General features: G+C 67.2%; 53 protein-coding genes and 2 tRNA genes (2 of these 55 running past the window's edge). 30 read left to right on the plus strand and 25 right to left on the minus strand.

Annotated features, from left to right (window positions below; all coding sequences use genetic code 11):
• A protein-coding gene (locus ACFCQI_RS02040) for an FAD-binding oxidoreductase (RefSeq protein ID WP_395119718.1) crosses the window boundary here: on the minus strand, window positions 1-1272 show its 5' portion. It extends 120 nt beyond the left edge of the window; the window shows 1272 of its 1392 coding nt (coding positions 1-1272); its start codon is at window positions 1270-1272; its stop codon lies off the left edge, out of view.
• Window positions 1273-1391: 119 nt separating this feature from the next.
• On the opposite strand from ACFCQI_RS02040, the gene serA reads away from it, so the two are divergent.
• Window positions 1392-2624 carry a phosphoglycerate dehydrogenase gene (serA, locus tag ACFCQI_RS02045; protein WP_395119719.1) on the plus strand — a complete coding sequence of 411 codons (1233 nt, stop codon included), beginning with the start codon at window positions 1392-1394 and terminating at the stop codon, window positions 2622-2624.
• Between the two features lie 128 nt (window positions 2625-2752).
• On the opposite strand, the gene ACFCQI_RS02050 is transcribed toward serA, so the two are convergent.
• The 12 genes from ACFCQI_RS02050 to map form a co-directional block, all read right to left on the minus strand.
• Window positions 2753-2829, minus strand: a tRNA-Pro gene (locus ACFCQI_RS02050).
• A gap of 53 nt (window positions 2830-2882) precedes the next feature.
• Entirely contained in the window at window positions 2883-3239 is a 357-nt protein-coding gene (locus tag ACFCQI_RS02055) for a MerR family transcriptional regulator (RefSeq protein WP_077513841.1), read from the minus strand.
• Window positions 3220-3519: an integration host factor subunit alpha gene (gene ihfA / locus ACFCQI_RS02060; RefSeq protein WP_395119720.1), complete on the minus strand. Its 300-nt coding sequence runs from the start codon at window positions 3517-3519 to the stop codon at window positions 3220-3222. The genes ACFCQI_RS02055 and ihfA overlap by 20 nt, the downstream gene beginning before the upstream one ends.
• Window position 3520: 1 nt before the next feature.
• Window positions 3521-5953, minus strand: coding sequence for a phenylalanine--tRNA ligase subunit beta (gene pheT / locus ACFCQI_RS02065; protein ID WP_395119721.1), 2433 nt, complete (start codon window positions 5951-5953; stop codon window positions 3521-3523).
• A gap of 106 nt (window positions 5954-6059) precedes the next feature.
• Window positions 6060-7055 (minus strand): phenylalanine--tRNA ligase subunit alpha, encoded by a 996-nt coding sequence (gene pheS, locus ACFCQI_RS02070; RefSeq protein ID WP_395119722.1) that lies wholly within the window; start codon window positions 7053-7055, stop codon window positions 6060-6062.
• Between the two features lie 97 nt (window positions 7056-7152).
• The gene (rplT, locus tag ACFCQI_RS02075; protein ID WP_136257363.1) at window positions 7153-7512 is read right to left on the minus strand and encodes a 50S ribosomal protein L20; all 360 of its coding nucleotides are present in this window, start codon (window positions 7510-7512) and stop codon (window positions 7153-7155) included.
• 11 nt (window positions 7513-7523) lie between these two features.
• A complete protein-coding gene (rpmI, locus tag ACFCQI_RS02080) occupies window positions 7524-7721 on the minus strand; it encodes a 50S ribosomal protein L35 (protein WP_395119723.1) in 198 nt (65 codons plus the stop codon).
• Between the two features lie 297 nt (window positions 7722-8018).
• Window positions 8019-8543, minus strand: a complete 525-nt coding sequence (gene infC / locus ACFCQI_RS02085; protein WP_395121221.1) for a translation initiation factor IF-3 — start codon at window positions 8541-8543, stop codon at window positions 8019-8021.
• Between the two features lie 44 nt (window positions 8544-8587).
• Window positions 8588-10489 (minus strand): threonine--tRNA ligase, encoded by a 1902-nt coding sequence (thrS, locus tag ACFCQI_RS02090; protein WP_395119724.1) that lies wholly within the window; start codon window positions 10487-10489, stop codon window positions 8588-8590.
• Between the two features lie 195 nt (window positions 10490-10684).
• A complete protein-coding gene (locus ACFCQI_RS02095; RefSeq protein ID WP_395119725.1) occupies window positions 10685-11134 on the minus strand; it encodes a CopD family protein in 450 nt (149 codons plus the stop codon).
• A 61-nt stretch (window positions 11135-11195) separates the two neighbouring features.
• A complete protein-coding gene (gene glnD, locus ACFCQI_RS02100) occupies window positions 11196-13829 on the minus strand; it encodes a [protein-PII] uridylyltransferase (protein ID WP_395119726.1) in 2634 nt (877 codons plus the stop codon).
• Window positions 13830-13955: 126 nt separating this feature from the next.
• Window positions 13956-14720, minus strand: coding sequence for a type I methionyl aminopeptidase (gene map / locus ACFCQI_RS02105; protein WP_395119727.1), 765 nt, complete (start codon window positions 14718-14720; stop codon window positions 13956-13958).
• A 315-nt stretch (window positions 14721-15035) separates the two neighbouring features.
• Here map and rpsB point away from each other — a divergent pair, with 315 nt between their 5' ends.
• Both rpsB and tsf read left to right on the plus strand, forming a co-directional pair.
• Window positions 15036-15896 (plus strand): 30S ribosomal protein S2, encoded by an 861-nt coding sequence (gene rpsB, locus ACFCQI_RS02110; RefSeq protein ID WP_395119728.1) that lies wholly within the window; start codon window positions 15036-15038, stop codon window positions 15894-15896.
• Window positions 15897-15995: 99 nt separating this feature from the next.
• Window positions 15996-16877 carry a translation elongation factor Ts gene (tsf, locus tag ACFCQI_RS02115; RefSeq protein WP_395119729.1) on the plus strand — a complete coding sequence of 294 codons (882 nt, stop codon included), beginning with the start codon at window positions 15996-15998 and terminating at the stop codon, window positions 16875-16877.
• 165 nt (window positions 16878-17042) lie between these two features.
• Here the strand turns inward: tsf and ACFCQI_RS02120 are convergent, their stop codons facing one another.
• A complete protein-coding gene (locus ACFCQI_RS02120) occupies window positions 17043-17636 on the minus strand; it encodes a hypothetical protein (protein WP_395119730.1) in 594 nt (197 codons plus the stop codon).
• 116 nt (window positions 17637-17752) lie between these two features.
• On the opposite strand from ACFCQI_RS02120, the gene pyrH reads away from it, so the two are divergent.
• The 15 genes from pyrH to ACFCQI_RS02195 all read left to right on the plus strand — a co-directional run bounded on the left by pyrH (window position 17753) and on the right by ACFCQI_RS02195 (window position 35209).
• Window positions 17753-18469, plus strand: a complete 717-nt coding sequence (gene pyrH / locus ACFCQI_RS02125) for a UMP kinase (RefSeq protein ID WP_395119731.1) — start codon at window positions 17753-17755, stop codon at window positions 18467-18469.
• Window positions 18470-18538: 69 nt separating this feature from the next.
• Window positions 18539-19096 carry a ribosome recycling factor gene (gene frr, locus ACFCQI_RS02130; protein ID WP_395119732.1) on the plus strand — a complete coding sequence of 186 codons (558 nt, stop codon included), beginning with the start codon at window positions 18539-18541 and terminating at the stop codon, window positions 19094-19096.
• Window positions 19097-19113: 17 nt separating this feature from the next.
• The gene (gene uppS, locus ACFCQI_RS02135; RefSeq protein ID WP_395119733.1) at window positions 19114-19854 is read left to right on the plus strand and encodes a polyprenyl diphosphate synthase; all 741 of its coding nucleotides are present in this window, start codon (window positions 19114-19116) and stop codon (window positions 19852-19854) included.
• Window positions 19855-19863: 9 nt separating this feature from the next.
• Window positions 19864-20679, plus strand: a complete 816-nt coding sequence (locus ACFCQI_RS02140) for a phosphatidate cytidylyltransferase (RefSeq protein ID WP_395119734.1) — start codon at window positions 19864-19866, stop codon at window positions 20677-20679.
• A gap of 2 nt (window positions 20680-20681) precedes the next feature.
• Window positions 20682-21857, plus strand: coding sequence for a 1-deoxy-D-xylulose-5-phosphate reductoisomerase (locus ACFCQI_RS02145; protein ID WP_395119735.1), 1176 nt, complete (start codon window positions 20682-20684; stop codon window positions 21855-21857).
• 36 nt (window positions 21858-21893) lie between these two features.
• On the plus strand, window positions 21894-23240 hold the full coding sequence (gene rseP, locus ACFCQI_RS02150) for an RIP metalloprotease RseP (RefSeq protein ID WP_395119736.1): 1347 nt from the start codon (window positions 21894-21896) through the stop codon (window positions 23238-23240).
• A 195-nt stretch (window positions 23241-23435) separates the two neighbouring features.
• Window positions 23436-25856 (plus strand): outer membrane protein assembly factor BamA, encoded by a 2421-nt coding sequence (bamA, locus tag ACFCQI_RS02155; protein ID WP_395119737.1) that lies wholly within the window; start codon window positions 23436-23438, stop codon window positions 25854-25856.
• A gap of 150 nt (window positions 25857-26006) precedes the next feature.
• Entirely contained in the window at window positions 26007-27035 is a 1029-nt protein-coding gene (gene lpxD, locus ACFCQI_RS02160; RefSeq protein ID WP_395119738.1) for a UDP-3-O-(3-hydroxymyristoyl)glucosamine N-acyltransferase, read from the plus strand.
• Window positions 27028-27495, plus strand: a complete 468-nt coding sequence (gene fabZ, locus ACFCQI_RS02165) for a 3-hydroxyacyl-ACP dehydratase FabZ (protein WP_395119739.1) — start codon at window positions 27028-27030, stop codon at window positions 27493-27495. Before lpxD ends, fabZ begins: the two co-directional genes overlap by 8 nt.
• 2 nt (window positions 27496-27497) lie before the next feature.
• A complete protein-coding gene (gene lpxA / locus ACFCQI_RS02170) occupies window positions 27498-28286 on the plus strand; it encodes an acyl-ACP--UDP-N-acetylglucosamine O-acyltransferase (protein ID WP_395119740.1) in 789 nt (262 codons plus the stop codon).
• Between the two features lie 63 nt (window positions 28287-28349).
• Window positions 28350-29570 carry a lipid-A-disaccharide synthase gene (gene lpxB / locus ACFCQI_RS02175; RefSeq protein WP_395119741.1) on the plus strand — a complete coding sequence of 407 codons (1221 nt, stop codon included), beginning with the start codon at window positions 28350-28352 and terminating at the stop codon, window positions 29568-29570.
• Window positions 29563-30216 carry a ribonuclease HII gene (gene rnhB, locus ACFCQI_RS02180; RefSeq protein WP_395119742.1) on the plus strand — a complete coding sequence of 218 codons (654 nt, stop codon included), beginning with the start codon at window positions 29563-29565 and terminating at the stop codon, window positions 30214-30216. Before lpxB ends, rnhB begins: the two co-directional genes overlap by 8 nt.
• A 98-nt stretch (window positions 30217-30314) precedes the next feature.
• Window positions 30315-30842 (plus strand): TlpA family protein disulfide reductase, encoded by a 528-nt coding sequence (locus ACFCQI_RS02185; RefSeq protein WP_395119743.1) that lies wholly within the window; start codon window positions 30315-30317, stop codon window positions 30840-30842.
• A gap of 105 nt (window positions 30843-30947) precedes the next feature.
• A complete protein-coding gene (dnaE, locus tag ACFCQI_RS02190; protein WP_395119744.1) occupies window positions 30948-34487 on the plus strand; it encodes a DNA polymerase III subunit alpha in 3540 nt (1179 codons plus the stop codon).
• 53 nt (window positions 34488-34540) lie between these two features.
• Complete coding sequence (locus tag ACFCQI_RS02195) at window positions 34541-35209, plus strand: hypothetical protein (RefSeq protein WP_395119745.1); 669 nt, start codon at window positions 34541-34543, stop codon at window positions 35207-35209.
• Between the two features lie 12 nt (window positions 35210-35221).
• Here the strand turns inward: ACFCQI_RS02195 and ACFCQI_RS02200 are convergent, their stop codons facing one another.
• Window positions 35222-35596 (minus strand): YajD family HNH nuclease, encoded by a 375-nt coding sequence (locus ACFCQI_RS02200; RefSeq protein WP_395119746.1) that lies wholly within the window; start codon window positions 35594-35596, stop codon window positions 35222-35224.
• Between the two features lie 160 nt (window positions 35597-35756).
• Between ACFCQI_RS02200 and ACFCQI_RS02205 the strand changes: the two genes are divergently transcribed.
• From ACFCQI_RS02205 to ACFCQI_RS02230, 6 genes are all read left to right on the plus strand, one after another.
• Window positions 35757-36713: an acetyl-CoA carboxylase carboxyltransferase subunit alpha gene (locus tag ACFCQI_RS02205; RefSeq protein WP_395119747.1), complete on the plus strand. Its 957-nt coding sequence runs from the start codon at window positions 35757-35759 to the stop codon at window positions 36711-36713.
• Window positions 36714-36788: 75 nt separating this feature from the next.
• Window positions 36789-38003: a hypothetical protein gene (locus ACFCQI_RS02210; protein ID WP_395119748.1), complete on the plus strand. Its 1215-nt coding sequence runs from the start codon at window positions 36789-36791 to the stop codon at window positions 38001-38003.
• A 67-nt stretch (window positions 38004-38070) separates the two neighbouring features.
• On the plus strand, window positions 38071-38805 hold the full coding sequence (locus ACFCQI_RS02215; RefSeq protein ID WP_395119749.1) for an NYN domain-containing protein: 735 nt from the start codon (window positions 38071-38073) through the stop codon (window positions 38803-38805).
• A complete protein-coding gene (gene tilS / locus ACFCQI_RS02220; protein ID WP_395119750.1) occupies window positions 38802-40103 on the plus strand; it encodes a tRNA lysidine(34) synthetase TilS in 1302 nt (433 codons plus the stop codon). The genes ACFCQI_RS02215 and tilS overlap by 4 nt, the downstream gene beginning before the upstream one ends.
• A 76-nt stretch (window positions 40104-40179) precedes the next feature.
• Entirely contained in the window at window positions 40180-40440 is a 261-nt protein-coding gene (locus ACFCQI_RS02225) for an exodeoxyribonuclease VII small subunit (RefSeq protein ID WP_395119751.1), read from the plus strand.
• A complete protein-coding gene (locus ACFCQI_RS02230) occupies window positions 40424-41332 on the plus strand; it encodes a polyprenyl synthetase family protein (RefSeq protein WP_395119752.1) in 909 nt (302 codons plus the stop codon). Before ACFCQI_RS02225 ends, ACFCQI_RS02230 begins: the two co-directional genes overlap by 17 nt.
• Before the next feature lie 54 nt (window positions 41333-41386).
• Here the strand turns inward: ACFCQI_RS02230 and ACFCQI_RS02235 are convergent, their stop codons facing one another.
• Together ACFCQI_RS02235 and pmbA are read right to left on the minus strand one after the other, a co-directional pair.
• On the minus strand, window positions 41387-41821 hold the full coding sequence (locus ACFCQI_RS02235; RefSeq protein WP_395119753.1) for a DUF4870 domain-containing protein: 435 nt from the start codon (window positions 41819-41821) through the stop codon (window positions 41387-41389).
• Window positions 41822-41940: 119 nt separating this feature from the next.
• On the minus strand, window positions 41941-43308 hold the full coding sequence (gene pmbA / locus ACFCQI_RS02240; RefSeq protein WP_395119754.1) for a metalloprotease PmbA: 1368 nt from the start codon (window positions 43306-43308) through the stop codon (window positions 41941-41943).
• Window positions 43309-43401: 93 nt separating this feature from the next.
• On the opposite strand from pmbA, the gene ACFCQI_RS02245 reads away from it, so the two are divergent.
• The 3 genes from ACFCQI_RS02245 (at window position 43402) to ACFCQI_RS02255 (ending at window position 44967) form a co-directional block, all read left to right on the plus strand.
• Complete coding sequence (locus ACFCQI_RS02245; protein WP_395119755.1) at window positions 43402-43686, plus strand: DUF1653 domain-containing protein; 285 nt, start codon at window positions 43402-43404, stop codon at window positions 43684-43686.
• Window positions 43683-44234, plus strand: a complete 552-nt coding sequence (gene yjgA, locus ACFCQI_RS02250; protein ID WP_395119756.1) for a ribosome biogenesis factor YjgA — start codon at window positions 43683-43685, stop codon at window positions 44232-44234. The genes ACFCQI_RS02245 and yjgA overlap by 4 nt, the downstream gene beginning before the upstream one ends.
• Window positions 44235-44394: 160 nt before the next feature.
• Window positions 44395-44967, plus strand: coding sequence for a YkvA family protein (locus ACFCQI_RS02255; RefSeq protein ID WP_395119757.1), 573 nt, complete (start codon window positions 44395-44397; stop codon window positions 44965-44967).
• Window positions 44968-45066: 99 nt separating this feature from the next.
• Here the strand turns inward: ACFCQI_RS02255 and ACFCQI_RS02260 are convergent.
• The 6 genes from ACFCQI_RS02260 to grxD all read right to left on the minus strand — a co-directional run bounded on the left by ACFCQI_RS02260 (window position 45067) and on the right by grxD (window position 52067).
• A tRNA-Asn gene (locus tag ACFCQI_RS02260) sits at window positions 45067-45143 on the minus strand.
• 68 nt (window positions 45144-45211) lie between these two features.
• On the minus strand, window positions 45212-46612 hold the full coding sequence (gene ppnN / locus ACFCQI_RS02265; RefSeq protein ID WP_395119758.1) for a nucleotide 5'-monophosphate nucleosidase PpnN: 1401 nt from the start codon (window positions 46610-46612) through the stop codon (window positions 45212-45214).
• 174 nt (window positions 46613-46786) lie between these two features.
• Complete coding sequence (locus tag ACFCQI_RS02270) at window positions 46787-50026, minus strand: carboxypeptidase regulatory-like domain-containing protein (RefSeq protein WP_395119759.1); 3240 nt, start codon at window positions 50024-50026, stop codon at window positions 46787-46789.
• Between the two features lie 270 nt (window positions 50027-50296).
• Complete coding sequence (locus ACFCQI_RS02275; RefSeq protein ID WP_395119760.1) at window positions 50297-50896, minus strand: YhgN family NAAT transporter; 600 nt, start codon at window positions 50894-50896, stop codon at window positions 50297-50299.
• 83 nt (window positions 50897-50979) lie between these two features.
• Entirely contained in the window at window positions 50980-51747 is a 768-nt protein-coding gene (locus tag ACFCQI_RS02280) for an SDR family NAD(P)-dependent oxidoreductase (RefSeq protein ID WP_395119761.1), read from the minus strand.
• Window positions 51744-52067, minus strand: coding sequence for a Grx4 family monothiol glutaredoxin (gene grxD, locus ACFCQI_RS02285; RefSeq protein WP_395119762.1), 324 nt, complete (start codon window positions 52065-52067; stop codon window positions 51744-51746). Before grxD ends, ACFCQI_RS02280 begins: the two co-directional genes overlap by 4 nt.
• Before the next feature lie 112 nt (window positions 52068-52179).
• Between grxD and sodB the strand changes: the two genes are divergently transcribed.
• Window positions 52180-52758, plus strand: coding sequence for a superoxide dismutase [Fe] (sodB, locus tag ACFCQI_RS02290; protein ID WP_395119763.1), 579 nt, complete (start codon window positions 52180-52182; stop codon window positions 52756-52758).
• Between the two features lie 133 nt (window positions 52759-52891).
• Here the strand turns inward: sodB and ACFCQI_RS02295 are convergent, their stop codons facing one another.
• Both ACFCQI_RS02295 and purE read right to left on the minus strand, forming a co-directional pair.
• On the minus strand, window positions 52892-54052 hold the full coding sequence (locus ACFCQI_RS02295) for a 5-(carboxyamino)imidazole ribonucleotide synthase (protein WP_395119764.1): 1161 nt from the start codon (window positions 54050-54052) through the stop codon (window positions 52892-52894).
• A complete protein-coding gene (gene purE, locus ACFCQI_RS02300; RefSeq protein ID WP_395119765.1) occupies window positions 54049-54552 on the minus strand; it encodes a 5-(carboxyamino)imidazole ribonucleotide mutase in 504 nt (167 codons plus the stop codon). The genes ACFCQI_RS02295 and purE overlap by 4 nt, the downstream gene beginning before the upstream one ends.
• Before the next feature lie 65 nt (window positions 54553-54617).
• Between purE and ACFCQI_RS02305 the strand changes: the two genes are divergently transcribed.
• Complete coding sequence (locus ACFCQI_RS02305; protein WP_395121223.1) at window positions 54618-54893, plus strand: Trm112 family protein; 276 nt, start codon at window positions 54618-54620, stop codon at window positions 54891-54893.
• Window positions 54894-55009: 116 nt separating this feature from the next.
• Window positions 55010-56749: the 5' portion of a DUF1631 domain-containing protein gene (locus tag ACFCQI_RS02310; protein ID WP_395119766.1), read on the plus strand. It continues 582 nt past the right edge of the window; the window shows 1740 of its 2322 coding nt (coding positions 1-1740); its start codon is at window positions 55010-55012; its stop codon lies off the right edge, out of view.

The raw sequence follows: 56749 nt of genomic DNA on the forward strand, positions 1-56749 counted from the left end.
GACCAGGCCGATGCCGTGTTCCGCCGAGATGCTGCCGCCATGGCGCTGCAGGGTATCCGCCAGCAGATGGGTGACGTGTTCGCACTGCTCGATGAACGCGGCCTCGGCCAGGTCATCCGGCCGCAGCACGTTGATGTGAAGGTTGCCGTCGCCGATGTGACCGAACCAGACCACCTCGGCTTGCGGATACTCGCGCGCCAGCAACGCCTGCATGTCGTGCAGAAAGGCGGGAACCGCGCCGACCCGAACCGAGATGTCGTTCTTGTACGGCCGCCGCGGCGCCAGGCTCTCGGTGATGCCTTCGCGCAGGCGCCACAGCGCGGCTGCCTGCGCTTCGCTCTGCGCGATCACGCCGTCGCTGACCCAGCCCTGTTCCAGTGCCAGCTCGAATGCAGCCAACGCTGCTTCCTGCTGCCGCTCGTCCGCAGCATCGAACTCGGTGACCACGTAGTACGGATAATCGCCGTCGATGGCGCGCTGCGCGCCGTGTGCCAGCACGTGGCGCAAGGCGTGATCGGTGAAGAACTCGAACGCCTGCAGCACCAGCCGCGCGCGGAACAGCGCGAACACCTGCATCAGCGCGTCCATGTCCGGCAACGCCAGCAGCATCACCTGCGAGGGTAGCGGCGGATCGGTGAGCTTCAGCGTCGCCTCCACCACGATGCCCAGCGTGCCTTCCGAGCCGACCAGCAACTGGCGAAAATCGTAGCCGCTGGAGTTCTTCACCAGGCCGCGGTTGAGATCGAGCAGCTCCCCGTTGCCGGCCACCACCTTCAACCCGGCGATCCACTCGCGCGTGTTGCCGTAACGGATCACCCGGATGCCGCCGGCGTTGGTGGCGATGTTGCCGCCGATCGAACACGAGCCGCGCGCCGCGAAATCGACCGGATAGATCAGGCCATGCTGGCGTGCCGCGTCATGGACGTGCTGCAGGATCATCCCCGCCTGCACGGTGAGGGTGCGATCGACTGCATCGAAGCCGAGCACGCGCTGCATCCGCTCCAGGCTGAGCACCAGCTCGCCGTTCGCCGCCACCGCGCCGCCGGACAGGCCCGTACGCCCGCCCGATGGCACGATCGCCACCGCCTGCTCGTTGGCCCAGCGCACGATCGCCTGCACTTCTTCCACCGACGTCGGCAAGGCGATTGCCAGCGGCGCCGGCGTCCAGCGGCGGGTCCAGTCGCGACCGTAGTGTTCGAGGTCGGCCGCGGCCGTCAGCAGGCGCAGTTCGGGCAGGCGGCGGGACAGGTCGGCGAGGCGGTCATCGGACATGCGGCGGCTCCGGGGGCATCCACACAGACTGCCAGCCGCGCCGGAGCGCGTCCAGTGTTGCAGTGCGGCAATTCCTCGCCTACTCTGGACCGACCGCCGCCACCGGACACGCCACGAAGATGCAGACCTCCTATCCGCGCCAGGACATCAAGGTATTGCTGCTGGAGGGGGTCAGCGCCAGCGCGGTGGAGGTATTCCATCGGGCCGGCTACAGCCAGGTCGAGTTGCACGCCAAGTCGCTGCCCGAGGACGAACTCAAGGCGCGCATCGGCGAAGCCCACATCATCGGCATCCGTTCGCGCACGCAGCTCACCGCCGAAGTGCTGGCGCAGGCCAAGCGGCTGATCGCGGTGGGCTGCTTCTGCATCGGCACCAACCAGGTGAACCTGGGCGCCGCCCGCCTGGCCGGCGTGCCGGTGTTCAACGCGCCCTATTCCAACACCCGCAGCGTGGCCGAACTGGTGATTGCCGAGGCGATCATGCTGCTGCGCGGCATTCCGCAGAAGAACGCGCAATGCCACCGCGGCGGCTGGGCCAAGTCGGCCAGCGGCAGCTACGAGACGCGCGACAAGGTGCTCGGCATCGTCGGCTACGGCCACATCGGCACCCAGGTCGGCGTACTGGCCGAGAGCCTGGGCATGCGGGTGATCTTCCACGACATCGAGACCAAGCTGGCGCTGGGCAATGCCCGTGCGGTGTCCAGCCTGGACGAACTGCTGGAACGCTCGGACGTGGTCACCCTGCACGTGCCCGAGACCCCGGCCACGCAGCTGATGATCCGCGCCGAACAACTGGCGAAGATGCACGCCGGCGCCATGCTGATCAACGCCTCGCGCGGCAGCGTGGTCGACATCGAGGCGCTGGCCGTGGCACTGCGCGAGAAGCGGCTGGCCGGTGCGGCGATCGACGTGTTCCCGCTCGAGCCCAAAGGCAACGACGACGCCTTCGTCTCGCCGCTGGCGGGCATGGACAACGTGATCCTGACTCCGCACATCGGCGGCAGCACGCTGGAGGCGCAGGACAACATCGGCATCGAGGTGGCCAGCAAGCTGGTGCGCTACAGCGACAACGGCTCCACCCTGTCGGCGGTGAACTTCCCCGAGGTCACCCTGCCCGAACACCCGCACAGCCGCCGCCTGCTGCACATCCACCGCAACGTGCCCGGCACGCTGTCGCGCATCAACGAACTGTTCTCCGCCGGCAACCTCAACATCGACGCGCAGTTCCTGCAGACCGACAGCGAAGTCGGCTACGTGGTGATCGACGTCAGCGCCGACGAGGCCCAGGCGAATGCGTTGAAGGCGCAGATGGCGACGATTCCGGGGACGCTGCGCGCCCGGGTGCTGTATTAGGCCGGGGATAGGGAAAGGGCATCGGGAATCGGAAGAGCTGGCGATGCGGCGGCACCGCTTCTTCGATTTCCCATTTCCGCACATGAAAAAAGCGCCCGATGGGCGCTTTTTTCATGTGCGAAATCACTTGGTCGGGGCGGCCGGATTCGAACCGACGACCCTCTGCCCCCCAGGCAGATGCGCTACCAGGCTGCGCTACGCCCCGACGAAACGGCGATTCTAGCAGCTTGTGGTGCGCTGCCGGAAGCGTGATGTCGCTCAGCGGCGCAGCAACGTCAGCACTTCCTCCAGCTCCATCCGCACCTGGCGCACGATCTGGTGCGACATGCTCGATTCCAGCCGTGCCTGCGGGCCTTCAAGGCGCGCGCGCGCACCGGTGATGGTGAAACCCTCGTCGTACAGCAGCGAACGGATCTGACGGATCATCAGCACGTCGTGACGCTGGTAGTAGCGGCGGTTGCCGCGGCGCTTGACCGGGTTGAGGGCCGGAAACTCCTGCTCCCAGTAACGCAGCACGTGGGGCTTCACACCGCACAGCTCGCCCACTTCACCGATGGTGAAGTAGCGCTTGGCCGGGATGGCCGGCAGTTCGGTGTTATTCCCTTGATCCAGCATAGCTTTCGACTCTCACCTTGAGTTTCTGCCCCGGTCGGAAGGTCACCACCCGCCGCGCGGAGATCGGGATCTCCTCGCCGGTCTTGGGGTTGCGCCCCGGCCGCTGGTTTTTCATGCGCAGGTCGAAATTGCCGAACCCGGACAGCTTCACCTGCTCGCCGTTCTCCAGCGCACCACGCACCACCTCGAAGTAGGCATCCACGAATTCCTTGGCCTCACGCTTGTTGAGGCCCACGTCGAGGAAAAGCCGCTCGGCCATTTCCGCCTTGGTCAGCGCCATCTCATCCTCGCAGTTTCCCCTGGCATGTCTGCTCCAACGCGTTCACCGCTTCGCGTACCCAGTGATCCGCGTCGTCGTCTGTAAGGGTGCGTGAAGCGTCCTGCAAAATCAAGCCCATAGCGAGACTCTTTCGGCCTGCTTCGACGCCTTTGCCGCTGTAGCGGTCGAACAGCCGCAGCTCCCGCAACCGCGCGCCCAGCGTGCCGCGAACGGTGTGCTCGATCCGTGACCAGCTGACGCTTTCCGGCAAATCCATCGCGATATCGCGGCGCACCGCAGGAAATCGCGGGATCGCGGTCGCCCGGGGCAGGCGGCGGGCCAGCAGCGGCTCCAGCGCCACCTCCAGCACATGCACGTCGGGGCCAAGATCGAGCTCCCGCGCCAGCCGGGGGTGCAGGGCGCCGAGATAGCCGACCGTCTCGCCGTCGCGCGCGACCCGGGCGCCGCGGCCCGGATGCAGCCAGGACGGCAGCTCATCGGCATGGATCGACCAGCGCTCCGGCTCGCCGCCCCAGGCGATCAGCGTATCCAGGTCGCCCCTGAGATCGTGGAAATCGAGCAGGCGCGACGGCTCGCCCCATTGCTCGGCGCGCGCGTTGCCGCTGGCCACGACGGCCAGGCTGGGGGTTTCCACCGGTGGTTCGCCGGCCTGCGGATGCGTCAGGCCGTGGATGCCCGGCTCCTCGCACCCGGCCGCGCCTTGCCGGAACACCCGCGCCACTTCGAACAGGCGCACGCGACCCTGCTGGCGTGCGCGGTTGTGCCGCAACGCCTCGACCAGGCCCGGCAGCAGCGAGGGGCGCATCACCGCCAGGTCAGCCGACAGCGGATTGGCCAGCGGCACCAGTTGTTCGTTGAAGCCCCAGCGGGAGAGCAACTCGGCCGCCACGAACGACAGGTTGACGGCTTCGTGGTAACCCCGTGCCGCCAATTGCTCGCGCAGCGCCAGCTCGTTGATGCGCGCTTCGGGCTCGATCGCCAGCACCAGCGCGCCGGACGGCGAATGGGTGGGAATCTTGTCGTAGCCGAAGATGCGCGCGACCTCCTCGATCAGGTCTTCCTCGCGCTCGATGTCGAAGCGGCTGCTCGGCGCGGTGACCCGCCAGCCATCGCCGATCGTTTCCACCCGCATGCCCAGCGCGGTGAAGATGCGTGTCACCTCGGCGTCGGCCACGTCCACCCCGAGCACGCGTTTCAGGCGTGCGCGGCGCAAGGTCACCGGCATCGGCTGCGGCAGGTCGGCGGCGTTCTCGGCCACCAGCACCGGGCCGGCCTGCCCGCCGGCGATCGCCAGCAGCAGTTCGCTGGCGCGCTCCAGCGCGCGACGCGGCAAGCCCGGATCGACGCCGCGTTCGAAGCGGTGCGAGGCGTCGGTGTGCAAGCCCAGCTTGCGCGCGCGGCCCATGATCGCGGCCGGGGCGAAGTGCGCGGACTCCAGGAACACGTTGCGCGTGGCGTCGGTGACGCGCGAGTCGTGACCGCCCATCACGCCGGCCACCGCCAGCGCTTTCTTCTCATCGGCGATCAGCACGAAGCCGTCATCCAGCTTTGCTTCGCTGCCATCGAGCAGCTTCAGTGTCTCGCCGGCGCGCGCATGGCGCACCACGATGTCGCCGTCCAGCGTGTCGTTGTCGAACGCGTGCAGCGGCTGGCCCAGTTCCAGCATCACGTAATTGGTGACGTCGACCACCGCGTTGATCGGGCGAAGGCCGGCTCGGCGCAGGCGCTCGGCCAGCCACAACGGCGTTTTTGCCGCCAGGTCGATGCCTTCGATGATGCGCCCGAGATAGCGCGGCGCATCCTTGCCCGCCTCCAGGCGGATGCCGCGGCGCGCTTCGCTGCTCACGGGCACCGCCGCCTGCGCGACGGTCTTCACGTGACTGCCGAACAGCGCAGCCACGTCATGCGCCAGGCCGAGCAGGCCGAGGCAATCGGGGCGATTCGGGGTGAGCTTCAGTTCGAAGCTGGCATCGGGCAGGCCGAGGTAGGCAACCAGCGGCTGGCCCACCGGCGCATCCAGCGGCAGTTCCAGCAGGCCGGAGGCATCGGCATCGATGCCCAATTCCTTCGCCGAGCAAAGCATGCCGAACGACTCGACGCCGCGCAGCTTGGCCGCCTTGATCGAAATATCGCCGGGCAACTGCGCACCAACGCTGGCCAGCGGCACCTTGATGCCCACCCGCGCGTTCGGCGCACCGCAGACGATCTGCAGCGGCTCGCCCTGCCCTGCATCGACCTTGCACACCTGCAGCCGGTCGGCCTGCGGATGCTTTTCGGCTGCGACGATCTCGGCCACCACCACGCCGGCCAGGCCCTCGCCCAGTGGCGTGAGCTCTTCCACCTCCAGCCCGGCCATGGTCAGCGCATGCGCCAATGCCGCACGGTCAGCCTTGACCTCGACCAGTTCACGCAACCAGTTTTCGGAAAATTTCATGGTTTGGATCCGGGAATGGGGAATCGGGAATCGGGAATGGGAAAGGCAAAAAACACGGCACCGAGGCCGCCTCTACGATTCCCTGCTCTCCATTCCCGATTCCCGTTCATGCAAACTGCCTGAGAAACCGCAGATCGTTCTCGAAGAACGCACGCAGGTCGGAGACGCCGTAGCGCAGCATGGCGAAGCGCTCCACGCCGAGGCCGAAGGCGAAGCCGGTGTAGCGCTCCGGATCGATGCCGCAGTTCTTCAGCACGTTCGGATGCACCATGCCGCAGCCGAGCACCTCCAGCCAGCGGCTCTGGCCATCCTCGGTCTCCCAGCGGATGTCGACCTCGGCCGAAGGCTCGGTAAAGGGGAAATAGCTGGGGCGGAAACGCATCTCGAAGTCGCGTTCGAAGAACGCGCGGATGAACTCGGCCAGGGTGCCCTTGAGGTCGGCGAAACTGGAAGTCTCGTCAACCAGCAGGCCTTCGATCTGATGGAACATCGGCGAGTGAGTCTGGTCCGAATCGCTGCGGTAGACCTTGCCCGGCGCGATGATGCGGATCGGCGGCTGGCGACCGGCCATCGTGCGGATCTGCACCGGCGAGGTATGCGTGCGCAGCAGACGGCCGTCGCCGAAGTAGAAGGTGTCGTGCATCGCGCGCGCCGGATGGTGCGGCGGGAAGTTCAACGCCTCGAAGTTGTGCCAGTCGTCCTCGATCTCGGGGCCGTCGGCGCGCTGATAGCCGAGCCGCGCGAAAATCGACGCGATGCGTTCCAGCGCGCGGGTGATCGGGTGAATGCCGCCGCGCTCGCCATCGCGGCCGGGCAGCGAAATGTCGATCGCCTCGGAGGCAAGCCGATGGTCGAGCTCGGCCTGTTCCAGCACGGCCTTGCGTGTCGCCAGTGCGTCGACGAGGCGCTCCTTGACACGGTTCACTTCGGCACCGCGCGCCTTGCGCTGCTCGGGCGCCAGGGTGCCCAGGGTCTTCAGCGCGGCGGTCACGATGCCGCTCTTGCCCAGCAGGCCCACGCGCAGGGACTCCAGCGTATCCAGCGTCTCGGCCTGTTCGATGCCAGCCAGCGCCTGCGCGGCCTGGCGTTCCAGATCATCCATAGGTGCGGTCCCGGTTCGGACGTGCAAAAACGAAAACGGGGAGGAGGCGTGTGGCCTCCTCCCCGCTTGATTCACATTCTATCGTCGCAAGCGACGATCAAGCAGCCAGGGCGGCCTTCGCCTTGTCAGCGATGGCCCCAAACGCCTTGATGTCGTGCACGGCGATATCAGCCAGGACCTTGCGGTCGACGGTGATGCCGGCCTTGCTCAGCCCATTGATCAGACGGCTGTAGGACAGCCCGAACATGCGCGCGGCAGCGTTGATGCGCACGATCCACAGTGCACGGAACTGGCGCTTGCGCTGCTTGCGGCCGATATAGGCGTACTGACCAGCCTTGATGACGGCCTGGTTGGCGACGCGGAAGACCTTGCGGCGGGCGTTGTAGTAGCCCTTGGCGCGGCCGATGATGGTCTTGTGACGACGACGAGCGGTGACGCCACGCTTTACACGAGCCATGGTCTATCTCCTCACAAGTACGGCAGCATGCGAGCCACGCCCGGCGCATCACACGCCTTGAGGTGGTTCGGGGCACGGAGACCACGCTTCAGCTTGGTCGACTTCTTGGTCAGGATGTGCGACTTGTATGCGTGGCCGCACTTGATCTTGCCGGATGCGGTCTTGCGAAAACGCTTCGCAGCCGCCCGGTTGGTCTTGATCTTGGGCATGGAATGCTCCTTGAGTGGGAATGATCCCGTTTCTGACTGATCTGGCGGCAACCGCGGGTTGCTCTTTCCGTCCTGCCATGACCGGTGCACGACCCTTCCGGCGGGTCGAACCCGTAATCATACGGGTTCAAAAGGTCAAACGCCAGCACGAAGTGCCGACGCGTGCCTCCTCTCCCCTCGGGAGAGGATTGGGGAGAGGGTACGGGGCTTGCCCGCTACCCAATTGAGGGCGGCCGCTCCGGGAGACACGGCAAAAGGAGCATTGCCCGCGAGCGAACTCCCGCAAACGCGAACAGCCTATTTCTTCTTGGGCCCGATCATCATGACCATCTGGCGCCCTTCGAGCCGGGGGTACGACTCGACCTGGCCGTTGTCGCCGACGTCTTCCTGGATCTTGCGGGCCAGGTTCTGGCCGAGATCCTGGTGCGACATCTCGCGGCCGCGGAAGCGGATGGTGACCTTGACCTTGTCGCCCTCTTCCAGGAAGCGAAGCATGTTGCGCAGCTTGATCTGGTAGTCGCCCACGTCCGTGACCGGACGGAACTTCACTTCCTTGATCTCGACCTGCTTCTGCTTCTTCTTGGCGGCCTGGGCTTTCTTCTGGGCTTCGAACTTGAACTTGCCGTAATCCATGATGCGGCATACGGGCGGATCGCCATTGGGCTGGATCTCGACCAGATCCATGCCGGCTTCCTGCGCCAGCGCCAGCGCTTCGTCACGGGTCAGGATGCCGAGTTGCTCGGAATCTGCGCCAATGACACGCACCCGCGGCACGCGGATTTCCAGGTTGCGACGATTGCCCTTGTTGTCGGTGGTTGCGATACCACGATCCTCCAGAAGAAGTGATGAAACAGACCGTTCGGCGTTCAACGCCGGGTTTCGGTCTCCAGTCGCCCGATGAAATCGGCCAGCGGCATGCTGCCCAGATCCTCGCCGGAACGGGTACGGACAGAAACCGCGCCCGTCTCTTTCTCGCGGTCGCCGACCACGAGCAGATAAGGCACTTTCTGCATCGTATGTTCGCGGATTTTATAGCCGACTTTCTCGTTGCGCAAATCCGATTGTACCCGGAAACCTTTGTCGACAAGGGCTTGCGTGACCTCGCGAACGTAACCGGCCTGCGCATCGGTAATGCTGAACACCATCGCCTGGACCGGCGCCAGCCAGGTCGGCAGCAGGCCGGCATGGTGCTCGATCAGGATGCCGATGAAACGCTCCATGGACCCCACGATGGCCCGGTGCAGCATCACCGGATGCTGCTTCTGGGAGTGCTCGTCCACGTATTCGGCGCCCAGCCGCTCGGGCATCATGAAATCCACCTGCATGGTGCCGACCTGCCAGTCGCGGCCGATCGAATCGCGCATGTGGTACTCGATCTTGGGGCCGTAGAAGGCGCCCTCGCCCGGCAGCTCGGTCCAGGTTACCCCGGCAGCCGCCAAGGCACCCCGCAGCGCAGCCTCGGCCCGATCCCATACCTCGTCGTCGCCGATGCGCTGGTCCGGGCGCAGCGCCAGAGCCACCTCGATCTTGTCGAAACCGAAATCGGCGTAGACCTGCATCGCCTGCCGGTGAAAGGCGGTGACCTCCGGCTCGATCTGCCCGGGCGTGCAGAAGATGTGGCCGTCGTCCTGGGTGAACGCGCGCACGCGCATGATGCCGTGCAGCGCGCCGGACGGCTCGTTGCGATGGCAGCCGCCGAACTCGCCATAGCGCAGCGGCAGGTCGCGGTAGCTGCGCAGGCCCTCATTGAAGATCTGCACGTGGCCAGGGCAGTTCATCGGGCGCAGCGCGAAGGTGTGCTTCTCCGACTCGGTGAAGAACATGTTCTCCTTGTAATTGTCCCAGTGCCCCGACTTTTTCCACAACGACACGTCCAGCACCATCGGGCAACGCACCTCCTGGTAACCGCTGCTGCGGTACACGCCGCGCATGTACTGCTCGACCTGCTGCCAGATCGCCCAGCCGTTCGGGTGCCAGAACACCATGCCGGGGCTCTCTTCCTGCTGGTGGAACAGGTCCAGCTGCTTGCCGATCTTGCGATGGTCGCGCTTCTCGGCCTCTTCCAGCTGGAACAGGTAGGCCTTCAGGTCCTTGTCGTTGAGCCAGGCGGTACCGTAGATGCGGCTGAGCATCGCGTTGCTCGAGTCGCCGCGCCAGTACGCGCCAGCCACCTTCATCAGCTTGAACGAATGCAGCTTGCCGGTGTTCGGCACGTGCGGCCCCCGGCACAGGTCGGTGAATTCGCCCTGCGAATACAGCGACAGATCCTGGTCGGCCGGGATGCCCTCGATGATCTCGGCCTTGTAGTTCTCGCCCAGGCCGCGGAAGAACGCCACCGCCTCGTCGCGTGATTTCACGCTGCGCGTGACCGGCAATTGCTCGGCCACGATCTTGTGCATCTCCGCCTCGATCTTCGGCAGATCCTCGGGCGTGAACGGGCGTTCGTAGGCGAAGTCGTAGTAGAAGCCGTTGTCGATCACCGGGCCGATGGTGACCTGCGCGCCGGGAAACAGCCGCTGCACGGCCTGGCCCATCAGGTGCGCGGTGGAGTGGCGCAGGATCTCCAGCGCCTCCGGGCTCTTCTCGGTGACGATCTGCAGGCTGGCATCGTGTTCGATCGGGAAGCTGGCGTCGACCAGCTTGCCGTCGACCTTGCCGGCCAGCGTGGCCTTGGCCAGGCCGGCGCCGATCGAAGCGGCCACGTCCTGCACGGTGACGGGGTGTTCGAACGGCTTCTTGCTGCCGTCGGGGAGCGTAATCTCGATCATCGCGAAAGCTTCTCTTGAAAAGCAAAAAAGGGCGTGACGCCCTTTCTTTGACAAACGAAGGCGTGGTGGCGGTCAGTCGTGGCAGCACGTAGTCGTCATGTCGCACACTCGGCCGGCGCAAGCGCGGGCCACCTTGGTCTCGTGGATGGTGCCGAAATCCTAGTCTAGCCCAGATCGTGCGCGTCGCGGAGAGCCTCAGAACGGCTTGGCCAGCACCAGCCAGATCACGCCCAGCAGCAACAGCACCGGCAGCTCGTTGAGCCAGCGCAACGTGCGCGCCGAGGGCAACGCAAGGCCCTTTGCGCTGCGCTTGAGCAATCGCCCAGCCCAGGTGAAGTAGACCAGCAACAACGCGACGAGGGTCAGTTTGGCGTCGATCCAGTGCGTGCCGGAGGCCACGTTCGGCAGGCTCTGCGGGAATACCCGCCAACCCTGCCACAGCACCAGGCCGAACAGGAACGCGATGCCGAACATGTTGTGGCCGAACTTGTACAGCCGACGCCCCATCAGCTGCAGCCGCGCCTGCACCGCCGGCTCGTTCGCCGCTTCGGCCATGTTCACCAGGATGCGCGGCAGGTAGAACACCGTGGCCATCCAGGCGATCACGAACAGCAGGTGCAACGATTTGATCAACAGATAGGTCATGACGAATGGGCGTGGCCGCTGCCTCGCGCAGCGGCGGGCATGATAGCGCGAGCCGCCCGCTTCACTCGCGCGCGGGACCGATCCGCGCCAGCAACGCCTGCAGCAGGCGCTGCTGGTGCTGCGCATCGAGCGGCGCGTTGGCGCGGTCGGTCAGCAGGAAGAAGTCCTCCACCCGCTCGCCGAAGGTGGCGATGCGTGCGTCGTGCACGCGTACGTCCTCGCTCAGCATCACCTGCGCCACCGCCGCCAGCAGACCGGGCCGGTCGGTCCCCGCCAATGCCAACTGGGTGCGGCCGCCGGCGGCGTGGAAGCTGATCTTCGGCGTCACCTGGAAATGCTTCTGATGGCGCGACATGCTGCGCTTGCTCGGCTGCACGCCCACCGCTTGCGCGAGTGCGCGCTGCAGGCGCTGCTGCAACTCTTCGGCACGCGCGGGACTGGCCGGTTGCTGGCTGTCGGCTTCGAGCAACAGGAAGGTATCCAGCGCCATGCCGGTGGGCGAGCTGAGGATGCGCGACTCCATCACCGAAAAGCGCAGCCGATCCAGCATCGCCGTCACGGTGGCGAACAGGCCGTCCCGATCGGGCGTGTAGACGAACAGCTCGGTGCTGCCGCGTACCGACAACGGTTCCACCGCGACCAGCGGCACCGCACCCTGCGCGCGCAGGATCGCCGCGGTCTGCCACGCGATCTGCTCGGGCCGATGGCGCAGGAAGCTGAGTTGCGGAAAATCCCCCCAGACCTGCCGCACCCGGGCTTCGTCGAAGCCATCCTCCTGCAGCCGCGCCAGCGCCTGCGCGCTGCATTTGCGCACGCGCACGCCGGCGTCGCGCGGCAACTCGACGTCGCTGCGCAGGGCATGGCGGGTGCTGGTGCAGAGATCGGCCAGCAGGCGATCCTTCCAGCTGTTCCACAGGCGCGGGCTGGTGCCGGTGATGTCGGCAATGGTCAGCAGGTAGAGCTGGCCGAGCTGCTCCCGCTCGCCCACCGTCTCGGCGAAGCGGTGCACCACCTCGGGATCGGTGATGTCCTGGCGTTGCGCCGTGGTGCTCATCAGCAGGTGATGGCGCACCAGCCAGGCGACCCGTTCGACGTCGCCGGAGGGGAGCCCCAGGCGCGTGCAGAAATCCCGCGCATCCTGTTCGCCCAGCACCGAATGGTCGCCGCCGCGACCCTTGGCGATGTCGTGGAACAACGCCGCCAGCAGCAGCACCTCGGGCTTGGGCAGCATGGCCCAGATCTCGCAGCCAAGCGGGAACTCGCCCCGTGCCGCCGGCTCGGCGAAGCGCGCCATGTTGCGCAACACGCGCAAGGTGTGTTCGTCGACCGTGTAGACATGGAACAGGTCGTACTGCATGCGCCCGAACACCTTGCCGAACGCCGGCAGGATCGCCGCCAACAGGCCGTGCCGGTTCATCCGCCACAACGCCTCCACCGCCGGCGCACCTCGCCGCAACAGGCGCAGGAACGCGGCCAGCACCTCCTCGTCCCGGGCCAGCGCCGCGCCATGGGCGTCGGTCGCCTGATGGATGCGGCGCATGGTGTCGGCACTGAAGCCCAGCACGCCGGACTGCTCCAGCCGGGCGATGAAAATCTCCACCAGCGCCGCGGGCCGGCGCATGAACAATTCCGGATCGCGCGCGGCCAGGCGCGCGCCGTAGCGCACGAAATCGTCGCCCACCGGCTGCTCCGCCGCGGGAGGCTCCAGCATCTCCTCGAAGCGCTCGGCCACCTGCACGCCTAGCCGCTCGACCTGGCTGGCTGCGCGGTAGTAGCCCTGCATGAACTGTTCGACGCCGAGGTTCTTCTCGTGCTCGTCCTGGAATCCCAGGCGTGCGGCCAGCGCCTGCTGATAGTCGAACAGCAGCCGCTCCTCGGCCCGTCCCGCTTCCAGATGCAGGGCATAGCGGTAACGGCGCAGCGTCGATTCGGCTTGTTCCAGCTGGGCTTGCTCGGCCGGATCGAGCAGCCCCTCGGCGACCATCCCCGACAACCCGTCCGCGTGCGCCAGGCGTCGCCCCATCCAGCGCAGCGAGTCGAGCGTACGCAGGCCGCCGGGCCCGTCCTTGAGGTTCGGTTCGAGGTTGTAGGCAGTGTCGTCGTAACGGGCGTGCCGCGCGTTGCGCTCGGCCAGCCGGGCGGCGAGGTACTCGCGCGGCGGCCACAACGCCGGGTCGTCAACGATGCCCCGCAGTTGCGCATCGAAGGCCGGATCGCCGGTCAGCCGTCGCGCGTCGAGCAGGCTGGTGAATACGCTGGCGTCCTGCGCGGCCAGCGCCCGGCATTGCGCTGGTTCGCGCACGGCGTGGCCCACTTTCAGGCCGATGTCCCACAAGGTAGCGAAGAACTGCTCCAGTGCCCGCAGGCGCGCAGGCTCGGGTGCCGCCGCCAGCGCCAGCAGGTCCACATCCGAGTACGGAAACAGCAGGCCGCGGCCAAAGCCGCCAATCGCGAACAGCGCCGCGCCGGCTACCTCACCGAGGCAGGCTGCCCACACATGCGCAACCACCCGCGCCACCGACTCGCCGCGCCGCCGCGCCAACGCACTGGCATCCATGCCGTCGCGAAACGCCGTAGCCAACCCGCGATCCACATCCTCCAGCAACTGCCGCAACGCCCGCCGCGCCTCGGCCGAAACGCCGGAGCGCGGCACTGCCACGGGCAGGCGCGGCAAGGGAGGGAGCGCTGAATTCATTGGAGCGAGAAGTGAGTGGAGAGGAGTGCGGAATGAGAGAAGGCAGTCTGCCATGTCTGCATGGCATCCGGCGCCGGCGCCGCGCGTCCGGCTCTCTTTTCTCACTCCTCCCCACTCACTCCTGCTTCACGCATCCGGCCAGGGCGTGAGGATCTCGAAGCCGTCGTCGGTCACCGCCAGGGTGTGTTCCCACTGGGCGGACAGCGAATGGTCCTTGGTCACCACGGTCCAGCCGTCGGGCATCTGGCGCGTCTGCGGCTTGCCGGCGTTGATCATCGGCTCGATGGTGAAGGTCATGCCCTTCTTCAACTCGACGCCGGTGCCGGGCTTGCCGTAATGCAGCACCTGCGGCTCGTCGTGATAGACCTTGCCGATGCCGTGGCCGCAGTACTCCTTGACCACGCTGAAACCGGCCGCCTCGGCATGCTGCTGGATGGCGTGGCCGATATCCCCAAGCGTGGCGCCGGGACGCACCGCCTCGATGCCGCGCATCATCGCCTCGAAAGTCGTATCCACCAGCCGTTTGGCCAGCACCGACGGGGTGCCGGCGACGTACATGCGACTGGTGTCGCCGTGCCAGCCGTCCTTGATCACGGTGACGTCGAGGTTGACGATGTCGCCGTCCTTGAGCACCTTGCCCTCGCTCGGGATGCCGTGGCAGATCACGTGGTTGACCGAGGTGCACAGGGTCTTGGGGAAGCCGTGATAGCCGACGTTGGCGGGAATCGCCTTCTGCACGTTGACGATGTGCTCGTAGGCGCGGCGGTCCAACTCCTCGGTGGTGACGCCGGGCTTGACGTAGTCCTTGAGCATGGCCAGCACTTCGGCAGCCAGCTTGCCGGCGACGCGCATGCCTTCAAGGTCTTCGGGAGATTTCAGGGTAATGGCCATGGATTCCACTCATGTGGCGACAGAACTCCTTGAAATCCAGAGACTTGCCGCACCGCCGGCGTACCGGCTACAATTTCGGAGTTTTGCAGGGCTGATGCCTCCCGAGCGGGAGTCGATCCACGCAAAGCGAGCCGGGATTGTAACGCCCAGCGGTACAACACCCAAACCAACGCCACACACGCATCGGCACCGCCTTCGGGGTGCCGCGCCTCGCCCACCGTCAAAATCGGGCCAGTCGCGGTCGAAGCCGGGGATGCGTGGAGGTCCCAACCCCCAGGTTCCTTCTCGAGGGAACCGACAATCGGAGCGACACCCATGGCACAAGTCACCATGCGTCAGATGCTGGAAGCCGGCGTCCATTTCGGTCATCAGACCCGTTACTGGAATCCCAAGATGGCCCCGTACATCTTCGGTGCCCGCGGCAAGATCCACATCATCAATCTCGAAAAGACCCTGCCGCTGTTCACCGACGCGATGAATTTCCTGTCGGGCCTGGCGCAGAAGCGCGGCACCATCCTGTTCGTCGGCACCAAGCGTTCGGCCCGCGAGCCGTTGGCCGAAGAGGCTGCCCGCGCCGGCATGCCGTTCGTCACCTCGCGCTGGCTCGGCGGCATGCTGACCAACTTCCGCACCGTGAAGCAGTCCGTTTCGCGCCTGAAGGAGCTGGAAGCAGCCGAGACCGACGGCAGCTTCGACAAGCTGGTCAAGCACGAAGTGCTGGCCCGTCGCCGCGAGCGCGACAAGCTGCAGGCCTCGCTGGGCGGCATCAAGGACATGAACCGCCTGCCCGACGCGCTGTTCGTGATCGACATCGGCCACGAAGACATCGCCGTGCAGGAAGCCAAGAAGCTCGGCATCCCGGTGATCGCCGTGGTCGACACCAACTACAACCCGGAGCTGGTCGACTACGCCATCCCGGGCAACGACGACGCGATCCGCGCGATCCAGCTGTATGCCCGCGCCGCCGCCGACTCGATCCTCGAAGGCAAGGCCGCCGCGCCGGCCGCCGCCCAGGGCGACGGCAACGACTTCGTCGAGCTGGACGAGGAAGGCAACCCGGTGGCCAAGGTCGATCGCCCGCGCCGCGAGGCTGCCCCGCGCAAGTCCGCGCCGCGCCGCGACGGCGGTCGCGACGGCGGCCGTGGCCCGCGCAACGAAGGCGCGCCCGCCAAGTAAGCGCCGAGGCGGCGGTCGCCGACCGCCGCCAGGCTGCCGAGATCAACGCGTGACGGCGTTTGCTTGCCGTCGCGCCATCCAAGCATTGGAGAACTACCGATGAGCAATATTTCCGCCCAGATGGTGAAGGAGCTGCGCGAGCGGTCCGGCGCCGGCATGATGGAATGCAAGAAGGCGCTGGTGGAGAACAACGGCGACCTCGACGCCGCCATGGAGTGGCTGCGCAAGTCCGGCCTCGCCAAGGCCGACAAGAAAGCCAGCCGCATCGCCGCCGAAGGCCGCATCGTCACCGACCAGGCCAGCGGCAAGGCCGTACTGGTCGAGATCAACTGCGAAACCGACTTCGTGGGCAAGGACGCGAGCTTCCTGAAGTTCAGCGACGCCGTCGCCGAAGTCGCGCTGAAGTCCGGCGCCGCCGATATCGACGCGCTCAAGGCAGCCGCCTATCCCGGCGGCGGCACCGTCGAGGACGCGGCCAAGGCGCTGATCGCCACCATCGGCGAGAAGATCGACGTACGCCGCATGGCCCGCATCGAGAACGACGGCGTGATCGGCAACTACATCCATGGCGGTCGCATCGGCGTGCTGGTGTCGCTCAAGGGCGGCTCCGAGGAGCTGGCCAAAGGCATCGCCATGCACGTGGCGGCGATGAACCCGGCGCACGTCCGCGCCGAGGACGTGCCGGCCGAGTTCGTCGCCAAGGAGAAGGAAATCGCGCTGAGCCTGATGTCCGAGAAGGACAAGGCCAAGCCGGCCGAGATCCTGGAGAAGATCATCAGCGGCAAGATCCACAAGATCGTTTCCGAAGTCACCCTGCTGGGCCAGCCCTACGTGCTGGACACCAACGTCACGGTCGCCGAGGCGCTGAAGAAGGAAGGCGCCGACGTCATCTCGGTCGTCCGCCTGGCCGTCGGCGAAGGCATCGAGAAGGTGGAAGAGGATTTCGCCGCCGAAGTCATGAAGCAGGCAGGCTTGAGGTAATCCGAAGTACCCGTCATCCCTGACGGCAAAGACCGGCCATCGGGCAACCGCTCCTGCGTTGCCTCACCTCGGGCATCCATGCCCTCGCCATGGCCGGACTTTCAGAAAGAGCGGGTGCTTCGAACCAGGGGCCGCGGGAAACCGCGGCCCTTTTCGTTGTCGCGGTCAATCCCGGTAGGCGCCCAGGTCGCGACGATGGCCGAACTGCGTGACGTAGAACCCCAGCCGCCCGCGAAAGCCTCCCAGCGCCACCTCCACGCGATGGCGCGGATGGGCCTCGTAATAGGCCGAACTGGTGCAAAGGTGGTCGAACAGGAAGCCGGTCATGGGGCCGCCCCTCAACTGGTAGTCGCATTCCCGGCGCCGCCGGCGGTGAACGGTGTGCATCTGCACCGGCGGCAGGAATGCGGCATCGCCTAGCATTCGCGTGACCCCGCCCGCCACCCCATGCGCCAGCGCGCACCAGATGAAGCCTGCAGCCAAGGCAGCGCAGAACGGTGCCGCCAGGAGCATTTTGGCGGTACCGCCCTGATAGGCTTCGTTGCGTCCGGTGAGATTGACCCACGCGAGCCACACCGTGACCGCCACGCCAAGCACCAGCGCCACGTAGAAGCTGGATCGTTCCACCCACGGCTCGGGCAGGAAGTCGATCCAGCCGCCGTAGAACGCCAGGGCCATCACGATCAGCGTGCCGTGGATGGCGATGCGTCGCCCGCGCGACGGCGCCGGGACCCCGTAATAAAGCGTGTTCCACCCCACCCGTTCGCTCCTTGAACCGAATCCGTCACGGCGACTTCAATCGACCGACGCAAGCTTACCCGAGAGCGGCTCTGCCGCTACAATGTGGCGGTTTGCCCCCACAATCCGGAGAACCCATGAGCACCCAGCCCAAGTACCACCGCATCCTGCTCAAGCTCTCCGGTGAAGCGCTGATGGGCGAGGCCGACTACGGCATTGATCCGAACGTGATCGGCCGGCTCGCCGAGGAGATCATCGAGGTGCGCCGCGCCGGCGTGGAAGTGGGCGTGGTGATCGGCGGCGGCAACATCTTCCGCGGCGCCGGCCTGGCCGCGGCCGGCATGGATCGCGTCACCGGCGACCACATGGGCATGCTCGCCACCGTGATGAACGCGCTGGCGATGGCCGATGCGATCGAGAAGCGTGGCGGCTATGCGCGGGTGATGAGCGCGATCCAGATCCACGACGTGGCCGAGGACTACATCCGCCGCCGCGCGATCCGCCACATCGAGAAGGGCCGCATCGTGCTGTTCGCTGCCGGCACCGGCAATCCGTTCTTCACCACCGACTCGGCCGCGGCGCTGCGCGCCGTGGAAGTCGGCGCCGACCTGCTGCTCAAGGCCACCAAGGTCGACGGCGTCTACAGCGCCGACCCCGCCCGTGACGCGCACGCCATCCGCTACGAGCGGCTGAGCTACGAGGAAGTGATCCAGCGCAACCTGCAAGTGATGGACACCGCCGCGATCGCGCTGTGCCGCGACCACGGCATGCCGCTGCGCATCTACGACATGAGCGTGCCCGGCAGCCTGATGCGCATCATGGGCGGCGAGTCGATCGGCACGCTGGTCGGCTGAGTCGGCCCGCGGGGGCGACGCCCGCCACTGCTATAATCACGCGTTGCCAGATTCACCGGGGTACGACACATGCTCAACGACATCAAGAACGATGCCCAGGCCCGCATGGGCAAGAGCATCGACTCGCTCAAGCACGACCTCACGCGTATCCGCACCGGCCGCGCCAGCACCACGTTGGTCGACCACATCAAGGTCAGCTATTACGGCGCGGAAACGCCGCTGTCGCAGGTCGCGTCCGTGACGCTGGCCGATGCGCGCACCATCCTCATCACGCCGTGGGAAAAAAACATGGTGGCGCCGATCGAGAAGGCCCTGATGGCATCGGACATCGGCATCACGCCGACCACCGCCGGCACCGTGATCCGGCTCAACATGCCCGCGCTCACCGAGGAGCGTCGCAAGGAGCTGGCCAAGCACGTGGGCCATGAGGGCGAGAACGCCAAGATCGCCATCCGCAACGTGCGCCGCGATGCCCTGCAGCAGGTCAAGGACCTGCTCAAGGACAAGCAGATCACGGAGGACGAGGATCGCCGTTTCGACGACGAGATCCAGAAGCTCACCGATCGCGCGGTCAAGGACGTCGATACCGTGGTCAAGGCCAAGGAAGAGGAGCTGATGGCGCTCTGAGCGCCATCGCACCCCGCATGCCGGCCGCCACGGCTGCCCGGGTTCCCCGCCATGTCGCCATCGTGATGGACGGCAACGGGCGCTGGGCCCGCGCCCGGCACCGTCCGCGCAGCTTCGGCCACAACGCCGGGCGCCGCGCGGTGCGCGAGGTGATCGAAGCCTGCCTGCGCGAAGGCGTGCCGGTGCTGACCCTGTTCGCCTTCTCCAGCGAAAACTGGCAGCGCCCGCAGGACGAGGTCAGCGCGCTGATGAACCTGTTCGTGCGCGCGCTGGACAAAGAAGTGGAGGAACTGCACGGCCACGGCGTGCGCCTGCGCTTCATCGGCGACCTGGACAGCTTCGACGAGCCGCTGCGCCAGCGCATGCGCGCGGCGACGGACCGCACCGCCGGCAACGCGGCGCTGCAACTGAATATCGCGGTGAGTTACGGCGGCCGCTGGGACATCGTGCAGGCCTGTCGCCACGCTGCCGCGGCAGTCGCGCATGGCGAGTTGCGCGCCGACGAGATCGACGAATCACGGCTGGGCCAGTGGATGAGCCTGGCCGAGCTGCCGCCGCTGGACCTGTTCATCCGCACCGGCGGCGAACGCCGCATCAGCAACTTCCTGTTGTGGCAGGTCGCCTACGCCGAGCTGTACTTTACCGATACGTTGTGGCCCGATTTCGACCAGGCTTGCCTGCGCGAGGCCATCGCCGACTACGCTTCGCGCGAGCGCCGCTACGGCCGCACCAGCGCGCAGCTGGCCCCTGCCCCCTAGAGGATTTCCATGCTGCTTCAGCGCATTCTCACCGCCTTGGTGCTCGCGCCGCTGGCGATCCTGATCGTCCTGCTGCCGCCGACCGGCGTCTTCGGCGTGATCGTGGCCGTGGCTTTCCTGGCGGCATGGGGGGAATGGGCCCAGCTGAGCGGCCTGCATGGCCGTGCCCGGGTGGCCTTGCTGATCGTGGCCGCCGGCGTGTTCGTGCTGCTCTGGCTGGCGCGCGACAGCGCGTGGCTCGACTGGCTGCTGGTCGCTGGTGTGGCATGGTGGCTGGTGGCCTGCCTGTGGCTGCGCCACTTCGCGTTCGCCGCCGCGCCCACGCGCGACAACACCGCGCTGAAACTGCTGGCCGGCGCATTCGTGATCTTTCCGGCCTGGGTCGCCCTGGTCCGCATCCATGGCCACTCGCCGCACGGCCCGTGGTGGACCTTGCTGGCGCTGATGATCGTGTGGGCCTCGGACATCGGCGCCTACGCCGCCGGCCGCGCCTTCGGCAAGCGCAAGCTGGCGCCGCATATCAGCCCGGGCAAGACCTGGGCCGGCGCCTACGGCGCGCTGGTCGCCGGCGTGCTGCTGGCGCTGGTCGGCGCCTGGCTGCTCGACGTGCGTGATGTGCGGTTGCTGGCGCTGGCGCTGCTGGCGGCGGCCACCGTGTCCATTTCTATCGTCGGCGACCTGTTCGAGAGCCTGCTCAAGCGGCATGCCCAGGTGAAGGATTCGGGCAGCATCTTTCCCGGCCATGGCGGCCTGATGGATCGACTGGACAGCGTGTTCGCGGCACTGCCCATTTTCGCCGCCGGCTTGTGGCTGCTGCAGTTGTGACGATGCGCACGGTCGCTGTCCTTGGTGCCACCGGCTCGATCGGCGGCAGCACGCTGGACGTGATCGCGCGCCATCCGGAGCGGTTCCGCGCCAGCGTGCTCACCGCGAACCACCGCGTCGAGGCGCTGGTCGAACTGTGCGCTCGTCACCGGCCGGACCTGGCCATCGTCGCCGATCCCGCGCACGAGCGCGAACTGGCCCGGCGCCTGGCCGACGCCGGGGTGCGCTGCGATGTCGCCAGCGGCCCGGACGCGCTGGTCGCCGCGGCGGCCGGCAACCTGTGCGACACCGTGGTGGCGGCCATTGTCGGCGCCGCCGGGCTGGAGTCGACCCTGGCCGCCGCGCAGGCCGGCAAGCGGCTGCTGCTGGCCAACAAGGAGTCCATCGTGATGGCCGGCCCGCTGCTGCTGCAGGCGGTCGAGCGCGGTGGCGGGGTGCTGGTGCCGGTCGACTCCGAGCACAACGCGTTGTTCCAGTGTCTGCCGGGCGGTCGCCCCGCACTGGCCCGCAGTGGCGTGCGCCGATTGATCCTGACCGCGTCCGGCGGCCCGTTCCGCGGCCGCAGCCGCCCCGAGCTGGCGCATGTCACGCCCGACCAGGCCTGCAAGCATCCCAATTGGGTCATGGGCCGCAAGATCTCGGTCGACTCGGCCACCCTGATGAACAAGGGGCTGGAGGTGATCGAGGCGCATCACCTGTTCGCCGCGCCGGTCGAGGCCATCGAGGTGGTGGTGCATCCGCAGAGCCTGATCCACTCGATGGTCGACTACGTCGACGGCTCCGTGCTGGCGCAACTGGGCAACCCGGACATGCGCACCGCGATCGCCCACGCGCTGGCCTGGCCGGAGCGGGTCGAGTCCGGGGTCACCCCGCTCGACCTCGCCGCCTGCGCGCCGCTGCAGTTCGAGGCGCCGGATCTGGCCACCTTCCGCTGCCTGGCGCTGGCCTTCCAGGCGCTGCGCGCCGGTGGCGATGCCCCGACCGTGCTGAGCGCGGCCAACGAGGTGGCGGTGGAGGCCTTCCTCGCCGGCACGCTGGCGTTCCTGTCGATCGCCGACGTGGTCGAGGCGGTGCTTGCGGAACTGCCGGCCCAGCCGGTGGTCGATATCCCGACCCTGCTCGAGCGCGACCGGGCGGCCCGCGAGGCGGCCCGGCGCGTACTGCGCAGGGCTTGCTGATATTCTTGTCCCGATGACTTTCCGCTGCGGTACTTGATGACTTCCTTTTTCGGCTCGGTGTTCTGGTTGCTGGTCACGCTCGGCGTGCTGGTGACCTTCCATGAGTTCGGCCACTACTGGGTCGCGCGGCGCTGTGGGGTCAAGGTGCTGCGGTTCTCGATCGGCTTCGGCAAGGCGATCTGGAAGCGCATCGGCCGCGACGGCACCGAATACTGGATCGCGGCGATCCCGCTGGGCGGCTACGTGAAGATGCTGGACGCGCGCGAGGGCGAGGTCGACCCGGCCCTGCGCGACCAGGAGTTCACCGGCAAATCGGTGTGGAAACGCATCGCCATCGTGGCGGCCGGGCCGGGCTTCAACGTGATCTTCACCATCGCCGCGCTGTGGCTGATGTTCATGCTCGGCCGGAGCGACTACGCGCCGATCGTCACCGCCACGCCGGACAGCATCGCCGCCGAGGCAGGCATCCAGCCGGGCGACCGCATCCTCAGCGTCAACGGGCGCCAGGTCTCCACCTGGAGCGATTCGATGGACGCGGTGGGCAACGCGCTGCTGGCGCTGACCCCGCTGCCGCTGACGGTGCGCCACGCCGACGGCCAGACCCGCGAACTCGTGCTGCCGCTGGACCGTCTGCCGGCCGGCCAGCCGATCGACCAGTACTTCGGCAAGCTCGGCTTGCGCCTGGCGCCGCCGCCGGCGATCGCCGGCACGGTCAAGCCCGGGCAACCGGCGGCCCTGGGCGGCATCCAGGGCGGCGATCGCATCGTCAGCATCAACGGCCAGCCGGTGGGCGATTTCGACAGCCTCGGCAAGCTGGTGCAATCGGCGGCGGCCACATCGCCGCGACTGTCGATCGGCGTGCTGCGCGACGGCCGGCTGCTGACCCTCGCGGTCACCGCGACATGGGAGTCGCTCGGCGACCAGCCGGCGAAGTGGATGCTGGGCGTCGCCCCGCCGCCACCGGAGCCGGCCACCGTGCAGTACTCGCCGGCGCGCGCACTGGGCGCCGCGTTCGCCACCACCTGGCGCAATACCCGGCAGACCTTCGGCATGATCGGGGAGATGCTCAGCGGGCACGCCTCGACCAAGAACATCTCCAGCGTGATCGGCATCGCCCAGTACGCCAATGCGTCGGCGCAGATGGGGCTGGCGTGGTTCCTGCAGTTCCTGGCGATGGTGTCGCTGAGCCTGGCGATCCTGAACCTGCTGCCGATCCCGGTCCTCGATGGCGGGCACCTGCTGTATTATCTGATCGAACTGGTCAAGGGCAGCCCGGTCAGCGAACAGGCCATGATCATCGGCCAGTACATCGGTCTGGTCCTGCTGTTCAGCCTGGTCGGATGGACGCTATTCAACGACATCCAGCGAACCCTGCTGTCGTGATGCGCATCGCCATCGCCCTCGACCACCTGGCGATCCGCCAGACTGCGCCGGCCGTGCTTGCCCGGGCCGACGCGGTCCGCGACAACTCCCGCTGGAATGCAGCGCCCCTTTTCGCGACGGGCTCATCCCCCGCCGCATGCGTTGACGGAGCGGCCGCGCTGGCCGCCCCGTCAAACTAACCCAACGGAACCGACGATGAAGCGTATCGCCGCGCTGATCCTGCTTGCCTCCCTTGCCGCCAACGCGTACGCGTTCGAGCCCTTCGTGATCTCGGACATCCGCATCGACGGCCTCAGCCGCATCGCGGCCGGCACGGTGTACAACTACCTGCCGGTGAACAAGGGCGATCGGCTCACCAACGCCGAGGCGGCACGCGCCATCCGCGCGCTGTACCAGACCAAGTTCTTCAGCGACGTGGAGCTCGACCGCGACGGCAACATCCTGGTGATCAAGGTGGTCGAGCGGCCGTCCATCGCCAAGCTCAACATCCGCGGCAACCACGACATCAAGACCGACGACCTGAAGAAGGGCCTCAAGCAGACCGGCATCTCCGAAGGCGAGACCTTCGACCGGCTGGCCATCGACGGCGTGCAGCAGGAGCTGATCCGGCAGTACTACAACCGCGGCAAGTACAACGTGTCGGTCGAGCCGCACGTGACCCGGCTCGACCGCAACCGTGTCGCCATCGACATCGAGATCCGCGAGGGCAAGGCCGCCAAGATCCGCGAGATCAACATCCTCGGCAACCACGCCTACACCGACAAGCAGATCCGCGACGATTTCGAGTCCGGCACACCGAACCTGATGTCGTGGTACTCCAAGAATGACCAGTACTCGCGCGAGAAGCTTTCCGGCGACCTGGAGAAGCTGCAGTCCTACTACATGAACCGCGGTTACGCGGATTTCGGCGTGGATTCGACCCAGGTCAGCATCTCGCCGGACAAGCGCAACATGTACATCGACGCCAGCATCAAGGAAGGCGACATCTACAAGGTCACCGACGTCAAGCTGCTCGGCGACCTGATCCTGCCGGAAAAGACGATGCGCCAGCTGGTGTTCGTCAAGGAAGGCGACATCTTCAACCGCGGCGCGATCGAGAACTCCAGCAAGGCGATCAAGGCGGTGCTGTCCAACATCGGCTATGCCTACGCCAAGGTCACGCCGATCCCGAAGCTGGACAAGGACAAGCACACGGTCGACCTGACCATGTACGTCGAGCCGGGCCAGCGCGTGTACGTGCGCCGCGTGATCTTCTCCGGCAACACCAAGACCGAGGACAACGTGCTGCGTCGCGAGATGCGCCAGCTCGAAGGCTCCATGTACTCGCAGGCCGCGATCGACCGCTCGAAGATCCGCCTGCAGCGGCTGGGCTACTTCAAGAAGGTCGACATCGACAAGAAACTGGTGCCCGGCTCGCAGGACCAGGTCGACGTCAGCGTCAAGGTCGAGGAGCAGGCCGCCGGCAGCATGCAGTTCGGCATCGGCTACTCGCAGTACGCCGGCATCATCCTCAACGCCTCGTTGAGCCAGAACAACCTGTTCGGCAGTGGCGACAGCTTCTCGGTGAGCGGCTCGCGCAGCACCTACCAGACCAGTTTCGGCGCCAACTACTACAACCCGTACCTGACCGACAACGGCATCGGCATCGGCTACAGCGTCAACTATTCCAAGACCGACTACGGCAACACCGACTACGCCAACTACAGCACCAGCGCCAAGGGCTTCTCCACCTACCTGGGCATCCCGATCAGCGAAACCGACGGCGTGCGCGTGGGCCTGGGCATCAGCAGCAACAAGGTCAACCTGTTCCCCGGCTACAGCCCGCGGGACCTGATCGACTACCAGAACCAGCTCGGCAACAAGACGATCCATTCGTGGACCGGCACGCTGGGCTGGAACCACGACACCCGCAACGGCTTCTGGGCGCCCACCCGCGGCGGCCTGCTGCAGGCCCAGGCGGATGTCGCCCTGCCCGGCTCCACCGTGCAGTACTGGAAGCTCACCGCCGAGGCCAACCATTACTGGCCGATCGGCAAGGGCTTCGTGCTCTACCTGGACGGCCAGGTGGGCTACGGCAAGACCTATGGCAAGAACGGCATCAGCGACGACCAGTTCGCCGTGCTCAAGGCCGCCACCGAAGCGCAGCGCGGCGCAGGCTACGTGATGCCCGACCTGCGCCAGGATTTCCCGTTCTTCGCCAACTTCTCCGCCGGCGGCGTGCGCGACGTGCGCGGCTTCCAGGACAACACCCTGGGCCCGCGCGTGTGCATCGACGGCAGCTCGCCGGACGCGCGCGGCAACTGCCTGGGCGCCTACTGGGCGCAACCGATCGGCGGCTCGTTCAAGGTGCTGGGCACCGCCGAGCTGTACCTGCCGCTGCCGTTCCTGAAGGACATCAACACCGCGCGCGTGTCGCTGTTCACAGACGTCGGCAACGTCTACCGGGATTACCAGAGTTTCGACGCCAGCACGCTGCGCGCCTCGGCCGGCGTATCGCTGCACTGGCAGGCGCCGATCGGCCCGCTGATCATCAGCCTGGCCGTGCCGTTCCGCTCGCAGCCGTCGGACGGTCATTACGAGGAGCGCATCCAGTTCACCTTCGGCAGCCAGTTCTGACCATCGGCCGGTGCGGGCGCCGCCACGTGCGGAGCTGCCGGCGTATCGAAGGAAAACGCGGCGATGCCGCGTTTTCTTTTTCGTCGTCCGGGCACACCTGCGTCGTGCGGTGCCACGCCCTACAATGACGCGCACCGTCCGGAGCCACGCATGAACGCCATCCACTACTCGGCAGCCGAACTGGCCGCGCGCTTCGGCCTAGACGTCCGCGGCGACGGCACGCGGATGGTGAGCGGCGTGGGCACGCTCGGTGGCGCCGGCGCCAGCGAGTTGAGCTTTCTTTCCAACAGCAAATACACCGCGCAGCTGCTGTCCACCCGCGCGGGCGTGGTGGTGCTGCGCGAGGAGAACCTCGCCGATTGCCCGGCCACCGCGCTGATCGCCAGGGACCCCTACGTCGCCTACGCGCGCATCGCCGCGCTGTTCGAGCGCCTGCCCGCCGCACCGACTGGCGTGCATCCCAGTGCCGTGGTCGCCGCTTCCGCGCGCGTCAGCGCCAGCGCCAGCATCGGCCCGTGTTGCGTGATCGAGGCCGATGCAGTGGTCGAGGACGGCGCCGTGCTGGGGCCACACTGCATCATCGGCGAGGGCTGCACGGTGGGTGCGCAATCGCGGCTGGTGGCCCGGGTCACCCTGGTCACGCGCGTCATCCTGGGTCGCCGCGTGCTGGTGCATCCCGGCGCGGTGATCGGTTCGGACGGCTTCGGCCTGGCCTTCGACACCGACCACTGGATCAAGCTGCCCCAGTTGGGTGGGGTACGCATCGGCGATGACTGCGAGATCGGCGCCAACACCACGATCGACCGCGGCACGCTGGACGACACAGTGCTGGAAGAAGACGTGCGGCTGGACAACCAGATCCAGATCGCCCACAACGTGCACGTGGGCGCGCACACCGCAATGGCCGGATGCGCCGCCGTGGCCGGCAGTGCCAGGATCGGCCGCTACTGCCAGATCGGCGGCAATGCGGGCGTGCTCGGCCATCTCGAGCTGGCCGACCGGGTTACCATTACCGCCAAGAGCCTGGTCACCCATTCGATACGCGAACCGGGCGAGTACTCCTCCGGCGTGCCGCTGCAGGAAAATCGCCTGTGGCGCAGGAATGCGGCGCGATTCAAGCATCTGGACGAATACGCGCGCCGTCTGGCGGCACTGGAAAAGGACAAGAGCGATGACTGAGGAAAATTTCGAGATCACCCTGCCGGTGCAGGTGGAGCAGATCCAGCGCCTGCTGCCACACCGCTACCCGTTCCTGCTGGTCGACCGGGTGATCGAGGTCGTGCCGGACGTCAGCGCGGTCGCGCTGAAGAACGTCACCATCAACGAACCGTTCTTCGATGGCCATTTCCCGGGCCATCCGGTGATGCCGGGCGTGCTGATCATCGAGGCGATGGCGCAGGCCGCCGGCCTGCTGACGCAGATCAGCCGCCGCATGAAGGGCGACGCGGGCAGCCCGCTGTTCTATCTGGTCAAGGTCGACAATGCGCGCTTCAGCGCTCCGGTGGTGCCGGGCGACCAGTTGCGCCTGGAAGTGAACCTGAAACGCCTGGTCCGCGGCATGGGCCTGTTCGCCGCGCGCACCACGGTCGACGGCAAGGAAGTGGCAAGCTGCGAACTGATGTGCGCCGCGAGGTCATGAACATGAGTGACAGCACCGCGATCCACCCCACTGCGCAGGTCGACCCGGCTGCCGTGATCGGCGCCGGCGTGCGCATCGGCGCCTATAGCGTCATCGGCGCGCAGGTGGAGATCGGCGACCGCACGGTGATCGGCCCGCACGTGGTGATCGAAGGCCCCACCCGGCTCGGGTGCGACAACCGCGTCGCCCAGTTCGCCTCGCTGGGCGGCGATCCGCAAGACAAGAAATTCGCCGACGAGCGCACCGAGCTGGTCATCGGCGACCGCAACCTGATCCGTGAATTCGTCACCATCAACCGCGGTACCGGCAACGGCGGTGGCGTCACCCGCCTCGGCGACGACAACTGGCTGCTGGCCTACGTGCACATCGCCCACGACTGCCAGATCGGCAACCGCGTGGTGTTTTCCGCTTACTCCGCGCTGGCCGGGCATGTGGAGATCGGCGACTGGACCATCCTCTCCGGCTATTCGGGCGTGCACCAGTTCTGCAAGGTCGGCGCGCACGCCTTCATCGGCATGGGCTGCCTGGTCGGCCACGACGTGCCGCCGTTCGTGATGATGGCCAACGAGCAGCAGGGCCGCCCGCGCGGCATCAACAGCGAAGGCCTCAAACGCCGGGGCTTCGATGCCACCCGCATCGCCGCGATCAAGCGCGCCTACCGCACCCTCTACATGGCCGGCCTCTCGCTGCCCGAAGCCCGCGAGAAACTCGCCGAGCAGGCGCGCGAAAGCGCCGACGTCATGGCAATGCTGGAGTTCCTCGACCACAGCGAGCGGTCGTTGGCGCGATAGGCGCGTCGCGCTTATCGCAAAATCAAGCACGCGCTCTGGCTCTCGCTTCACGACGGAGACGAAATGCAAAACACCGGCGTCTCCGCACCTGCCCCGCTGATCGCCATCCTCGCCGGTGAGGATTCCGGCGACCAGCTCGGTGCCGACCTGATCGTCGCCTTGCGCCAGCGCTACCCGCAGGCGCGCTTCGTCGGCATCGGCGGGGCGCGGATGCAGCGCGAGGGCTTCGAGTCCTGGTACGACATCCGCGAGCTGTCGCTGTTCGGTTTCAGCGAGGTGATCAGCCACCTGCCGCGCCTGCTGCGTCTGCGCCGTTCCCTGGTCGCGCGCCTCAGGCAGGCCAGGCCGGCGGTGGTGATCGGCATCGACGCCCCGGATTTCAACCTCGGCGTGGAACGGCGCCTGAAGGAGGCCGGCTTGCGCACGGTTCACTACGTCAGCCCCTCAGTGTGGGCATGGCGCGAGAATCGCGTGGAGAAGATCGGTCGCAGCGCGGACCGCGTGCTGTGCCTGTTCCCGATGGAACCGGCGATCTACGCGCGCCATGGCATCGACGCGCGCTTCGTCGGCCACCCGCTGGCCGACCGCTTCGCGCTGGTCGCCGACCGCGTCGGCGCGCGCGAGGCGCTGCACCTGCCGCAGCAGGCGCCGGTGTTGGCGGTACTGCCGGGCAGCCGGATGTCCGAGGTGGATCGGCTGGGCCAGATTTTCCTGGATGCCGCGCAGCGCGTTGCTGCAGTCGTGCCCGGCCTGCGCATCGTGGTTCCCGCCGCCAATGCACGGGTACACGCGCGGTTACAGGAACTGCTCGCCCGATTGCCGGCCAGCGAACCCGCGCCGCTGCTGCTGGACGGCCAGGCCCACGAGGCGATGCTGGCCGCCGACGTGGTGCTGCTGGCCTCCGGCACCGCCACGCTGGAGGCCATGCTGGCCAAGCGGCCGATGGTGGTCGGCTACCGCGTGGCGCCGCTGAGCTATCGCATCGCGCGCGCCCTGAACATGATCAAGACGGACGTCTATTCGCTGCCCAACATCCTGGCCCGCGCCAGCGGGCTGGGCCCGGGGCCGTGGGTGCCCGAGCTGATGCAGGACGACTGCACCGCCGACAAGCTGGCCGCCGCCACGCTGGCCCTGTTCGGCGACAGCGAGCGCCGCAGCGCGATCGTGGCCGCCTTCGAATACCTGCACCAGGAACTGCGCGGCGACATGGCCGGCCACGCCGGCGAACGGGCCGCGACCGCGGTGGCGGAGCTGGTCGACGATCACGGCCGCGCCGATGGCTGAGCTTGTTCTCGACAGCCATCGCCCGCCGCCGCGCTCGCAGGCGGACGAGGACGGATCGGCCACCAGCTTGCTGGTCGCCGGTGTCGACGAAGCCGGTCGCGGCCCTCTCGCCGGTCCGCTGGCGGTGGCGGCGGTGATCCTCGATCCGGTCCGGCCGATCCGCGGCCTCGACGATTCGAAGAGGCTCAGCGAGGCGCGCCGCGAGGCGCTGTTCCCGCTGATTCTCGAACGCGCGCTGGCGTACTGCATCGTGCTGGTCGAGCCGGAGGAAATCGATTCGCTGAACATCTTCCGCGCCACCATGACCGGCATGCGCCGCGCCCTCGCCGGCCTGGCGCCCGCCGCGCAGCACGCGCTGATCGACGGCAACAAGCTGCCGCCGGACCTGCCCTGCCCGGCGCGCGCGATCGTCGGCGGCGACGCGCTGGAACCGGCCATCAGCGCGGCCTCGATCCTGGCCAAGGTCACCCGCGACCGCTTGATGGTGGAACTGGACGCGCTCCACCCCGGCTACGGCTTCGCCCTGCACAAGGGCTACCCCACGCCGGCCCACCTCTCCTCGCTGCAGCGGCTGGGGCCATGCCCACTGCACCGCCGCAGCTTTGCCCCGGTGCGCCTGCTGCTGGATCAGGCCAGCTTGTTCTGAGGCAAACATCGCGGCCGCGATTGCCGCACCCGGCCATCGCTTACACTGGCCTCTCGTGACCGCTGGTCCATGGATATGAAGGGGACACCATGCGACGGATGAGCCTGCTCCTGGTCGCCTTGATGAGCTGCTTCGCCGCCACTGCGGGCGTGCGGCCCGGCGACGTGCCGCCGGATTCACTGGGGCCAACGATGGATGGACACACGGTGAGCCTGGCCTCGCTGCGCGGCAAGGTCGTGGTGATCAGTTTCTGGGCGACCTGGTGCGGCTACTGCATGAAGGAGATGCCGGTGCTGGCGAAGATGCAATCGCTGGCGACCGAGCGCGGCATGTCGCTGCAGGTGGTGGCGGTCAACTACAAGGAGGATCGCCGCGTCTTCCTGCGTGCCGCGCGCGCACTGGGCAAGAGCCTCCCCGAACTGCTGCTCACCTGGGATCGTCACGGCGCCATCGGCAAGCCGTATGACGTCACGGGAATCCCGGTGATGGTGATGCTGCATCGTGACGGCACCGTGGCCCATGTCCACGTCGGATATGGCGAAGACATGCTCGGTACGCTCGTCGAGGAGATCAACGCGTTGCTGCGCGAACCGCCGATCGCGGCACCGGTGCTCGCGCCGCGATGACCCCCGGTCGGTGCCGGCCCGCGCTTCGCGCAAACCCCGCGCAAGTCAATCTTGCCGCTGCCTGCGGCGGCGGGTAGCCTGCACGGACAACGCGCGCAGATTTGCATGACCGCCAGCTTCGCCCACCTTCACCTGCACAGCGAGTACTCGCTGGTCGACTCGACCATCCGCATCAAGGCGCTGGTCGCCGCCTGCGTGCGCGACGGCATCCCGGCGGTGGCGTTGACCGACGAATGCAACATGTTCGCGCTGGTCAAGTTCTACAAAGCCTGCAGCGCGGCCGGAATCAAGGCCATCGGCGGTTGCGACCTGCTGGTCTCGGCGCCGGACGATCCGCGCCCGTGGCGGCTGACCCTGCTGTGCCAGGACCATGACGGCTACCTCAACCTGTCGCGGCTGGTGTCGCGTGCCTGGCAGGAAGGCCAGCACGGCGGACGCGCGCTGATCGACGCCGGCTGGTTGCATGGCGAGGCCTGCAGCGGGTTGGTCGCCCTGCTCGGCCGCGACAGCGAAGTAGCCCGCATCGCGGTGCACCAGGGCGGCGATGCCGCGCTGGCGAAACTGCGCGCGCTGGCACGACTGTTTCCGGATCGGCTGTACCTGGAGCTGACCCGCTGCGGCCGCGACGGCGAGGAGCTCTGGAACAGCGCCGCCCTGGGCCTGGCCGCCACGCTCGACTTGCCGGTGCTGGCCAGCAACGACGTGCGCTTCCTCAAGCAGGCCGACTTCGACGCGCACGAGGCGCGCGTGTGCATCAACCAGGGCCGCGTGCTGGCCGACCCCAAGCGCCCGCGGGAATACACCGACCAGCAGTACCTCAAGACGCCCGGAGACATGGCGACGCTGTTCGCGGACCTGCCCGAGGCACTGGCAAATACCGTCGAGCTGGCCAAGCGCTGCACGCTGGAACTCAAGTTCGGCAAGTACTACCTGCCCGACTTCCCCGTGCCGGCGGGCCACGACCTCGACAGCCACATCCGCGAACTGTCGCGGCAGGGCCTGGAACAGCGCCTTGCACTCGCGCCGCTGGCTGCCGGCCACTCGCGCGCGGACTACGACGCGCGGCTCGAACGCGAGCTGGACGTCATCGTCAAGATGGGCTTCCCCGGCTACTTCCTGATCGTCGCGGACTTCATCAACTGGGGCAAGCAACACGGCATTCCGGTGGGCCCCGGGCGTGGTTCCGGCGCCGGCTCGCTGGTGGCGTGGGCGCTGAAGATCACCGACCTCGACCCGCTGCAGTTCGACCTGCTGTTCGAGCGCTTCCTGAATCCCGAACGCGTGTCGATGCCAGACTTCGACATCGACTTCTGCATGGACCGCCGCGACGAGGTGATCGACTACGTCGCGCGCAAGTACGGTCGCGACAAGGTCAGCCAGATCATCACCTACGGCTCGATGGCGGCCAAGGCGGTGCTGCGCGATTCGGGCCGCGTGCTCGGCATGGGTTACGGCCAGGTCGACAAGCTGGCCAAGATGATCCCGCCGCGACCGCTCGACCTGACCCTGTCCGACGCACTGGGCCTGTCGGAGAAATCGAAGAAGGAAACCGACCGCGTGGTGCGCGAGTTCTGCGACGCCTACGCGCAGGACGAGGACGCCCACGCGCTGATCGACCTGGCGCTGAGCCTGGAAAACCTCACCCGCAACGCCGGCAAGCATGCCGGCGGCGTGGTGATCGCGCCGACCCCGCTCACCGATTTCTCCCCGCTGTACTGCGAAGCCGGCGGCGGCGGTGTGGTCACCCAGTACGACAAGGACGACGTCGAGGCGGTCGGCCTGGTCAAGTTCGACTTCCTCGGCCTGCGCACGCTGACCATCATCGACTGGGCGGTCAAGGCGATCAACGCGCGCCGCGCGAAAACCGGCGAGGCGGCGCTGGACATCTCGGCGCTGCCGCTGGACGACCCGGCGCCGTACGAGCTGCTGAAGAAGGCGCAGACGGTCGCCGTGTTCCAGCTCGAATCCTCCGGCATGCAGCGCATGCTGAAGGATGCGAAACCCGACCGCTTCGAGGACATCATCGCGCTGGTGGCGCTGTACCGTCCCGGCCCGATGGACCTGATCCCCAGCTTCATTGCGCGCAAGCACGGCCGCGAGGAAGTCGAATATCCCGACCCGCGCGTCGAGCCGATCCTGAAAGAGACCTACGGCATCATGGTCTACCAGGAGCAGGTGATGCAGATGGCGCAGATCGTGGGCGGCTACACGCTCGGCGGCGCCGACCTGCTGCGCCGAGCGATGGGCAAGAAGAAAGTCGAGGAGATGGTCAAGCACCGCGCGATCTTCCGCGAGGGTGCGGCCAAGGACGGGCTCAGCGGCGAAAAGGCCGACGCCATCTTCGACCTGATGGAGAAGTTCGCCGGCTACGGTTTCAACAAGTCGCACGCGGCCGCCTACGCGCTGGTGTCGTACCAGACCGCCTGGCTGAAGGCGCATTACCCCGCCGAGTTCATGGCCGCGACGATCTCCGCGGACATGGACAACACCGACAAGGCGGTCACCTTCCTCAACGAAGCGCGCGCACTGGGCATCGTGGTGCAGCCGCCGGACGTCAATGCGTCCGAGTACATGTTCGTGGCGGTGGAACCCAAGGTCATCCAGTACGGCCTGGGCGCGATCAAGGGCGTCGGCCACGGCGTGTGCGAGGCGATCGTCGCCGAGCGCGCGCACGGGCGCTACACCGACCTGGCCGATTTCTGCCGCCGGATCGATCCGGGCAAGCTCAATCGGCGTGTGCTGGAGGCGCTGATCCTGTCCGGCGCGCTGGACGCGCTGGCGGCCAACCGCGCCAGCCTGATGCTCCAGCTTCCCGACGCGGTCAAGGCCGCCGAACAGCACCAGCGCGACCGGCAATCGGGCCAGAACGACATGTTCGGCGCGGCGATGGGCTCTGCCACGCCGGTACTCGAGATCGACTTGCCGACCGCGCCGGAGTGGCCGCTGGAACAACGCCTGCAAGGTGAACGCGACACCCTCGGCCATTACCTCTCCGGCCACCCCACCGACCCGTGGAAAGACGAGCTGGCGCAGCTGTCCACCTGCCCGCTGGGCGAGATCGTCGACCGCTACCAGCCGCCGAAGCCGCGCCGCAACGACGACGGCAGCGAGAACCGCTTCCGCCGCGGCCCGGACACGCCCTGGACCATCGCCGGCATGGTCGCCGCCGTGCGCAAGCGCGGCGACAGCGACGCGTTCGTGCGCATCGAGGACGGCGGCGGCGCCATCGAGGTGAGTTTCTTCGGCGAGATCTACCACCAGGCCGCGCCGCTGCTCACGCGCGGACAGTTGTTGGTCGTCGACGGCGGCCTGCGCATCGACGAATTCTCCGGCGGCGGTTTCCAGTTGCGCGCGCGCAGCGCCTGCTCGCTCGACGACGCCTGCCGCAGGCACGCGCGCCTGCTGCAACTGAAATTGAACGGCATCCACGCCGACTTCGCCGAACAACTGCAACGCACCCTGGCCGGCTACCGCGGGGGCCAGGCCAGCGTCACCCTGCACGGCTACCGCAACCGCAGCGCCCAAGCCGACCTGGAACTGGGCGAGGAATGGCGCGTGGACGCCATCCCCGCCCTGCTGCGCGCCGTGCGCGCGCTGCCCGGAGTGCAGGCCGCACGCCTGCGCATCGTCAAGCAGCAGGATTGAGACACCGCCGGGCGCATGTATTCACTAGTCTGCGGGCACGCATGGAGAGACCGATGACCGTTGCCTATAAATGGACTTTCGCGCTGTTCGCGTTGGTTTTTTTCGGCGGCGTCCATGCGCAGCAGACACATCCCGACGCGCCGTTTCTGTGCGAGGGAGGCGATGGCAGCAGCGACCAGACGACACTCGCCGAAGTCGTCGGCGACGGACGCGCCCACTTCGTCGCGGGCACCGACGACTGCCCTTCCACGGCGGATCACTGCCGGGAAAAGGCCTACCTGATCCCGGGTGACCAGGTACTGGCGGGCGACGTCCGCGGCGACTACGCCTGCGTCATGTTTCCCGACAACCAGGATGGACACGCCGGCTGGCTGCCGCGCAACCGCCTGCGGCCGGTGCTGGCGCAGCCATCACCGTCGGCATGGGAAGGCGACTGGGTGCAGGGGGACAACCGCATCACGATCCGCCATGACAACGGCATGTTGCGTGCCGACGGCGAAGCCTATTATCCGATGGCCGACCCGCCGCCGGACCAGTTCCCCGGCGGCCCCAACCTGGGCGCCATGGGCGGGGAGGCACGGCCCAGCGGCCATCACGCAACCTTTGTCGACGATGCGTGCGAGATGAGCGCCTTCCTGGTCGGGAAGTTTCTGGTGGTCAGCGACAATCACCAGTGCGGCGGACTCAACGTCCGCTTCGACGGCATCTATCGACGCAGGTAGGCCTTCGCGGGATTACTTGCCGCCCCGCTCCATCATCGCCTTCAGGTCGGCAAACGGATTGCCCGTCGCCGGCGGCGCTTCCTCCACTGCCATCACCCCGCCGCGCACGTGGTCGATATGCCGCGCGTGCTCGTTGTCGTGGCAGTACACGCACAGCAGTTCCCAGTTGCTGCCGTCGGCCGGGTTGAAGTCGTGATCGTGGTTGCGGTGGTGCACGGTCAGTTCCTGCAGATTGGCGCGGGTGAACTCGCGGGCGCAGCGACCGCACACCCACGGATACATCTTCAGCGCCCGCTCGCGATAGCCCAGCTCGCGCTGCTCGGCGGCGCGTCGCGCCTCGGCCACGATGCGGTCGAGTTTCGCGTTGTCGATGGGTTTGCTGGGCATGGCGGCGATCCGGCGGCGGGTGCTCGATGGGGCGGACGATAACGCAATCACCGCGTCCGCGGCAGGCATCTGTCGACCCGATCACGGCCATACGGCGCCGTTCTCGCCTTTTCTTGCGGAACGGTATACTTGAGCGCTTCCGTGCAATGAACAGCAACGAATGAACCCCAACTTCCTCGATTTCGAACAACCCATCGCCGAACTGGATGCGAAGATCGAGGAGCTTCGCCACGCCAGCGATGGCCAGGCGTTCAACATCGACGAGGAAGTGGCGCGCCTGCGGCAGAAGGTGAAGGTGAAGACGGCGGACATCTTCCGCAACCTCAATTCCTGGCAGACCACCCAGCTTTCCCGCCACCCGGCGCGGCCCTACACGCTCGACTACATCGGCGTGATCTGCGAGGAGTTCCACGAACTGGCCGGCGACCGCATGTACGCCGAGGACGCTGCCATCGTGGGCGGCCTGGGCCGCATCAACGGCCGGCCGGTGATGATCATCGGCCACCAGAAGGGCCGCGACACCAAGACCAAGGTGCGCCGCAACTTCGGCATGCCGCGCCCCGAGGGCTACCGCAAGGCGCTGCGCCTGATGCAGATGGCCGAGCGTTTCGGCTTGCCCCTGCTGACCCTGATCGACACCCCGGGCGCCTACCCCGGCGTCGGCGCCGAAGAGCGCGGGCAAAGCGAGGCGATCGCGCGCAACCTGCTGGAAATGGCCGAACTCAAGGTACCGATCATCTGCACCGTGATCGGCGAGGGCGGCTCCGGCGGCGCGCTGGCGATCGGCGTCGGCGACCGCACCAACATGCTGCAGTACTCCACCTATTCGGTGATCTCGCCCGAAGGCTGCGCCTCGATCCTGTGGAAGAGCGCCGACAAGGTAAAAGACGCCGCCGAGGCCCTGGGCATGACCGCCCCGCGCCTGCTCGAACTGGGCCTGATCGACAAGCTCATCCGCGAGCCGCTCGGCGGCGCCCACCGCAACCCGCGCTCGATGGCGATCCGCCTGAAAGCCGTGCTGCTGAACCAGCTCGACGAGCTGCAGGCGATGCCGGTCCCCGACCTGCTCGAACAGCGCTACAAGCGCCTGCGCAGCTACGGGGCTTATCAGGAATAACTTCGCCAGCGACCGATCGGCGGTGCACCAGCCACCCGATGCCGGGCCCTGACTGGCTGCACCACGAGGCCCGCCATGAATCGCGTGCAACTTGCCGTCCTGGTTCTCTGCCTTTCCCCAGCGTGCATCGTGGTTGCCTCGTCGACCGCACCCGCGCCGATCACCTCAAGAGCGGCACTGGCGCGCTATCTGCATGACACGCAGCCAGGCACTTCGCCGCTGGACGACTTGTCGCCTGGCGGGCGCAAACGGTTTCTTGCCCAGCTCGACTTCGGTCCACACGGCCTGCGCGGCATGTCGCTGGAGGACCCGGCCAACGAGCTGACGCGCCCACAGATCGTGCAGCTGCTTGCCCTGTTCGGCGCGCAAAGCCATGCCGTCGACGGACTGACACCCGCCGAGCAGTCCCGCCGAAACCATGAACGCACGCAGGACGCCGCCAGCCGGGGATGCGCCGTCGACACATGCGGCGAGAGCATGCTGGAGCGACGCTATGACGAGTTCGTTGTGCAGGAAACCGTCCCCTCACCGTCCCCTGCCGAGCGCTCCACCTGGGTCGAACGACGTTACGACCGACTGTTCGGCGATGCACAAACGCCTGAGAGCCTGCGCCTGGCCAGCCACACTGACCTGAGGCTGCTCAAGCGCGCAGCGGAAGCCGTGGTGTTCCACGCGCCAAGCCCGACCCACATCGCCCAGCTGCGGATGGATCTGGCTGAAATGCACCGACGAGGCATGGCATCGGACAAGGACTATGCGCGCCTCCACCAGGCGCTGATCACCGGCCGCGATTTCGATGCCGCGAACACCCTGGCGCGACATCACCCGGAGATGGGCATCCCCGTCATTCCGACGTTCCGCCGTGCCGCATCGCCGCCGCCGGGACAACCGACCGCACTGACCGTGGATGCACGCACCGGCACCATGGCACGCCAATCCTTCGATCTGTCCGCGCCATTGCGCATCGTGGTAGTGGCGTCCTGCCACTTCTCGCGGGATGCCGCGCGCGCGATCCGTGCAGACGCCCAGTTGCGCTCCCTTTTTGCCGGCAACGCCATCTGGCTGGCCAGCCAGAACGAGCAGCTCGACGCGGTCAGCGACTGGAACCGCGAGTTTCCGGATCAACCGATCCACATCGCCTGGCACGACAGCGAGTGGTCCATGCTCGACAGCTGGGCCATGCCCACCTTCTACCTATTCCGTCATGGTCAACTGGTGACGAAGTTCAGCGGTTGGAAAGACGTGGACACCTTGAAGCAATCCTTGCGCGAGGGCGGCGTACTCCAGTGAGGCCCGTCAGGCACCCGCGCGCCGGCGCGCGCTACCATCGACCCACCTTCCGCTGCCGGACACCGCCATGGCCCACGACAAGCTCGCCGTACTGATCGATGCCGACAATGCGCGCCCGGCGATCGTCGAGGGCCTGCTGGCCGAGATCGCCAAATACGGCACCGCCCACGTCAAGCGCATCTACGGCGACTGGACCAAGCCGGACTTGAACGGCTGGAAGGAAGCGCTGCTGCGCTACTCGATCCAGCCGATCCAGCAGTTCCGCTACACGGTCGGCAAGAACGCCACCGACTCGGCGATGATCATCGACGCGATGGACCTGCTCTACGCCGAGCGCTTCGACGGCTTCTGCATCGTCTCCAGCGACAGCGATTTCACCCGCCTCGCCTCGCGCATCCGCGAATCCGGGCGCATCGTCTACGGTTTCGGCGAGAAGAAGACGCCGGAGCCGTTCCGCACCGCCTGCGACAAATTCATCTATACCGAGGTGCTGGCTGGCACCAGCGAGACCGAAACCGAGACGGCACCGAAACAGCGCTCGGCGAAGGAACTGCGCGGCGACAGCAAATTGATGAACATGCTGCGCAATGCGATCGAGGCCGCGTCCGACGAGACCGGCTGGGCCAGCCTCGGGCCGGTCGGCAGCATCATCAACAAGCAGTCGCCCGACTTCGACTCGCGCAACTATGGCTACGCAAAACTGAGCGGCCTGATCAAGGGCATCGGCCTGTTCGACACCGAGGAGCGCCAGATCGGCAACGGCAAGCACATTTACGTGCGGTCCCGCGCCGACAAGAAATGAGCGACCCGCTGCAAGCCCATCTACTCGCGGCGCTGACCGCGACAGCACCCGCGCCGATCTGTGTCGCCTTCAGCGGCGGCCCCGATTCCAGCGCCCTGCTGCACGCGCTGGCCCGCGAACCGCTGGCCCGGGAACGCGGGTTGCGCGCGGCGCACGTCGATCATGGCTTGCATGCCGACAGCGCGCGTTGGGCGGCACACTGCGCTCGCTTCTGCCAGGACCTCGACGTGCCTTGCGCGCTGGTGCGCGTGGACGTGCCGCGCGATGGCGGCAAGGGCCTGGAGGCCGCTGCGCGGCACGTCCGCCATGCTGCGCTGGCCGACCTGCTGCACGATGGCGAGTGGCTGCTGTTCGGCCACCATCGCGACGACCAGGTCGAGACCGTACTGCTGAAATTGCTGCGCGGCGCAGGGCCGGAGGGCCTGGGCGGGATGCGCGTACGACGACCGTTCGGCGCCGGCCAACTCTGGCGCCCCCTGCTGGAGCTGCCGCGGGCCACGCTGCTCGACTACGTCGCCGCCCACCAACTCGACTGCATCGACGACCCCTCCAACGCCGACATCCGCCTCGCGCGCAATCGCCTGCGCCATGAAATCCTGCCGGGGCTGCTGCGTTACTGGCCGCAGGCCTGCGACTCGATCCTGCACAGCGCCGCGCTGAGCCGCGATGCCGCCGACGCACTGCGCAGCCAATGGCTCCCCGCGTTCGATGCCCTGCACGACCACGCCAGCGGCAGCCTCGACCTGCCCGGCTGGCGCGCGCTGCTGCCCGCATTGCGCGAACCGCTGCTCGACCACTGGCTGCACCTGCGCGGACTGGCCGCTCCCGGTGCGGCGCAGCGCCGGCAGATCGAGCGCCAGTGCGATGCACGTGCCGGCCAGTTGCCGTGCGTGCGCTGGGCCGGCACCGAGTTGCACATCTGGAAGCAGCGATTGTGGGCCCTGCCGACACAGGCACCGATCGACCCCGACTGGCAACAGCGCTGGAGCGGCGAACCGCTGGCGCTGCCGGACGGCGGCGAACTGGCGCTGACGGCGCCGGCCACCCGCCTGGCGCAACCGCTGCAAGTGCGCATGCGCCGCGGCGGCGAGCGCATCCGCCCGGCGGGCAACCCGCACACGCGCGAGTTGCGCAACCTGTTCCAGCAGGCGCAGATGCCGCCGTGGCGACGCGACGCGTGTCCGCTGCTGTATGCCGATGGCGAGCTGATCGCCGTGGCCGACCGCTGGATCAACGCCCGCGGTGCCGAGCTGTTCGAACGCTGCGGCGCGCAGCCCCGCTGGCGCCCCGGACGCTGATCCAGATCACGCCCGCGGCTTGCGACGACGCCGCGCCGATTGATTCGCCCGCCGCGCTGCGCTAGCGTTGCGGGCCATGGCCAAGACCGCTCCCAAGACCGTTGCCGACCCCGCTCCCGCCGTCGATTTCGAACACTCGCTCGACGAGCTGGAGCAACTGGTCACCCGGATGGAAGGCGGCGAGTTGAGCCTCGACGAATCGCTTGCCTCGTTCGAGCGCGGCATCGGCCTGTTCCGTCATTGCCAGCAGTCGCTGCAACAAGCGGAACTGCGCGTGCGCCTGCTGCTGGACCCCGATGCCCCCGACCGCGCCGAACCGTTTGAACCCGAACTCTGAGTCCGCCGAACTCGGCCCTGCCCTGCAGTCGCTGGTTGCCCGCGCCGAGCGCGCGCTGCAACGCTGCCTGCCCCCGGCCGCCCACGCCACCGACCATCTGCGTCGCGCCATGCACTATGCCGTGATGGGCGGCGGCAAGCGGCTGCGCCCGATGCTGGTCTACGCCACCGCGCACGCGCTGGACGAAGACGGTCCGGCACTGGACGCCGCCGCCTGCGCGGTGGAACTGATCCACGCCTACTCGCTGGTGCACGACGACCTGCCCGCCATGGACGACGACGCGCTGCGCCGCGGCCGGCCGACCTGCCACGTGGTGTTCGGCGAGGCGATGGCGATCCTCGCCGGCGACGCGCTGCAGGCGCTGGCGTTCGAGGTGCTCGCCGCCGAAGAGGCCGGTGCCATCGACGCCCGCGTGCGCATCGCGATGCTGCAAACGCTGGGTCGCGCCTGCGGCGCCGACGGCATGGCCGGCGGGCAGGCGCTCGACCTGGCCGCGGTCGGGCGTCCGCTGGAGCTGGCCGAACTGGAATACATGCATGGCTGCAAGACCGGCGCGCTGATCCGCGCCTCGGTGCGCCTCGGCGCGCTGGTCGCTGCGGCGGACGACGACGCGCTGCAGGCGCTGGACCGCTACGCCAGCGCCGTCGGGCTGGCCTTCCAGGTGCGCGACGACATCCTGGACGTGGAAGGCGACCCTGAAGTGATCGGCAAGACTGCCGGCAAGGACGCCGCCGCGGTCAAGCCCACCTTCCCCTCGATCATCGGCCTCGACGCCTCGCGCGCACGGCTGGCCGAACTGACCGATGCCGCGCTGGCGGCGATCACGCCGTGGGGCGCGCGCGCCGTGCTGCTGCAAGAGCTGGCCCGCTACGCGGCGCATCGCACGCGTTGATTCGCGGCAACGAAAAGGCGGCCCGCAGGCCGCCTTTTCAATCCACTCGCCGAACTACTTGATCAGGCGCAGCGTGAACGGGTAGCGATACGTCACGCCCTCGTTGGCCTTGATCGCGGCGATGATGGTGAACACCAGCCAGGCGATGCCGATGATGAACCACAGCGGGATCGCGATGACCAGGCCGATGCCGAACGTCATCACCGAGAGCAGGAACAGCACCACGAACGCGATGGCCACCGTGATGTTGAAGTTCAGCGCCTCCTTGCCCTGGTCGTTGACGAACGGCATGGTGTCCTTCTTGATGAGCCAGATCACCAGCGGGCCGATGAAGCAGCCCCAGCCGCCGCCCAGCGCACCGGTGAGGATCGCACCGAGCAGCGCGGACAGATGCGCAAACATCGCCCACTGTCTTTCCTCGGCAGGCGGAACGCCCGGCGCCGGATCGGTCGGCGCGGGCGGGATGACGGATTCGGGTGGAACGCTCATGCGCATCTCCTTCGACGTCGAAGCTCACCGGCCGCTTGCCGGTCGTGCCGATGCTAGCAAGGCTTGCGCCGCTTTGCCGCAAGAACCTGCCAACACGCCCAACCCCGCCGGAGGCGCGGCTACTCGCCAGCGACGGTCATGCGATCGAGCAGGATCGAGCCGGTGAGGACCGGCGAGCGCGGATCGACATCGTCGCCAACCGCCACGATGCCGGCGAACATGTCGCGCAGGTTGGCGGCGATGGTGATGCCTTCCACCGGATGCACGATGCGGCCGTGCTCCACCCAGAAACCGGCGGCCCCACGCGAATAATCGCCAGTGACGATCGATACGCCCTGGCCCATCACCTCGGTGACCAGCAGACCGGTGCCCAGGCGCCGCAGCATGCCGGCGAAATCGGACGCCTCGCCATCGGCCGCGCCCGCGGCCACCACCAGATTGTGCACGCCGCCGGCGTTGCCGGTGGATTCCATGCCGAGCTTGCGCGCCGAATAGCTGCCCAGCATGTAGCGCGCCAGCACGCCGCCTTCGATCAGGGCGCTGTCGCGCGTGGCCACGCCCTCGGCATCGAAATTGGCCGAGCCCTGGCCGCGCTGAAGATGCGGCCGCTCGTCGATATTCAACCATGCAGGCATCACCGCTTGGCCCACATGGTCGAGCAGGAAGCTGGCCCGCCGATACAGCGAGCCACCGCTGACCGCCCCGAGCAGATGCCCGATCACGCCGCGCGCAAGCTCCGGCGCGAACAGCACCGGGCATTGCCGGGTGGACAGGCCGCGCGCCCCAAGCCGCGCCAGCGTGCGCTCGGCGGCCTTGTCGCCGAGCGCCTTCGCGCTGATGAAATCGCCCGCCGCGCGCACGCTGTCGTACCAGTAATCGCGCTGCATGCCATCCTCGTCGCCGGCGATCAGCGCCAGCGACAACGCGTGGCGGGTGCCGCGCTCGCGGCCCACGAAACCGTGCGAGTTCGCGTACACGGACAGACCCTGCCCGGCCTGCACGGAGGCGCCATCGGAGTTGCTGATGCCGGCATGTGCGCGCCCGGCATCCTCGATCGCGATGCCCAGCTCGATCGCCTGCGTGGTGTCGATGTCCCAGGGGTGCCACAGGTCCAGTTCCGGGAACGCGCTGGCCATGCGCGAGGCATCGGCCAGTCCGGCGGCGGGATCGGCCTCGGTGTAGCGCGCAATCGCGCAGGCCTGGTCCAGCGTCGCCTGGATCGAGTCGGGATGGAGGTCGGCCGTGCTCGCCGAGCCCTTGCGCTGGCCAAAATACACCGTGAGCCCGAAGCCGCGATCGCGGGTGTGCTCGACCGTTTCCACCTCGCCGAGGCGCACATTCACGCTGAGCCCGGTGTCGATGGTGGCGGCCACTTCGGCCTGGCTGGCGCCGGCGATCCGCGCGCGGCGGATCACGTCCTCGGCCAACTCGGCGAGTCGATCCAGTTCGGATGTACTGCTATCGCGGCTGACGACGACTTCACTCACGTTGGTCTTTCCTGGGCAAGGGGCGGGTAGAATAGGCGGCTCGCAATCGCCAGAGCGTTCACATGGGGGCGCGGCGGGAGAATGAAAGGAGCCATGAGCCTTCCCTCGCCACCTGCCCCGGGCATCTATCGCCACTACAAGGGCCGGCGTTATCGCGTGCTGGGTACCGCGCGGCACAGCGAGACGCTGGAGTCGATGGTGGTCTATCAGGCACTCTACGGCGAACATGGCCTGTGGGTGCGGCCGGCCGCCATGTTCACCGAAACCATTGATCTGCACGGTACGCCGACGGCACGCTTTGCGCTGGAGCAGGCCGAAGCCGACCCCGCCGGCAACGCCGCCGACGATCCACCCGCCCCTGCCGGAATGAACCCGTGAGCCCCAGCCGCAGCCGCAACCAGACCGAACTCGACGAACAGGACTACGGCCCCAGCCGCACCCAGCAGCGACGCGAGGCGCTCGCCGTGCTGACGCTCGCCGGCCAACTGGTCGAGCTGCCCGCCAGCCGGCTGGCCAAGCTCGACCTCCCCGACGACGTGCGCCGCGAGATCGAGATCACCCGTCGCATCACCGCACACGGCGCCAGGAAGCGCCAGATGGCGTTCCTGGCCAAGGTCATGCGCCGCTTCGGCGAGGAGGATTTCGCCGCCGTGCGCGCCGAGCTCGGCGAGAACCGCGAGAAGCAGCGCCAGGACACCGCTGCGATGCATCGTCTGGAAGCGATCCGCGACCGGCTGGTCGACGGTGACGACGCGGCACTGGCCGAAGTGATCGCCGAACACCCGCAGGTCGATCGCCAGCACCTGCGCTCACTGGTGCGCCAGGCGCGGCTGGAGCGGGAGACGCCGAACAAGCCGCCCCGCGCCTTTCGCGAAATCTTCCAGTTGCTGAAGGAACTGACCGCCGGCAATTCCGACGCTTCCTGAGCGCGCCGACGCACGTCCGCGTCGTCCGCTGCAGCAGCTCGCGAACTGCCCTGCATCGCCCGTCGCAAGGACGCGCGGAGTCGGCCCCTGCCAATTGACGGCCATGCGCCGGCTGGCATAGGCTGGCAATCTTTTCCCACCGCCTCGCGAGTCGCCAACCATGAGCCTGGAACTGCACATCACCCTCAGCGACGCTGACCTGAAGCTGTTCGTCGACAGCATCACCGAGGCGCGAAAGCAGGTGGACACCGTGGATGCCATCAGCATCGTCGGCGCCGCGCGCAAGCTGCTCGAGGAAACCAATCGCGCGGAACTGCCCGACTTCGTCGCCAATCGCCTGAAGCACCTGGACACCATGATCAGCATGATCGAGGACGCCGGTTTCGCCCTGCCCGAGGAGGATCGCAACAACGTGCTGGCCGCGCTTGCGTACTTCTCCAGCCAGGATGACGTCCTCCCCGACAATGTTCCCGTACTGGGCTTCCTCGACGACGCCATCATGATCGAGCTGTGCATGCGCGAGCTGCAGTACGAAATCGAGGCCTACGACGACTTCCGCCTCTGGCGCGACAATGAGGCCACCCGCCGCGGCGAAAGTAAGGCCGGCCTGATGCTGAACCGCGTGGAATGGGCCGAGGTTCGCCGCCAGGAGGCCATCGAACGCATGCACCGCCGCCGCCGCGAAGCCTATGCCGGCGGCAGCTGGACGCCGGTACTGTTCAAGGTGCGCTGAGGCGGCATCGGCCTCACCCGCGAAGGGCGCTGCGGCGCCCTTCGTCGTTTCCGCCAACGACAAAGGCCGGCAGTTTCCTGCCGGCCTTTGTCTTGCATCTGGCGCCCGAAGTTGGACTCGAACCAACGACCCCCTGATTAACAGTCAAGTGCTCTAACCAGCTGAGCTATTCGGGCGGGAGCTGCGTAGTTTGTCGACGCGGCGGCGTACTGTCAAGCCGCCGGCCGCATGATCCGCCGCCGATTCAGTGGGTGATCACGCGATAGCAAGGCACGTAGGCCGAACCGCCCGGCAACTTCATGCGGTGCTGCTGCACGAAGGCCTGCAGCAGCTGGTCCAGCGCGCGCATGATGTCGACATCGCCATCGATGGCGAACGGCCCGTTGCGCTCGATCGCCTGCACGCCCTCTTCCTTCACGTTGCCGGCGACGATGCCGGAGAACGCCCGCCGCAAGTCGGCGGCAAGCTCGTGACGCGGGCGGCCGTGGCGGATCTGCAGCGCACCCATCGCCTCGTGCGTGGGCCGGAACGGTTGCTGGAATTCCACGGGAATCTGCAACGCCCAGTTGAAGAAGAACGCGTCCTTGGTGTCGAGCCGGTTGTGGCGCACTTTCTCCAGCCCCGTGACCATCGTGCGCGCCACTGCCTGCGGATCGTCGACGATGATCTGGTAATGCCGTGCCACCTCGTCGCCGAGGGTCAGCCGCAGGAAGCGGTCGATCTGTTCGAAATAGGCGGCCGAATGGCGCGGCCCGGTGAAGATCAGCGGGAACGGCGTGCTGGCGTTGTCCGGGTGCAGCAGGATGCCGAGCAGGTAGAGGATCTCCTCCGCCGTGCCGACGCCGCCGGGGAACACGATGATGCCGTGGCCCAGGCGCACGAACGCCTCCAGCCGCTTCTCGATGTCCGGCATGATCACCAGGTGGTTGACGATCGGGTTCGGCGACTCGGCCGCGATGATGCCCGGCTCGGTGATGCCGATGTAGCGGTTGTGCCGGCGCCGCTGCTTGGCGTGCGAGATGGTGGCGCCCTTCATCGGCCCCTTCATCGCGCCCGGGCCGCAGCCCGTGCAGATGTCCAGCCCGCGCAGGCCGAGCTGGTAGCCGACGAGCTTGGAGTAGTCGTATTCCTCACGCGAGATCGAGTGGCCGCCCCAGCACACCACCAGGTTCGGGTCGACCTGCGGCTTCAGGATGCGGGCGTTGCGCAGGATCTCGAACACACCCTGGGTCAGGCCCGCGGAAAGATCCAGGTCGAAGCCGACCTGTTCGAGCTGGGTCGACACGTAGACGATGTCGCGCACCACCGCGACCAGCAGCTCGTTGATGCCGCGGATGATCTCGCCATCGACGAACGCTTGTGCCGGTGCGTTCGAGAGCTCGATCTTCATGCCGCGGTCCTGCTGCAGCACCTGGATGTCGAAATCGGGGTATTGCTCCAGCATCGCGCGCGGATCGTCGCTGAAGTTGCCGGAAGTCAGCACCGCCAGCGCGCAGCGCCGCAGCAGCGCGTGCAGCCCCGAACCGCTGGCGCCACGCAGTCGCGCCACCTCGTGCCGCGAGAGCACGTCGAGCCCGCCGATCGGCGTGATGCGGGCGCTCACCGTGCCCGCTTTGCCGGCACGGCCGGCCTGGGAATCATTCATCCACCACTCTCCTGCCGCTGACGACGTGACTGCCTCATGCAGTGTCGTGGCGGGTTGCCAAGCATCCGCTGCGCGAATCATCGGGTCAAGACAGCACGACGCCGATGCGCTCTCCGTCGGGCGAAAAAAAACCGGCACCCTGGGGTGCCGGTTCGTTTCGGGACGATGCAGCGATCAGAACGTGTAACGCAACGTCAGCATGGCCGACCAGCGCGACACCACGCGTGTCGGGTTGGAACCGGCGTCGTAGCGGATCAGCTGCTGCGGCTGATAATTGCCGTTCTGGTCGGTGGGCAGATAGTAGATGTACTGGCCTTGCGCATTCACGCCGTCGTAGCCGGCCAGCGTGCGCGTGTTGAACTGGCCGTTGACGGTCTGGCCCCAGTCGCTGTCGAGCAGGTTGAGGAAGTTGTAGACGTCCAGACGCACGACGCCCTTGTTGCCCTTGAAGATGCCGGGCACTTCCTGCGAGAAGCTCATGTCGAGCTGATTCACCCAGCCGTAGTGATCGGTGTTGCGACCGGCAATCTGGCCCCGGTGACGGCTGAGGTACTTGTTGCCGGCGATGTAGTCCTGGAACTGCTGGATCAGTTCGGGCGACGCGCTGCCGTAGCTGACCTTCGCGTCGTTCACCGTCGGGATGTAGATCGGGTCCTGGTAGGTGATGCCGTCGCCGTTGGAGTCGCCGGAGAAGATCCAGCTGTACGGCAGGCCGCTGTGGCCGTTGTAGAACGCCGACACGCTGGTCTTGTAGTTGCCGAAGAACGCATGCTGCCAGGTCAGCGACGCCTTGAGCGCCTTGGGAATGTTGCGGTCGGCAGTGGCGGCCACTTCGTCGTTGACGTTTTCGCGCACCACGTACTTGTAGCCGGAGAACGCCTGCGAGCTGTTGCCCGGGTTGACCTCGGTGGCATGGCTGAAGGTGAGGCTCACGTTGCCGAACCAGCTCTCCGAGAAGGGCTTGGCCAGGGCCAGGGTCAGGCTGTCGGACTTGCCCTTGCCGGTGTTGGTGAGCAGCGTGGACTGCTGGTCGAACGCCCGGTCGCGATTGGCGGCGGCATCCTTGCTGCTGCCGCGCTCGCCCGGGGTCTTCCAGTACTGGTTGCGGCCGTCAGGCATCGTGCCGGTCGGCGCACCGATGTTGATGGCCTTGTAGAAGATCGCGTTGTCGGCCTGGATGTGCTGCAACTCCACCGAGCTGATCAGACCCCACCACGGCAGTTCGGCATCGAATGCCAGGGTGGTCTTCCACACGCTGGGCAGCTTGAAGTCGGGATCGATCGTGTCGACGACGCCCGCCGGCTGGACTTGCGTGCCGGTCGGAATGTTCTGGTGGTACGGGTCCGGGCTGAACGGCGCATCCGCCGGATCGAACGACGAATAGCTGGCCACGGTGAGGCCGTTGTTCTGGTACGGATTGGTCATCCATACCGTGGGCGGGGTGGTCTGGAACAGGCCGATGCCGCCGCGCAACTGCATCATGCGCTCGGTGTTGAAGGCGTAGTTGAACGCGAAGCGCGGCTCGACCACCTTGTTCTTGCTGCCCAGGCTGCTGTTGTTCGGGTAACCGAACGACTGCTGGAAGGCGGCGTTGTAGAACGGTGCATGGTCGGACTGCGGGATGTTCACGCGCAGGCCGTAGGTCACCGACAGGTTGTTGTTGACCTGCCAGCTGTCCTGGATGAACGGGCTGTACTGGCTGTACACCCACTGTGCCGCCACGTCGTTGAGGGTATAGCCCGGCGCGGGCTGGTACAGGAAGTACGAGTCGTAGTCGCGATTCGCGAAATTGGTCAGCCCGTAGAACGTGTAATTGCCGTGCTGGGTGCGGCCGAACAGGTTGTAGATCTGGTCGCGCTGGAAGTCGATGCCGCCCTTGATGGTGTGGTCGCCAAGAAAGTAGGTGCCGGCGATGAAGGCCGACCACTTCTTGGTGCTGATGGCATTCTCGTGGCGGTACTGATCCTCGCCGAGGTTGACCGACGGCCCCTTGTTGTCGTTGCTCAGGTAGACCTTCACCTGCGGCTGGTTGATCGCGTTGCCGGCCAACTGCTCGAACGTCTGGTAGCTGATCTTGGCTTCGGTCGAGAAGTTCTCGCTCCAGTCATCGTAGAACTGCAGCGCGGCGTTCTTGGTCAGGCTGTCCTTGCTGTACCAGTAGCTGTCCAGGCCCACTTCCTTGGAGCTGTTGCCCTGCACGATGGGCTGGTTCTCCTTGGTGTACTGGTAGGTGAAGCTGGCACGATGGTCGTTGCTGATGTTCCAGTCGATCTTGCCGAGGTAGCGCTTGTCGGTCAGGCCGACCGCACCGCCGCCCAGGCTGCCCGGCTGCAGGCCAAGCGCCTTGGCGGTATCGATCACCTGCTGCAGGTCGCTGGGCGAGATCTTGTTGGAGGTGGACGCGCCGGTCAGCGACGGGTCCAGGCCGTTGGACGAGTCCGCGCCGATGCCGGTGGTCTTTTCCTGCTCGGCCGAGAAGAAGAAGAACAGCTTGTCCTTGATGATCGGGCCGCCCACGGTGACGCCGCCGGTCCAGTCGCGCTGGTAGCCGGTGTAGTCGTAACCGCGGTCGCCGTTGTCCAGCCAGCCGGCGTTGCCGACCATCTTGTTGGCATTGCGATAGGCGTAATACACCGAGCCGTGAAACTCGTTGGTGCCTGACTTGGTGACCGCATTGATGTCGGCACCGACCGTGTCGGAGGTGACGTCGAAATTGGCGGTGGAGATGTTGTACTCGCCGATCGTGTCGACCGAGATCGGCGAACCCTGGTACGGCAGGCCATTGGCGTTGAGGCCGTAGGGGTCGCCCTGGGAAATGCCGTCGACGCTGATGTTGTTGAAGCGGTTCGGCAGGCCGGCCATCGAGATCGAACCGTCACCCTGGTCGGTCACGTTGATGCGCGGGTCGAGGCGCGCGATGTCGTCGATCGAACGGTTGCCCTGCGGCGTCGTCTCCAGCTCGCGCTGCGAGACGTTCATCGACAGGCCCTTGTTGTCCGCCGAGAAAATCTGGCTGAGCGCCGAGGTGGTGACCGTGACCGCGCTGAGGTCCTTGGCCTGAACCCCGGATGTGCTCATCTGCACGTTGATCGAGGAGACCTGGCCCAGTTGCAGGTAGACGTTGTTCTTTTCCGCCTGCCCCATGCCCGTCTTGGACACGGTGATGTCGAACGGGCCGCCCACGCGCAGGCCCTGCGCGGTGTAGCGGCCGTCGGCGTCGGTGGTGACCGTCTTGGTGGTGCCTGACGGCTCATGCACGATCTGCACGGTGGCTCCGGCCACCGGCTGGCCGCTGGCGTCGACGATTCGTCCCGTCGCGCCGGAGGAGGTCACGTTCTGGGCGGCGGCCGGCGCGCCCGCAAGCAACGCAGCAATCGCAAACGGCAGCAATTTGGTGCGAATTCGGCTGTTCATGTCTTGTTCGTCCCTCGAGTCAACGACAAAAGAAAAGTATGTACGGAATCAAACATGCCGCGACCCGGGATGGCCCAGGCATGGTGGCGAAGCGTTTGATGGTCCTGCTTGGCTCCCGGCAGCGGTCCGCGCGGGACCGATGCGGGCGGCTGGCAGCTGTCTCCCTCTGCCAACCAATTGTTAAAAGAATTTTAACGGCATTGTATGACACTTTCATGCCAGTGGCACGTCACCCCGGCGACGGCCAACCGCCCCCGCGGGGCATGGTTTTCAGGGCATCGAACGCAGGAACGAGGCCACGCCGGACATGAACATCTGTACCGACAAGGCGATCAGCAGCATGCCCATCACGCGCTCCAGCGCGGTCAGCACGCTCTCGCCCAGCCAGCGGAACAGGTAGGTCGAGCTGAGCAGGATGATCGCCGTGGCCAGCCACGCCAGCAGCAGCGCGAGCACCCAATCCGCGGTGCGCCCGGGCTGGGTGTTGGTGAGCAGCAGCAGCGCGGCCATCGCCGAGGGCCCGGCCACGCCGGGGATCGCCATGGGCACGATGAAGGGCTCGCCCTGCCCCGGCTTGCCGAAGATGCCGCTGCCGTCGGCCGGCGGGAACACCATGCGGATGCCGATCAGGAACAGCACGATGCCGCCGGCGACGCTGATCGAGTCGGGCTTGAGCTGCATCAGGTGCAGGAACTGCTGGCCGCCGAACAGGAACACCAGCAGCACGCCGAGCGCGATCAGCAGCTCGCGCACCATCACCCGGCGCCGGCGCCGCGGCGGCACGTCCTTGAGCAGGCTGAGGAAGATCGGAATGTTGCCCAGCGGGTCCATGATCAGGAACAACATGATGCCCGCCGACAACGTGGTCATTTGCGCTTCCATTTCGACTCCCTGCAGTCAGGTTTGCGACGTGCCCCGATCGTGGATGCGCGGCGGGAGCCTGCCCGCGAGCTCTACGAGCGAAGGTCCAGCACCGCGCCGCGTGCCGCCCGCGCCTGCGGGCCGAGCAGATAGATGGCCGCATCGGCAGTGGCGTCCGGCGTGGGCTGCTGCATGATGTCGTCGCCGAAATAGGCCAGCCGGCGCAACGCCGTGCGCATCGGCGCGGGCAGCAGCGCGTGCACGCGCAGCGAAGTCTCGTCGGTTTCCTCGTGCAGGATCGCCGCCAACCGCTCCAGCGCGGCCTTGGACACGCCGTAACCGCCCCAGTGTGCACGTCGCAGCAGGTCGGGGCTGTCCAGCACGAATACCACGGCGCTGTCGGCGGCCCCGGTCAGCAGTGGCATGCAAGCCTGGGTCAGGGCGAACGGCGCGTTGACGTTGACGTGCATCGCGCGCAGCCAGTCGTCCGGCCGCTGCATGGAAATCGGCGTGAGCCCGGCGAAACTGGCCGCGCAATGCACGATGCCGTCGAGACGGCCGAGGTCGCGCTGCAAGCCCTCGGCCAGTGCGGCGTACTCGCGCGGCGTGGCCACTTCCATGTCCAGCGGATGGATCACCGGCTCGGCCAGGCCCTCCTCGCGCATCGCGTCGTAAAGCTTCTCCAGCTGCCGCTTGCGCTTGCCGGTGATGACCACGGTGGCGCCGGCCAGCGTGGCCGCGCGCACCACCGCGCTGCCGAGCCCGCCATAGGCGCCGGTGACCAGGATCACGCGACCGGCGAGGCTGCCGGCCTCGGGCTGCCAATCGGCCGGCAGGCGCGCCACGGGCAAGCCGCTCAAGAGGCGGCCCCCGCCACGTCGCTGGCCATGCGCGCGAGTTCGCCGGAGGACATCAGCTCCTCGATGATGTCGCAGCCGCCGATCAACTCGCCGTTGATGAACAGTTGCGGGAAGGTCGGCCAGTTCGCGAAGTGCGGCAGCGCGGCGCGCACCTGCGGATCGGCCAGCACGTTGACTGCGTGGAATGTCGCTCCTGCCCGAGTCAGCGCCTGCGCCGCGCGACTTGAAAAACCGCACATGGGATATTGCGGCGTGCCTTTCATGAAAAGCACGATGGGATGCTCGGCCAGCATCGCCTTGATTGGCTCGTTGATGTCCATGGTGGTGTTTCATCTTTACAATGCAGGCAAGCCGCTATTGTATCAGCCGCCCGTCGGCCGCCACCTGTTGCGCCGACATTTTCTCCCTCAGCAACATCCCAAGGAGTCGCTCATGGCCATCGAACTTCCCCCGCTTCCGTACGAAAAGAATGCATTGGAGCCGCACGTCTCCGCCGAGACGCTCGAGTACCACTACGGCAAGCACCACCAGGCCTATGTGACCAACCTCAACAAGCAGATCGAAGGCACCGAGTTCGCCGACGCGAAACTCGAGGACATCATCCGCAAGTCCTCCGGCGGCATCTTCAACAACGCCGCGCAGACCTGGAACCACACCTTCTACTGGAACTCGATGAGCCCGAACGGTGGCGGCGAACCCACCGGCAAGCTCGCCGACGCGATCAACAAGGCGTTCGGCTCGGTGGCCAAGTTCAAGGAAGAGTTCAGCAAATCCGCCGCCGGCAACTTCGGCTCCGGCTGGACCTGGCTGGTGCAGCGCCCGGATGGCTCGCTCGGCATCGTGAACACGTCCAACGCCGGTACGCCGATCACCGGCAGCGACAAGCCGCTGCTCACCGCCGACGTGTGGGAGCACGCCTACTACATCGACTACCGCAACGCGCGCCCGAAGTATCTGGAGGCGTTCTGGAACCTGGTCAACTGGGATTTCGCGGCGAAGAACCTGGCCTGATCCCGCGGCTCACCGGAAAAAGGCGGCGCCAATGGCGCCGCCTTTTTCATGCCCGCTTTTGCACGAGCGCACCCTGTGCGCGATGGTTCCGGGTCACGTGACGAAAGGCTCGCGCACAGACGGGGGTGCGATCCTACCGGCCCGCCAGCGCACGCAACACGGGTGCCACCTGCGCCTCGCGCCCCAGCGCCTGCGCGATCTCGCGCAAGCGTGACGCCAGCGTGGCGGCATCGGGCGCGCACACGGTGGCATGACCGACCTTGCGCCCCTGCCGCGCCTGCTTGCCGTAGTCATGCCAGTGGGCATCCACGCCGCGCAGCACCGGCGCGGCATCGGGCAGCTCGCCGATCCAGTTGAACATGGCCGCCATGCCGCGCACGTTGGTGTCTCCCAGCGGCAGGCCGAGCACGGCGCGCACGTGGTTCTCGAACTGGCTGGCGTGCGCGCCCTCGATCGTCCAATGGCCGGAGTTGTGCACGCGCGGGGCCATTTCGTTGCCGAGCAATTCGCCGTCGCGCACGAACAGTTCCAGCGCGAACACGCCGACGTAGCCCAGGCGCTCGGCCAGGATGCGCGCGTGTTCGCTGGCGCGCTGCTGCAGCGGGCCGAGGTCCGGCGCCGGCGCGAGGCTCATCGACAACACGCCGTCGACGTGCCAGTTGCCGGTCAGCGGCCAGGTGCGGAACTCGCCGTCGCGCCCGCGCACGGCGATCACCGACAGCTCGCGCTCGAACGGCACGAAGGCTTCCAGGATCAGCCCCAGCGTGGCCGCCTGGGCACCCAGCGCCGCCCAGGCCGCATCCGCGTCGGCCGCCGTGGCCAGCCGGAACTGGCCCTTGCCGTCGTAACCCAGGCGACGCGTCTTGAGGATGGCCGGGGCGCCGACCGCGGCCAGCGCCTGATCCAGCTGCTCGCGGGTGTCGACCGCCATGAATTCGGTGGTGGGCAGGCCGCAGGCGCGGAACAGGTTTTTCTCGGCCAGCCGGTCCTGCGCCACCGCCAGCGCCTCGGGCGCCGGGTGCACGGCGACCCGTTCGGCCAGCCAGTGCGCGGTATCGGCCGGCACGTTCTCGAAATCGAAGGTGACCACGTCCACCCGACGGGCGAACGCCTCCAGCGCGGCGCGATCGTCCCAACCGGCCACCACCAGCGGCGCCACCTGGCCGGCGCACGCATCGGCGGAGCCATCCACGACCAGGCAGTTCGCGCCCAGCGGCGCGGCGGCCACGGCCAGCATGCGGGCGAGTTGCCCGCCGCCGAGGATGCCCACCACCGGCTGCTTGCGGTCGCTCATGCCCGCGGGTCCGGCTGGGCGAGCACGGCTCGCGTCTGGCGCGCGCGCCATTGATCCAGCGCATCGGCCAGCGCGTGGTCGTGCAGGGCCAGCACGGCGGCGGCCAGCAAGGCGGCATTGACCGCCCCGGCACGTCCGATCGCCAGCGTACCGACCGGAACCCCTGCCGGCATCTGCGCGATCGACAGCAGCGAGTCCATGCCGTTGAGTGCCTTCGACTGGACCGGCACGCCGAACACCGGCAGGCGGGTCTTGGCTGCCAGCATGCCCGGCAGGTGGGCGGCGCCACCGGCGCCGGCAACGACGACCTGGATACCCCGCCCGGCCGCTTGTTCGGCGTAGCTGAACAGCAGGTCCGGCGTACGGTGGGCCGAGACCACGCGAACCTCGTGTGCCACACCCAGCTCGGTCAGCACGTCGGCGGCGTGCTGCATGGTTTCCCAATCCGAATGCGAACCCATCACCACGCCCACGCGTGGTGTTTCTGTGGCTGCTGTCATGGCCGGAGTGTCCAAAAACCGTTATTGTACGGGCTTTCCCGGCCCGACACACCCGAACCCCGATGATGGACAAGCGCCTGCTCGACATCCTGTGCTGCCCCGTCAGCAAGACCCCGCTGCGATCGGTGACGCGCCCGCAACTGGAGGCGCTGAACGAGGCCATCGCCGCGGGCAAGGTCGACACGGTGGCCGGCGTGCCGGTGCGCGAGCGGGTGGCCGAGGCGCTGATCACCACCGACCGCAAGGTCATTTACCGCATCGAGGACGGCATTCCGGTGATGCTGCCGGAGGAAGGCATCGGCACCTTGCAACTGGCCGATTTCCCCACCGGCCAGGGCTAGCGCGTCGTGGCGGGCGGGAATGGGCATGACAGGCGTGCGCGAATTGGCTTATTGTCGGCCTCTGCGCAAGCCTGCAGGGTCCGGCCGTGCGTGCTACAGGTCAGGGGAACAGGGCGATGAACGAGGCCAATGAGCCAACCCGCGTAGTCAACTTGAATCAGCGCCTGGACCCGTCCAGCGAGCGCGTGGGCGAGTTGCTCAATGCCGTGCGCAGCATCGCCAACAAGCGCCTGCAGCAGTGGGTGGGCAATGCCTTCGAGCAGGTCGACGACGCCCTGTTCGACCTCGCCGAGAAGGCCGAGAACAACGCGGCGCAGATGCACTACTTCGACGGCATGCGCGAGGTGCGCAAGCGTCGCCCCGGCATCGAGCGCAACTTCCTCAACGCCATCGCGCGCAAGCTCGGCGATCTGGCGCACCCGGGCAAGGCCACCGCACCGGCGGGGCCATCCTCGCTCGGCACCGCCGAACTGACCCTCGTGGCCGAAAGCGACCTGGAAGAATCGCTGGCGATCACCAGCATGATCAGCAAGAACGACGCGCGCCTGGCGCGTGACCTGTTCGCGGTCAACCAGCGCCTGTCGGTGATCTGCGGCGGCTACAAGATCGAGGACACCAGCAACCCGGTGGCGCCGGCCACGCTGTCCCAGGCGTTCCGCGAAGCGCTGCAGGAACTCAGCGCAGACATGCGCGTCAAGCTGATCATCTACAAGCTGTTCGATCGCTACGTGCTGTCGCTGCTGGAGGAGCTGTACCAGGAGATCAACACGGAGCTGGTCCGCGCCGGCGTGTTGCCGCAGCTGCGCCACGGCCTGCTGCGCGGCGGTCAGGCCAAGGGTGGCAGCGGCACCCCGGCGGGAGCCGCGGCCACGGCGGCGGCTGCCATGGACGACGGCACCGAGATCTCCGACGACCTGCTGCATACCCTGCACGCGCTGTTCAGTGCACGCCGCGGCAACGCCGGCGGTGGCCGCATGGCCAGCGGGGGCGGCACGGCGGCGGCCGGGGGTTCGCTGCCGTCGGTCAACGAACTGCTCGGCGCACTCAGCGTGCTGCAGAGCCAGATCAGCAACAGCGGACCGGTCAACTACGACGAATCCGACGACGCCGGCGCGCTCAGCCGCGAAGTCCTGCAGCTGAAGACCCAGCTGCTGGCCCAGATCGGTGCCCTGCGCGGCGAACGACCCAGCCATGTGGCCAGCATGGACGAGGACACGATCGACCTGGTTGGCATGCTGTTCGAGTTCATCCTTGAGGACCGCAACCTGCCCGCAGCGATGCAGGTGATGCTGGCGCGGCTGCAGATTCCCTATCTCAAGGCGGCGATCCTCGACCGCAAGATGTTCTCGCACCGCCAGCACCCGGCACGCCGGTTGCTGGACAGCCTGGCCGAACAGGCCAAGAGCTGGTCGGAGGAGTCCGACCGCGACCATCGCCTGCACGAGAAGGTGAAGTCGATCGTCGACCAACTGCTGCACGATTTCGACGACGACATGGGCATCTTCGAGCGCCTGTTGACCGACCTGCAGCAGTTCCAGGACGTCAACAAGCGGCGCTCCGAGCTGGCCGAGCAGCGCGTGGCCGAATCCGCGCGTGGCCGCGAGAAGCTGGAACAGGCACGCCGCCGCGCCGCCCGCGAGATCCTCGAGCGCATCGGCAGCCAGAAGCTGCCGCCGCTGATCCACGGCGTGCTGGCGCGTGCCTGGGCCAACCACCTGGTGCTGACCCTGCTGCGCCAGGGCGAGGACTCGCCCGAGTTCAAGACCGCCTTGCGCTTCATCGACGAGTTCATCGCCAGCACCCGGCCGGCCAACGACACCACCAGCCGACAGGCCCTGCGGCAGATGCTGCCGGGT

The sequence above is a fragment of the Rhodanobacter sp. FW102-FHT14D06 genome (assembly GCF_043950705.1).
GTDB lineage: Bacteria > Pseudomonadota > Gammaproteobacteria > Xanthomonadales > Rhodanobacteraceae > Rhodanobacter.

Coding starts and splice junctions, on each gene's coding strand:
- serA (WP_395119719.1), top strand. CDS start 1,392: ATGCAGACCTCCTATCCGCGCCAGGACATCAAGGTATTGCTGCTGGAG.
- ACFCQI_RS02055 (WP_077513841.1), bottom strand. CDS start 3,239: ATGCTGGATCAAGGGAATAACACCGAACTGCCGGCCATCCCGGCCAAG.
- ihfA (WP_395119720.1), bottom strand. CDS start 3,519: ATGGCGCTGACCAAGGCGGAAATGGCCGAGCGGCTTTTCCTCGACGTG.
- pheT (WP_395119721.1), bottom strand. CDS start 5,953: ATGAAATTTTCCGAAAACTGGTTGCGTGAACTGGTCGAGGTCAAGGCT.
- pheS (WP_395119722.1), bottom strand. CDS start 7,055: ATGGATGATCTGGAACGCCAGGCCGCGCAGGCGCTGGCTGGCATCGAA.
- rplT (WP_136257363.1), bottom strand. CDS start 7,512: ATGGCTCGTGTAAAGCGTGGCGTCACCGCTCGTCGTCGTCACAAGACC.
- rpmI (WP_395119723.1), bottom strand. CDS start 7,721: ATGCCCAAGATCAAGACCAACCGGGCGGCTGCGAAGCGTTTTCGCAAG.
- thrS (WP_395119724.1), bottom strand. CDS start 10,489: ATGATCGAGATTACGCTCCCCGACGGCAGCAAGAAGCCGTTCGAACAC.
- ACFCQI_RS02095 (WP_395119725.1), bottom strand. CDS start 11,134: ATGACCTATCTGTTGATCAAATCGTTGCACCTGCTGTTCGTGATCGCC.
- glnD (WP_395119726.1), bottom strand. CDS start 13,829: ATGAATTCAGCGCTCCCTCCCTTGCCGCGCCTGCCCGTGGCAGTGCCG.
- map (WP_395119727.1), bottom strand. CDS start 14,720: ATGGCCATTACCCTGAAATCTCCCGAAGACCTTGAAGGCATGCGCGTC.
- rpsB (WP_395119728.1), top strand. CDS start 15,036: ATGGCACAAGTCACCATGCGTCAGATGCTGGAAGCCGGCGTCCATTTC.
- tsf (WP_395119729.1), top strand. CDS start 15,996: ATGAGCAATATTTCCGCCCAGATGGTGAAGGAGCTGCGCGAGCGGTCC.
- pyrH (WP_395119731.1), top strand. CDS start 17,753: ATGAGCACCCAGCCCAAGTACCACCGCATCCTGCTCAAGCTCTCCGGT.
- frr (WP_395119732.1), top strand. CDS start 18,539: ATGCTCAACGACATCAAGAACGATGCCCAGGCCCGCATGGGCAAGAGC.
- uppS (WP_395119733.1), top strand. CDS start 19,114: ATGCCGGCCGCCACGGCTGCCCGGGTTCCCCGCCATGTCGCCATCGTG.
- ACFCQI_RS02140 (WP_395119734.1), top strand. CDS start 19,864: ATGCTGCTTCAGCGCATTCTCACCGCCTTGGTGCTCGCGCCGCTGGCG.
- ACFCQI_RS02145 (WP_395119735.1), top strand. CDS start 20,682: ATGCGCACGGTCGCTGTCCTTGGTGCCACCGGCTCGATCGGCGGCAGC.
- rseP (WP_395119736.1), top strand. CDS start 21,894: ATGACTTCCTTTTTCGGCTCGGTGTTCTGGTTGCTGGTCACGCTCGGC.
- bamA (WP_395119737.1), top strand. CDS start 23,436: ATGAAGCGTATCGCCGCGCTGATCCTGCTTGCCTCCCTTGCCGCCAAC.
- lpxD (WP_395119738.1), top strand. CDS start 26,007: ATGAACGCCATCCACTACTCGGCAGCCGAACTGGCCGCGCGCTTCGGC.
- fabZ (WP_395119739.1), top strand. CDS start 27,028: ATGACTGAGGAAAATTTCGAGATCACCCTGCCGGTGCAGGTGGAGCAG.
- lpxA (WP_395119740.1), top strand. CDS start 27,498: ATGAGTGACAGCACCGCGATCCACCCCACTGCGCAGGTCGACCCGGCT.
- lpxB (WP_395119741.1), top strand. CDS start 28,350: ATGCAAAACACCGGCGTCTCCGCACCTGCCCCGCTGATCGCCATCCTC.
- rnhB (WP_395119742.1), top strand. CDS start 29,563: ATGGCTGAGCTTGTTCTCGACAGCCATCGCCCGCCGCCGCGCTCGCAG.
- ACFCQI_RS02185 (WP_395119743.1), top strand. CDS start 30,315: ATGAGCCTGCTCCTGGTCGCCTTGATGAGCTGCTTCGCCGCCACTGCG.
- dnaE (WP_395119744.1), top strand. CDS start 30,948: ATGACCGCCAGCTTCGCCCACCTTCACCTGCACAGCGAGTACTCGCTG.
- ACFCQI_RS02195 (WP_395119745.1), top strand. CDS start 34,541: ATGACCGTTGCCTATAAATGGACTTTCGCGCTGTTCGCGTTGGTTTTT.
- ACFCQI_RS02200 (WP_395119746.1), bottom strand. CDS start 35,596: ATGCCCAGCAAACCCATCGACAACGCGAAACTCGACCGCATCGTGGCC.
- ACFCQI_RS02205 (WP_395119747.1), top strand. CDS start 35,757: ATGAACCCCAACTTCCTCGATTTCGAACAACCCATCGCCGAACTGGAT.
- ACFCQI_RS02210 (WP_395119748.1), top strand. CDS start 36,789: ATGAATCGCGTGCAACTTGCCGTCCTGGTTCTCTGCCTTTCCCCAGCG.
- ACFCQI_RS02215 (WP_395119749.1), top strand. CDS start 38,071: ATGGCCCACGACAAGCTCGCCGTACTGATCGATGCCGACAATGCGCGC.
- tilS (WP_395119750.1), top strand. CDS start 38,802: ATGAGCGACCCGCTGCAAGCCCATCTACTCGCGGCGCTGACCGCGACA.
- ACFCQI_RS02225 (WP_395119751.1), top strand. CDS start 40,180: ATGGCCAAGACCGCTCCCAAGACCGTTGCCGACCCCGCTCCCGCCGTC.
- ACFCQI_RS02235 (WP_395119753.1), bottom strand. CDS start 41,821: ATGAGCGTTCCACCCGAATCCGTCATCCCGCCCGCGCCGACCGATCCG.
- ACFCQI_RS02245 (WP_395119755.1), top strand. CDS start 43,402: ATGAGCCTTCCCTCGCCACCTGCCCCGGGCATCTATCGCCACTACAAG.
- ACFCQI_RS02255 (WP_395119757.1), top strand. CDS start 44,395: ATGAGCCTGGAACTGCACATCACCCTCAGCGACGCTGACCTGAAGCTG.
- ppnN (WP_395119758.1), bottom strand. CDS start 46,612: ATGAATGATTCCCAGGCCGGCCGTGCCGGCAAAGCGGGCACGGTGAGC.
- ACFCQI_RS02270 (WP_395119759.1), bottom strand. CDS start 50,026: ATGAACAGCCGAATTCGCACCAAATTGCTGCCGTTTGCGATTGCTGCG.
- ACFCQI_RS02275 (WP_395119760.1), bottom strand. CDS start 50,896: ATGACCACGTTGTCGGCGGGCATCATGTTGTTCCTGATCATGGACCCG.
- grxD (WP_395119762.1), bottom strand. CDS start 52,067: ATGGACATCAACGAGCCAATCAAGGCGATGCTGGCCGAGCATCCCATC.
- sodB (WP_395119763.1), top strand. CDS start 52,180: ATGGCCATCGAACTTCCCCCGCTTCCGTACGAAAAGAATGCATTGGAG.
- ACFCQI_RS02295 (WP_395119764.1), bottom strand. CDS start 54,052: ATGAGCGACCGCAAGCAGCCGGTGGTGGGCATCCTCGGCGGCGGGCAA.
- purE (WP_395119765.1), bottom strand. CDS start 54,552: ATGACAGCAGCCACAGAAACACCACGCGTGGGCGTGGTGATGGGTTCG.
- ACFCQI_RS02305 (WP_395121223.1), top strand. CDS start 54,618: ATGGACAAGCGCCTGCTCGACATCCTGTGCTGCCCCGTCAGCAAGACC.